Consider the following 57369-nt stretch of genomic DNA (forward strand, 5'->3'; position numbering starts at 1 on the left):
CCACCTGACCCCATGCCGAACTCAGAAGTGAAACGCCGTAGCGCCGATGGTAGTGTGGGGTCTCCCCATGTGAGAGTAGGGAACTGCCAGGCATCAAATAAAGCAGAAAGCCCAGTCGAAAGACTGGGCTTTTTTGCGTTTGTGCCATCCGGGAAGGGTGCCGGCATGCCTCCCCGGTGGCGCTGCGCTTACCGGGGCTACACGATCCGTAGCCCGGACAAGGTGCGCAGCACCGCCTCCGGGGGAGGCTCCTGTCCAAGGGTTAGCAGTTGCGACGTCAATCTTAGTCTGCTTCAGCCTGCTGCTCATGTATCAAATTCAATAACGGATACGGTTGCCCCAGATCGTCCGTTTCAGACCGCCCTGTCACCCTAAAACCCATTCTCTGATAAAACCCGACCGCTTGTTCATTCTGCTCATTTACGTTGGTCGTCAGCTTCGGCGTTAACGACAGCGCATGCTCAATCAGCAATCTCCCCACGCCGCAGCCGCGGACATCTGGATCGACGAACAGCGCATCCATATGATCTCCGGTCAGTAGCATAAAGGCGATCGGCTGGTCCTCCGTGTTAACCGCCACCCACAGCGGAGCCTCCGGTAAAAATGCGCGTACCATCTCCTCCAGCTCCTTTCGATACGCTTTTGACAGAAAGTCGTGGGTGGCGTCGACCGACCGACACCAGATCGCAATCAGTTTATCCCCTTCATCAGGCCGGGAACGGCGGATGCTAATAACCATATTTTCTCCTTTTCTTCATTCTTATATTCTAACTCAATGCGCGCCGTGAAATTTTCTCACCGTGAACATGCAGACTCGACATTCACCCGATTCCTGGTTATCTTCAGCTATCTGGATGTCTAAACGTTTATACGTATGCTATGAGGTAATAGAGTTATGCCAATTCGGGTGCAGGACGAGCTACCAGCCGTCAATTTCTTGCGCAATGAAAACGTCTTTGTAATGACGACAACGCGTGCAACAACTCAGGAAATCCGCCCCCTGAAGGTGTTAATCCTCAACCTGATGCCGAAGAAAATCGAGACGGAGAATCAGTTCCTGCGTCTGCTGTCGAACTCTCCGCTGCAGGTGGACATCCAGTTATTACGCATCGATGCGCGTGAGTCACGTAATACGCCGGCGGAGCATCTGAATAATTTTTACTGCAATTTCGATGAGATCTGCGATCAGAACTTTGACGGCCTGATCGTCACCGGCGCTCCTTTAGGCCTGGTTGAATTTAATGATGTCGCTTACTGGCCGCAGATCAAACAGGTGCTGGAGTGGGCCAAGGATCACGTCACTTCGACGCTGTTCGTCTGTTGGGCGGTGCAGGCCGCGCTGAATATTCTGTACGGCATTCCCAAGCAAACCCGCGCCGAAAAGATTTCTGGCGTCTATGAACACCATATTCTACACCCACACGCCTTACTGACCCGCGGTTTCGACGACTCTTTCCTCGCCCCACACTCACGCTATGCTGACTTTCCGGCAGGGCTTATCCGTGACTATACCGATCTCGAGATCCTCGCGGAGACAGAAGAGGGCGATGCGTATCTGTTCGCCAGTAAAGATAAGCGTATCGCCTTTGTCACCGGCCACCCCGAGTACGATGCCAATACCCTGGCAAGTGAATATTTCCGCGATGTGGAAGCCGGTTTGAACCCTGAGGTTCCCCACAACTATTTTCCGCAAAACGACCCGCAGAACAAACCGCGCGCTACCTGGCGCAGCCACGGTAATCTGCTGTTCGCTAACTGGCTGAACTATTACGTCTACCAGATTACACCATACGATCTGCGGCATATGAATCCAACACTGGAGTAATACTCCGCACGAAACGATCCTAAAGCGTTTCAGCACTTTGCCTCTGGCACCTTCGGGTGCCTTTTTTATTTCCGAAATTTACCTCACAGCTGATGATAACTTTAATTTCATTGTTATCAATATGTTAATGCCATTTTAAAATTAAAATGGAAATTGTTTTTGATTTTGAAAATTAATTGAGTAGTCTTAATTGTGCTGAGCGAAAACTGCACAACGATCTTTCGCTCGCTTCCAGCGGATCAACCAAGAGGAGCAGCACAATGACGCAGCAGGCGACAATCACCGATGAACTGGCCTTTAGTCAGCCCTATGGCGAGCAGGAGAAGCAGATCTTAACGCCTGAGGCGGTAGAATTTCTGACGGAACTGGTGAGCCGCTTTACGCCGGCGCGCAATAAACTGCTGGCCGCGCGTCTGCAGCAGCAGCAGGCTATTGACGATGGACAGCTGCCGGATTTTATTTCGGAAACTGCTTCCATTAGAAATAGCGACTGGACCATTCGTGGTATCCCGGCGGATTTACAGGATCGCCGCGTTGAAATTACCGGCCCCGTCGAGCGCAAGATGGTCATTAACGCGTTGAACGCTAACGTAAAAGTCTTTATGGCGGACTTTGAGGATTCGCTGGCGCCTGACTGGCGTAAAGTCATTGATGGTCAAATCAACCTACGCGATGCCGTGAACGGGACCATCAGCTACACCAATGAGGCTGGCAAAATCTATCAACTGCAGCCCAATCCCGCTGTGCTGGTATGCCGTGTGCGCGGTCTGCACCTGCCGGAAAAGCATGTGACCTGGCGTAATGAGGCCATCCCCGGCAGTCTTTTCGATTTTGCGCTCTATTTCTTTCATAACTACCAGGCGCTGCTGGCGAAAGGAAGTGGTCCCTACTTCTATCTGCCAAAAACCCAGGCCTGGCAAGAGGCGGCATGGTGGAACGATGTCTTCAGCTTTACTGAAGATCGCTTTGATTTGCCGCGCGGCACCATCAAGGCCACGCTGCTGATTGAAACACTGCCGGCGGTATTCCAGATGGATGAGATCCTGCATGCGCTTCGCGACCATATTGTCGGCCTGAATTGCGGCCGCTGGGACTATATCTTCAGCTATATCAAGACGCTGAAAAACCATCCGGACCGCGTACTGCCGGACCGCCAGGTGGTGACGATGGATAAACCCTTCCTTAGCGCCTACTCACGGTTGTTGATTAAGACCTGCCACAAGCGCGGGGCGTTTGCGATGGGCGGGATGGCGGCCTTTATCCCGAGCAAAGATGTCGAGCGTAACCGTCAGGTGCTGAATAAAGTCACCGCCGACAAAGAGCTGGAGGCGAACAACGGTCACGATGGCACTTGGATCGCCCATCCTGGGCTGGCGGATACCGCCATGGCGGTGTTTAACCGCGTGCTCGGCGACAAGCCGAATCAGCTCTCGGTGACCCGTAGCGAGGACGCGCCCATTACCGCCGAACAGCTGCTGGCCCCCTGCGAGGGCGAGCGCACGGAAGCCGGGATGCGCGCCAACATTCGCGTGGCGGTGCAGTACATCGAAGCCTGGATCTCCGGCAACGGCTGCGTACCGATTTATGGCCTGATGGAAGACGCCGCGACAGCCGAGATCTCGCGCACCTCTATCTGGCAGTGGATCCATCATCAGAAAACCCTGAACGACGGCACGCCGGTCACAAAAGCGCTGTTCCGCCAGTGGCTGGCGGAAGAGCTGATGGTGATTCAGGAAGAGCTGGGAGAGCACCGCTTCAGCCATGGCCGCTTTGACGATGCGGCGCGGCTGATGGAGCAGATTACCACCTCCGACGAACTGATTGATTTTCTGACATTACCGGGCTACCGCCTGCTGGCCTAATCGCCAGATGGTGTGGTTCGCCATTTAGTCCTTCACCAATGAGCCTGGAGAGCCAGGAAATTATATGGAGCATCTGCACATGAAAACCCGTACCCAACAAATCGAAGAATTAAACAAAGAGTGGACGAACCCGCGCTGGGAAGGGATTACCCGCCCGTACAGCGCGGAAGAGGTGGTGAAATTACGCGGCTCGGTGAACCCGGAATGCACGCTGGCGCAGCTTGGCGCGGCGAAAATGTGGCGTCTGCTGCACGGTGAAGCAAAGAAAGGGTACATCAACAGCCTTGGCGCGCTGACCGGCGGCCAGGCCTTGCAGCAGGCGAAGGCCGGCATCGAAGCCATTTATCTCTCCGGCTGGCAGGTGGCGGCGGATGCTAACCTGGCGTCCAGCATGTACCCGGATCAATCGCTGTACCCGGCCAACTCGGTACCGGCGGTGGTGGATCGGATCAACAATACCTTCCGCCGCGCCGATCAGATCCAGTGGTCAGCCGGGATTGAGCCGAACGATCCGCGCTTTATCGACTATTTCCTGCCGATCGTGGCGGATGCGGAAGCCGGTTTTGGCGGCGTCCTTAATGCCTTCGAGCTGATGAAATCGATGATTGAAGCCGGTGCAGCGGCTGTTCACTTCGAAGATCAGCTGGCGTCGGTGAAGAAGTGCGGTCATATGGGCGGTAAAGTGCTGGTCCCGACCCAGGAAGCGATACAGAAACTGGTGGCGGCGCGTCTGGCGGCTGACGTGATGGGGGTCCCGACGCTGGTGATCGCCCGTACCGATGCTGACGCTGCCGATTTAATTACCTCAGACTGCGATCCGTACGATCGTGAGTTTATTACCGGGGATCGCACCAGCGAAGGGTTCTTCCGCACCCACGCCGGGATCGAGCAGGCGATCAGCCGCGGGCTGGCCTATGCGCCGTATGCGGACCTGGTGTGGTGTGAAACGTCGAAACCGGATCTTGAGCAGGCGCGTCGCTTTGCTGAAGCCATTCATGCGCGTTTCCCGGGCAAACTGCTGGCCTATAACTGCTCGCCGTCGTTTAACTGGAAGAAAAATCTCGATGATAAAACCATCGCCAGCTTCCAGCAGCAGCTGTCGGACATGGGATACAAGTACCAGTTTATTACCCTCGCCGGGATCCACAGCATGTGGTTCAACATGTTCGACCTCGCCCATGCTTACGCTCAGGGTGAGGGGATGCGCCATTATGTTGAAAAAGTGCAGCAGCCGGAATTCGCCGCCGGGCCGGAAGGCTATACCTTCGTCTCGCATCAGCAGGAGGTGGGTACCGGCTACTTCGACAAGGTCACCACCATTATCCAGGGCGGTGCCTCGTCGGTGACGGCGCTGACCGGCTCGACCGAAGAAGATCAGTTTTGAGCCATGCCCGGTGGCACGACGCTAACCGGGCCTGTGAAGGGATCCAGGCCGGATAAGCGAGCGCGCCATCCGGCCTGACGTGGTGCCGGATGGGGGAGTTCGATGACGCGTGGTCTGGAATTACTGATTGCCCAAACGATATTGCAGGGATTTGACGCTCAGTATGGGCGTTTTCTCGAAGTGACTTCCGGCGCGCAGCAGCGCTTTGAACAGGCCGACTGGCATGCGGTGCAGCAGGCGATGAAACAGCGGATCCACCTCTATGACCACCATGTGGGTCTGGTGGTGGAGCAGCTGCGCTGCATCACGGAAGGAAAGAGCACGGATGCCGACTTTTTGCTGCGGGTGAAAGCCCACTACACCCGTTTGCTGCCGGATTACCCTCGTTTTGAAATTGCCGAGAGCTTTTTCAATTCGGTCTACTGCCGCCTGTTTGACCACCGCTCGCTGACCCCCGAGCGGCTCTTTATTTTCAGCTCGCAGCCCGAGCGTCCTTTTCGCACCCTTCCGCGACCGCTGGCGAAAGATTTTTTTGCCGATCGCGGCTGGCCGCACCTGCTGGGTAAAGTGCTGTCCGATCTGCCGCTGCGGCTGCCGTGGCAAAATAAAGCGCGGGATATCGGCTATATCATTGCCAGTCTGCAGGAGGCGCTGGGGGAGGAACTGCTCGCCACCTGTCATCTGCAGGTCGCCAATGAGCTGTTCTATCGTAATAAAGCCGCCTGGCTGGTGGGCAAACTGGTGATGCCGATGACCACGCTGCCCTTTTTGCTGCCGATCCATCGCAGCGACGAGGGCGAGTTGTTTGTCGATACCTGCCTGACCACCCATGCCGAAGCGAGCATCGTGTTTGGCTTCGCGCGTTCCTATTTTATGGTTTATGCGCCACTGCCCGGCGCCCTGGTGGAATGGCTGCGCGAGATCCTGCCGGGGAAAACCACGGCCGAGCTGTATATGGCGATTGGCTGCCAGAAGCACGCTAAAACCGAAAGCTATCGTGAATATCTGCACTACATCGCTCGCTGCGATGAGCAGTTTATTGAGGCGCCGGGCATTCGCGGGATGGTGATGCTGGTGTTTACCCTGCCGGGGTTTGACCGGGTGTTTAAGGTGATCAAAGACCGCTTCGCGCCGCAGAAAGAGATGACCGCCGCCCACGTGCGCGCCTGCTATCAGCTGGTAAAGGAGCATGACCGCGTCGGGCGGATGGCGGACACGCAGGAGTTTGAAAATTTCGTGCTGGAGAAACGACAAATCGCGCCGGCGCTGCTGGCGCTGCTGCAGGCGGAGGCGGGGAACAAACTGACCGACCTCGGCGACCGGATTGTCATCAGTCATCTGTATATTGAACGGCGAATGGTGCCGCTCAACCTGTGGCTGGAGCAGGTTAACGGCCAGGCGCTACGCGATGCGGTAGAAGAGTATGGGAATGCTATCCGCCAGCTGGCCGCCGCCAACATCTTTCCCGGTGATATGCTGTTTAAAAACTTCGGCGTCACCCGCCACGGCCGGGTGGTGTTCTACGACTATGACGAAATCTGCTATATGACGGAAGTGAATTTTCGCCAGATCCCACCGCCGCGCTATCCCGAGGATGAACTGGCCAGCGAGCCGTGGTACAGCGTCTCGCCGGGGGATGTGTTCCCGGAGGAGTTCCGCCACTGGCTGTGTGCCGACCCGCGCATTGGGCCGCTGTTTGAGGAGATGCATGCCGACCTGCTGCGCGCCGACTACTGGCGCGAACTGCAGACGCGGATTAAAAACGGCCATGTGGAAGATGTCTACGCCTACCGGCGCAAGCAGCGTTTTAGCGTGCGCTATGGCGCCGACAGTAGGCCGGATAAGGCGTTTACGCCGCCATCCGGCAAGGTGCGCCGATCTGCCTGATGGCGCTACGCTTATCAGGCCTACTTAAAATGCCCCGGTGGGGCATTTTTTTATTTAACCCCGCCGTATGCCAGCGTCACTTCCTTCGCCGCTTTGATCACCAGCGCGCCCAGCTCGGTCACCCGGTCATCGGTCATGCGTGAGATGGGGCCGGAGATGGAGATTGCCGCGAACGGTTCGCGGTGTTCATCATAAATGCAGGCGGCGACGCAGCGGAGGCCGAGCGCGTGCTCCTCGTCATCGAACGAGTAGCCCCGCTTGCGGGTCTGCGCTAAATCTTCCTTCAGATGCAGCGGCGAGACCAGCGTGGCATGCGTATAGGCATGTAGCCCTTTACGGTGCAGGAGGCTGGTAACCTGCTCTTCGCTCAGCTGCGAGAGGAACGCCTTCCCGGCGCCGGAGGCGTGCATCGGCAGTTTTCCGCCGATCGGCGCTGACATCCGCATCAGCTGGGTGCACTGCACCTGGTCGATAATGATCGCCTGGTGGTCGCTCTGGTCAAGCACTGCCAGATTCACCGTTTCACCGGAATCTTCCATCAGCTGGCGCAGGATCGGGTGGACAATCGCCAGCAGATTGCGGCTTTGCAGAAAGCTGCTGCCGACCACGAAGGCATGCGCGCCGACGGCCCAGTGGCCCAGCTCGCCGACCTGGCGGACGAAACCCAGCTGTTGCATGGTGGTCAGCAGGCGGTGAGTGGTTGAGTTAGGCAGACCCGCTTGCTGCGCCAGCTCGGTCAGTGCGACGCTGCTGTGGGATTCGGCAATCCATTCGAGCAATTTCAGGCCGCGGGTCAGCGACTGAACCTGACCGCCAGCCTGCTGGGCGGTGGCAGCCGCGGGTTTTCTGCCGCGTTTCGCGGGAACGGGGGTAGTGGCCATCGCGGACTCCTTTTTCTGTATCGTGGAAATAATTTTCGTTTTATTTGGCAATAATGCAATCACAACCGGACTCATCGGAGGAGTGAAGCTGAACATGTCTCATATTGCCCGTTGTCGTCTTTTCCGCTCCGGTGGTTTATGCCAGTATGGTTTGTTGGCTATTTGGCCTGAGTTGAGCGTTGTCGGGAGCAAGTGTGAGCAGCAAAGTTGAGCAACTGCATCAGCAGTTAAAAGAACGTATTCTGGTTCTGGATGGGGGCATGGGCACCATGATCCAGGGCTATCGTCTGAGTGAGCAGGACTTTCGCGGTGAGCGCTTTGCTGACTGGCCGTGCGACCTGAAAGGCAACAACGACCTGCTGGTGCTCAGCAAGCCCGAGGTGATCCGCGAGATCCACGACGCCTACTTCGAGGCCGGCGCGGATATCATTGAGACCAACACCTTTAACTCGACAACCATCGCGATGGCGGATTACCAGATGGAATCCCTGTCGGCAGAGATCAACTTTGCGGCGGCGAAGCTGGCCCGCGCCAGCGCCGACGCCTGGACGGCCCGCACGCCGGAAAAACCGCGCTACGTCGCCGGCGTGCTTGGCCCAACTAACCGCACCGCCTCTATTTCGCCTGATGTGAACGATCCGGCGTTCCGTAATATTACCTTTGACCAGCTGGTGGCCGCCTATCGCGAATCCACCCGGGCGCTGGTGGAAGGTGGCGTGGATCTGATCCTGATTGAAACGGTATTTGATACCCTGAATGCCAAAGCGGCCATCTATGCGGTAAAAGAGGAGCTGGAGGCGCTGGGCGTTGACCTGCCGCTGATGATCTCCGGCACCATTACCGATGCCTCCGGCCGCACGCTTTCCGGGCAGACCACCGAAGCTTTCTATAACTCGTTGCGCCACGCCGAAGCCTTATCGTTTGGTCTGAACTGCGCCCTCGGGCCGGACGAACTGCGCCAGTACGTCCAGGAGCTGTCGCGCATCGCTGAATGCTACGTCACCGCGCACCCGAACGCCGGCCTGCCCAACGCCTTCGGCGAATACGATCTGGATGCCGATACCATGGCGGCGCAGATCCGCGAATGGGCGGAAGCCGGTTTCCTTAATATCGTCGGCGGCTGCTGCGGTACGACCCCGGAGCATATCGCCGCCATGAGCCGGGCGGTAGCGGGCCTGCCGCCGCGCCAGCTGCCGGAAATCGCGGTGGCCTGCCGCCTCGCCGGCCTGGAGCCGCTCAATATCGGCGATGACAGCCTGTTCGTTAACGTCGGCGAACGTACCAACGTTACCGGCTCGGCGAAATTTAAACGCTTAATCAAAGAAGAGAAGTACAGCGAAGCGCTGGACGTCGCGCGTCAGCAGGTGGAAAGCGGCGCGCAGATTATCGATATCAACATGGACGAGGGGATGCTCGACGCAGAAGCGGCGATGGTGCGCTTCCTCAACCTGATTGCCGGCGAGCCGGACATTGCCCGCGTGCCGATCATGATCGACTCCTCCAAGTGGGAAGTTATTGAGAAAGGCCTGAAATGCATTCAGGGCAAAGGCATCGTTAACTCGATTTCGATGAAAGAGGGCGTCGAACCCTTTATCCACCATGCGAAACTGGTTCGCCGCTACGGCGCTGCGGTAGTGGTGATGGCCTTTGACGAAGTGGGCCAGGCTGATACCCGCGAACGTAAAATTGAGATTTGCCGTCGCGCCTACAAAATCCTCACCGAAGAGGTCGGCTTCCCGCCAGAAGATATTATCTTTGACCCGAATATCTTTGCGGTGGCGACCGGTATCGAAGAACACAATAACTATGCCCAGGACTTTATCGGCGCCTGCGAAGACATCAAACGCGAGCTGCCGCATGCGCTGATCTCCGGCGGGGTCTCCAACGTCTCCTTCTCTTTCCGCGGCAATGACCCGGTTCGTGAGGCGATCCACGCCGTATTCCTCTACTATGCGATCCGCAACGGCATGGATATGGGGATCGTCAATGCCGGTCAGCTGGCCATCTATGATGACCTGCCGGGCGAGCTGCGCGACGCGGTGGAGGACGTGATCCTCAACCGCCGCGATGACAGCACCGAAAGATTGCTCGAACTGGCGGAAAAATATCGCGGCAGTAAAGTTGACGACGGCGCCAATGCCCAGCAGGCGGAGTGGCGCAGCTGGGAGGTGAAAAAACGCCTCGAATATTCGCTGGTGAAGGGCATTACCGAATTTATCGAACAGGACACCGAAGAAGCGCGTCAGCAGGCTGCCCGCCCGATTGAGGTGATCGAAGGGCCGCTGATGGACGGCATGAACGTGGTCGGCGATCTGTTCGGCGAAGGCAAAATGTTCCTGCCGCAGGTGGTGAAATCCGCTCGCGTCATGAAACAGGCGGTGGCCTACCTTGAGCCGTTTATCGAAGCCAGTAAAGAACAGGGCTCCAGTAACGGCAAAATGGTGATTGCCACGGTAAAAGGCGACGTTCATGACATCGGCAAAAACATCGTCGGCGTGGTGCTGCAGTGTAATAACTACGAAATCATCGATCTTGGCGTGATGGTCCCGGCGGATAAAATTCTCAAAACCGCCAAAGAGGTGAACGCGGATCTCATCGGCCTTTCCGGGCTGATCACCCCGTCGCTCGACGAGATGGTTAACGTGGCGAAAGAGATGGAGCGTCAGGGCTTTACCATCCCGCTGCTTATTGGCGGCGCAACCACCTCGAAAGCGCATACGGCGGTGAAAATCGAGCAGAACTACAGCGGCCCGACCGTTTACGTACAGAACGCCTCGCGCACCGTCGGGGTGGTGGCTGCGCTGCTCTCGGATACGCAGCGCGATGAGTTTGTCGCCCGCACGCGCAAAGAGTATGAAACCGTGCGTATCCAGCATGGACGTAAAAAACCGCGCACCCCGCCGGTGACCCTGGCGGCCGCACGGGAAAACGATCTGGCCTTTGACTGGGAGAGCTATACGCCGCCGGTGGCCCATCGCCTGGGGATTCAGGAGGTGGAAGCCAGTATCGAGACGCTACGCAATTACATCGACTGGACGCCGTTCTTTATGACCTGGTCGCTGGCGGGTAAATATCCGCGCATTCTGGAAGATGAAGTGGTAGGGGAAGAGGCGCAGCGCCTGTTCAAAGACGCTAACGAGCTGCTGGATAAACTGAGCGCAGAGAAAACCCTCAACCCGCGCGGCGTGGTGGGCCTGTTCCCGGCCAACCGGGTGGGCGACGATATTGAAATCTATCGCGATGAAACCCGCACCCACGTGCTGACGGTGAGCCATCACCTGCGCCAGCAGACGGAGAAGGTCGGCTTCGCCAACTACTGCCTCGCCGACTTTGTGGCGCCGAAGCTGAGCGGCAAAGCGGACTACATTGGCGCCTTCGCCGTCACCGGCGGCCTGGAAGAGGACGCGCTGGCGGAGGCCTATGAAGCGCAGCATGACGACTATAACAAGATCATGATCAAGGCCATCGCCGATCGTCTGGCGGAAGCCTTCGCCGAGTATCTGCACGAGAAAGTGCGCAAGGTCTACTGGGGGTATGCGGCCAATGAGAACCTCAGCAATGAGGAACTTATTCGCGAGAATTACCAGGGGATCCGTCCGGCGCCGGGGTATCCGGCCTGTCCGGAGCACACTGAAAAAGGCACCATCTGGCAGTTGCTGGACGTCGAAGCCCATACCGGCATGAAGCTTACCGAATCGTTCGCCATGTGGCCGGGGGCATCGGTTTCCGGCTGGTATTTCAGCCATCCGGACAGCAAGTACTTCGCCGTGGCGCAGATCCAGCGCGACCAGGTCGAAGACTACGCGCGGCGTAAAGGGATGACCCCGGCGGAAGTCGAGCGCTGGTTAGCCCCTAATCTGGGCTATGATGCGGACTAGTCGTTATCTTTCCTTACAACTAACAAGGCGCTCTGTGAGCGCCTTGTCTCTTTATTGAGGTTAACCCCTTATACTGAGATAGGTTCCAGAACGTCGGAACACCTATAACGATAAGGAGAAGCTGATTCCGTGTTAACTCTGCTACACCTGTTGTCCGCGGTCGCTCTGCTGGTGTGGGGCACGCATATCGTGCGTACCGGGGTGATGCGCGTCTATGGCGCTCGCCTACGTACCGTTCTCAGTAGCAGCGTAGAGAAAAAGCCGCTCGCCTTCTGCGCGGGTCTTGGCGTGACTGCGCTGGTGCAAAGCAGCAATGCCACCACCATGCTGGTGACCTCGTTTGTCGCCCAGGATTTAGTGGGCCTCACGCCGGCGCTGGTGATGGTGCTGGGCGCCGACGTCGGGACGGCGCTGATGGCGAGGGTACTGACCTTCGACCTGTCGTGGCTGTCGCCGTTGTTGATATTTATCGGGGTGATTTTCTTCCTCGGCCGCAAGCAGACCCGCGCCGGGCAGCTGGGGCGTGTGGGGATCGGCCTTGGGCTGATCCTGTTGGCCCTGGAGCTGATTGTGCAGGCCGTCCACCCCATTACCCAGGCCAACGGCGTGCAGGTGATTTTTGCCTCGCTGACCGGGGATATCATGCTGGATGCCTTGATTGGCGCTGTATTCGCGATCATTAGCTACTCCAGCCTGGCGGCGGTGCTGCTGACCGCGACGCTGACCGCGGCGGGAGCGATCTCTTTCCCGGTGGCGCTGTGCCTGGTGATTGGCGCCAACCTGGGATCGGGGCTGTTGGCGATGCTCAACAACAGCGCGGCGAACGCGGCGGCGCGCCGGGTGGCGCTGGGCAGCCTGCTGTTTAAGCTGGTGGGGAGCCTGATCATTCTGCCGTTCGTCCATCCGCTGGCCGCGGCGATGCACAAGCTGCCGTTGGCGGAGTCTGAGCTGGTTATCTACTTCCACGTTTTTTACAACCTGCTGCGCTGCATCGCGATGGTGCCTTTTGCCGGACCGATGGCGAAGCTGTGCCAGCGCATGATCCGCGATGAACCCGAGCTGGATAACCATCTCAAACCCAAGCATCTTGACCCGTCGGCGCTGGACACCCCGGCGCTGGCGCTAGCCAACGCCGCGCGCGAGACGCTGCGCATTGGCGACGCGATGGAGCAAATGCTGGAGAGCCTGCATAAGGTGATGCATGGCGAACCGCGTCAGGAGAAAGAACTGCGCCGCATGGCGGACGATATCAACGTCCTCTACACCGCCATTAAGCTCTATCTGGCGCGAATGCCAAAGGATGAGCTGGCGGAAGAAGAGTCCCGGCGCTGGGCGGAAATTATTGAGATGTCGTTAAACCTCGAGCAGGCCTCCGATATCGTCGAGCGGATGGGCAGCGAGATCGCCGATAAATCGCTGGCGGCGCGTCGCGCCTTCTCGGTGGAAGGGTTAAAGGAGCTGGACGCCCTGTACGATCTGCTGCTCAGCAATCTGCAGCTGGCGATGTCGGTCTTCTTCTCCAGCGATGTGCCGAGTGCCCGTCGCCTGCGGCGCAGCAAACACCGGTTCCGCATTCTTAACCGCCGCTACTCGCATGCGCACGTTGACCGCCTGCATCAGCAGAACGTGCAGAGTATCGAAACCAGTACGTTGCATCTGGCGCTGCTGGGGGATATGAAGCGCCTGAACAGCCTGTTCTGCTCGGTGGCTTACAGCGTGATGGAGCAACCGGATGAAGACGACGAACGGGATGACTACTGAGCCATTCCCCGGCGGCGCTGTGCTAACCGGGGTTTTGCGTTTGGACGTCCCGTTGAGGCAGCCCGGATAAGGCGCAATGCGCCGCTATCCGGGAAACGTTAGCCCCCCAGGCTCAGAAGCGGTGGCCCGCAGGCAGGGTTATCGCTTCTTCCCCCGCTTTGAACAACAGCGTCGGGTTCGGGCCGCCGAGCGTCGCGTGACCATCGGTGACCTGGATCCAGTTTCCTTCCGGCAAACCAATCACCGTTAATTCCGGCGCCACGACCAGCAGTTCGCGGATACGCTGTTCGCGGGTTTCGCCCTGATGCCCGGTCGGCAACGCGTTGGTGAAGTGCGGGTTAATCTGTAGCGGGAACAGCCCCAGCGCATCAAATCCCTGCGGATCGACAATCGGCATATCGTTGGTGGTGCGAATGGTCGGGCAGGCGAGGTTTGAACCTGCGCTCCAGCCGATATACAGCGCCCCGCGTTTGACGACATCGACAATCGGCGCCAACAGACCGCGACTGCGGCACGCTTTCAACAGCTGGAAGGTGTTCCCGCCGCCGACGATCACCATCTCGGTGCTTTCAATGGCGGCGATAGGGTCGTCGACGCTGTGGATACCGGTTACGCTGACCGCCATGGGCGCCATAACCGCAGCCACTTTGGCCGTGTAATCATCCCAGGATTGCGTCACGCCAGCGAAGGGGATGAATACCGCCTTACGGCGGCCTTTGACCTGACCGGCAATCAGCGGCAGGGCGTGTTCCAGCCAGGCTTTCCCCGGCAGCGTGGAGTTACTGAGTAACAGCAGTTCCATCTTTTCTTCCTGTTTTAAAAATATTATTGAAGCAGAAATTCTAGCATCGCCCCCATACCGGCGCGCTGATATGGCGCATGATGTAGGTAAGCGGAATGCTGTTCACAAGCCCGACGAAGCTTCTGGATAATGAATCACACAATCCAGGTTTTTTCTCGCCCACAAGGTAGGGTATATTTCGCTTTTACAGGAGAATCTATGCTGCCCGACTCATCAACCCGATTAAACAAATACATCAGTGAAAGCGGCATCTGCTCGCGTCGCGAAGCGGACCGCTTTATTGAACAAGGCAACGTCTTTATCAATGGCAAGCGCGCCACGATTGGCGATCAGGTGAAGCCTGGCGACCTGGTCAAAGTTAACGGACGGTTGATTGAGCCGCGCGAAGCGGATGATCTGGTGCTGATTGCGCTGAATAAGCCGGTCGGCATTGTGAGCACCACAGAAGACGGCGAGCGCGACAACATTGTCGATTTCGTCAACCACAGCAAGCGTATCTTCCCTATCGGCCGTCTGGATAAAGACTCCCAGGGGCTGATTTTCCTCACCAATCATGGCGACCTGGTGAATAAGATCCTGCGCGCCGGCAACGACCATGAAAAAGAGTATCTGGTTACGGTCGATAAGCCGGTGACCGATGATTTCATTCGCGGCATGGGCGCGGGGGTACCGATTCTCGGGACCGTGACCAAAAAATGTAAGGTAAAGAAAGAGGCGCCGTTCGTTTTCCGCATCACCCTTGTGCAGGGGTTAAACCGCCAGATCCGTCGCATGTGCGAGCACTTTGGCTATGAAGTGACGAAGCTTGAGCGTACGCGGATCATGAACGTCAGCCTGACGGGGATCCCGTTGGGTGAGTGGCGCGATCTGACCGATGACGAGCTGATCGACCTGTTCAAGCTGATTGAAAACTCCTCTTCCGAAGCGAAGCCGAAAGCGAAGCCGAAGGCCAAAGCGGCGACCCCCGGGATCAAGCGCCCGGTGGTGAAGGTGGAAAATAGCAACGATAAAGGCCGCCCGGCTGGCAACGGCAGACGTTTCACCCAGCCGGGACGTAAAAAGAAAGGGCGCTAACGCCTGCCGCGGGTCGGCGTATTCGCCGACCAGGAAAAGGTTGCTTCCTTATCCGTCTTATAAGCCTGCTGTTTTTTCACCTGGCGGGCTTTCTTCGCTTCCGCTTCGCGCTGCGCCATCAGCTTATCGATATATTCCTTTTTCACGCTGTTCGTTTCCGCATTGCTCAGCGGGCGGCCGTGCGCAATGCGCGCGCGGTCAAGCAGCGTTTTCAATTCGCGCTGTTCGCGCTCGGTCATCTCTTTTTGTGTAATTCGGGGGAGTGCCATGGTGGTGCCCTCAGTCAGACCAGAGCACCCAGTGTACGGTAATCAGCGCAAAATAGAACGCATCCGGAAAGCGCCTCGCAGAATATTTCCCTCGTTCGTGACCCGTGAGGTGAACTGGCTTAGGGTAACGGCACGATCAACCTGTTATCGACGATAAATATCGGGCGAGTGGTGTATAAAATTTTATACAAGGATGTGGTATGCTCAATCAGCAACCAAGATTAAGGCGTATCGTCTGGATGGGCTCTTCCTTTGACGATCTGCGCCAGTTTCCTGAGGACGTCCGCAGAGATGCTGGATTCCAGCTTTATCGTTTACAGTCAGGTTTAGAGGCTGCGGACTGGAAAGCAATGCCTCAACTGGGACGGGGGGTTGAAGAAATCCGCCTGCGCCACTTTTCCGGTGCATATCGGGTAATTTATCTGGCCCGTTTTGCAGAGGCGATATATGTCCTGCACTGTTTTAACAAAAAGACGCGCCGGACCGCCGAACACGAAAAACAGATTGTCAGAAGCCGTTTGCGGGTTATACAGCAGGAACACAGGAGTCATAAATGAATCGTAAGAGTGTGGATGGTATCCGTCATGTGACCTCTGAAGAGAGCAATATATTCAGTGAACTGGGCTTTGATGATGCTGACGCAGAGCAGCTTCGCGGACAAGCGGAAAAAGAAGTTGAGCAGTTGATGGCGCTTAAACGACAGTTAATGCAGGAAATCGCTGAGTGGATAGATGAACATCAATTGAAGCAGGCCGATGCTGCCGCGAAGTTGAGCATTTCGCGCCCACGCATTTCAGATGTGGTCAATCAGAAAACCAGTAAGTTTACCCTGGATGCGTTAGTCATGATGTTAATGAAGTTAGGTAAACCAGTACGTTTGCAGATTGGATAACGCACACGCCCGGGCCTGCGCCCGGACGTGTCACGCTCAGCGCTTGCTGGCTTTTTTGGCGATGGGCTTCCCTGACCAGTATCCGGCCAGCAGCGAACCGGACAGGTTATGCCAGACGGAGAACAGGGCTCCCGGCAGCGCCGCCAGCGGGCCGAAGTAAATTTTACCCAGCGCGGCCGCCAGGCCGGAGTTCTGCATCCCTACCTCGATCGCCAGCGTACGGCAGGTGGATTCATCAAAACCAAACAGACGTCCGCCCCAGTAGCCGCCGAGCAGGCCAATGGTGTTATGCAGGATCACCGCGATAATCACCACCAGGCCAACGGACGCGATATGGGCCGCGGAACCCGCCACCACCGCGCTGATGATCGCCAGAATGCACACCATCGAGAAAGCGGGGAGGAACGGTTCCACCGCTTTCACCACCTTCGGCAGCAGATGATGGACAATCAGCCCCAGGGCGATGGGAATGACCACAATCTGCAGAATGCTCAGCAACATCCCCATGACGTCGACCTGAATGTGCGCGTCGACGTACAGACGGGTCAGCAGCGGCGTCGCGATGACGCCGACCAGGGTGGAGACCGAGGAGATAGTCACCGACAGCGCCACGTCCCCTTTGGCCAGAAAGATCATCACGTTGGAGGCCGTCCCGCTGGCGACGCTGCCCACCAGCACCATCCCTGCGGAGAGCTCCGGCGGCATATGAAACAGCAGCGCCAGCAGCCAGGCGGCGAGCGGCATCACCAGATAGTGCAGAAATATCCCTGCAGCGACCGGCGTCGGACGCGACAGGACGCGTTTGAAATCCGCCAGCTTTAGATGTACCCCCATACCGAACATAATCAGCATCAGCAGGGTGGTAACCCACGGGCCGATCGGGGTGAAAGTGGTGGGGGTGTAATAGGCCAGAACGGAGAGCAGCAGTGCCCATAACGGGAACAGCCGCGTCAGAGTTGCGAGCATGTTGTGTTCCTTGCGATACGCAAACCGGCCGCGCCGAACCGGTAGGGCGGCGAGCTGGTCAGCTGGTTGTGTTGATGTTGTTATAAAAAAGCCGGGTTCGAGCCCGGCTATAGGTATTGTTTATCGTGCTAAGGAATTTTATTCAAACAAATTATGATGCAACGTCTGCACCACCTTCTCCGCATCGGCGCCAGGGACCAGGAAGCAGAGGTTGTGGCTGGATGCGCCATAGCAGATCATGCGGATGTTAAACGGATCAAGGACGCCAAACACCTCTTTGCCGACGCCGCAGGCTTTCGACAGCTCGTTGCCGATCAGGGCAACCAGCGCCAGGTCTTCTTCCACTTCCACGCGACACAGCGAGGAGAGCTCGGTCAGCAGCGCCTGGGTCAGCAGGGTATCGCCCGCAGAGGTTGAGCCAGTGGTGTCCATGGTCAGGGCCACGCTCACTTCGGAGGTGGTGATCAAATCGACGGAGATGTTATGGCGCGCCAGAATACCGAACACTTCGGCGAGGAAGCCGCGGGAGTGCAGCATATTCAGGCTGTGTAGCGTCAGCAGCGTCTGGCGGCGACGCAGCGCCAGCGCGCGGAACAGCGGCGGGTTCTCGGTGGTTTTACACACCAGCGTACCGCCCGCTTTAGGTTCTTTACTGGATCCGACAAATACCGGGATATCGCTGCGCACGGCAGGCAGCAGGGTCGCCGGGTGCAGCACTTTAGCGCCGAAGGTGGCCATTTCCGCCGCCTCTTCAAAGGCGATGACGTCGATGCGTTTCGCCGCTGGTGCGACGCGCGGGTCGGTCGTATAGATCCCGGGCACATCGGTCCAGATATCGACGCGGGTGGCATTCAGCGCTTCGCCGAGCAGAGCGGCGGTATAATCGCTGCCGCCGCGGCCGAGGGTGGTGGTGCGGCCCTTCGCTTCGCTGCCGATAAAGCCCTGCGTCACCACCAGGCCTTCCGCGAGACGCGGCGTCAGCTGCTGCTGGGTCAGTTCGGCGACAGCGGCGATATCCGGTTCGGCGCGGCCAAAGCGATCGTTAGTGCGCAGCACTTTACGGGCGTCAAACCATTGCGCCTGAATTCCGCGTTCACGCAGAATCTCCACAAACAGCAGGGTGGACATCAGTTCGCCATGGCTGACCAGTTCGTCAGTCAGCGCGCTAGAGGAGGCGAGCGCGGCGGCTTCCGCCAGCGTGGTGATATTTTCCAGCAGGCGCTCAATCTCTTCGCGGATCACGTTGGGATAGCGCAAACGCTCCAGAATATTGAACTGGATCTGGCGCAGAGCGTCCAGCTGGGAAAAACGTTCGGTGGGTTCCAGCCCTTCCGCTAAGGCCACCAGAATGTTGGTCACGCCGGCAGAGGCGGAGAGCACAACAATACGGGTATTGGCATCAAGCAGCGCCACATCAATGCTGCGGTTCATCGCGTCAAAATCAGCAACGCTGGTGCCGCCAAATTTGGCGACGACTAAATCTGTCATAACAACCTCGTGTCAGGGGGCCTGACTTATTAAAACGATTCCTGAACACCTATCCTGGCAGGGGCTGGATGCCGCCGGATCGCAACAAAATGTCTTAATAAGCCAGGCCAAATTATTCAGCCATGGCACAAGGGAAGAGCGATAAACAGGGTGGCGCAGAATGATAAACAACTACGATGTCACCCAGAAGTGCTCCACCTTGTAGACCCGACTCACCGCTCTGGGCGCTGAAGTGTTCGGGTATGAAACGCCCGACTGCGAACGTTTCTGGTGACAACCCAGGGGATTCAGCCCCTGTGGCCGGTGAGGAGCGTAACCAGACGCTCTTTCACCTCGGCGTTGCTCCCCCTCACGTATTTTCGCCGGACTGGTTCCTCCAATACGGTTACCTGGGCAACGCACCTCTTCTGGCAATTACCGACGTCTTTCACCTGGCCGGGGGAATAAGGACATTATATCCCCCGCGAATACCCTTTCGCTGTAGCGTGAAATGCGCGAGCAATAGATACTTACAATACGTAAGCACTGCGGATATATAAAGGCTTAACGCCAGCTATGTCAACGCTGCGGTTATGCGGATTTTTCATGCCCCTGCGGCTAACAGAAAAAAGCCTTATGATAGCTATACTAATGGGGCTTTTTACTCCGTATTGACCCGATTCCTGACCGGCGTCAGGGACAAGTCACAAAAATCATCACAATTTTCCGTCACCGGCGCTACAATCGACCGAAGTCACAATCTCAAATCAGAAGAGTATTGCTAATGAAAAACATCAACCCAACGCAGACCTCTGCCTGGCAGGCATTACAGAAACACTTCGACGAAATGAAAGATGTCACTATCAGCGAGCTGTTCGCCAAAGATAGCGACCGTTTTTCTAAGTTTTCCGCGACGTTTGACGATCTGATGCTGGTGGACTTCTCCAAAAACCGCATCACCGAAGAGACGCTGGCTAAACTACAGGATCTGGCGAAAGAGACCGACCTGGCGGGCGCCATCAAGTCGATGTTCTCCGGTGAAAAGATCAACCGCACCGAAGATCGCGCGGTACTCCACGTCGCGCTGCGCAACCGCAGCAACACGCCGATTGTGGTTGATGGCAAAGATGTGATGCCGGAAGTGAACGCTGTGCTGGAGAAGATGAAAACCTTCTCTGAAGCGATTATCTCCGGTAGCTGGAAAGGCTACACCGGCAAACCGATCACCGACGTGGTCAACATTGGTATCGGCGGCTCCGACCTCGGTCCGTTCATGGTCACCGAAGCGCTGCGTCCGTATAAAAACCACCTCAACATGCACTTTGTCTCCAACGTCGATGGCACCCACATTGCCGAAGTGCTGAAGAGCGTCAATCCGGAAACCACCCTGTTCCTGGTCGCGTCCAAAACCTTCACCACCCAGGAGACCATGACCAACGCCCACAGCGCGCGCGACTGGTTCCTGGCGACCGCGGGCGACGACAAGCACGTGGCTAAACACTTCGCGGCGCTCTCCACCAACGCGAAAGCGGTTGGCGAGTTCGGCATCGACACCGCCAACATGTTCGAATTCTGGGACTGGGTTGGCGGCCGTTACTCCCTGTGGTCGGCGATTGGCCTGTCCATCATTCTCTCCGTGGGCTTCGACAACTTCGTTGAGCTGCTGTCCGGCGCGCATGCGATGGATAAACACTTCTCCACCACCCCGGCGGAGAAAAACCTGCCGGTACTGCTGGCGCTGATCGGTATCTGGTACAACAACTTCTTCGGGGCAGAAACCGAAGCGATTCTGCCGTACGACCAGTACATGCACCGTTTTGCCGCCTACTTCCAGCAGGGCAACATGGAGTCCAATGGTAAGTATGTTGACCGTAATGGCCACGCCGTGGACTACCAGACGGGTCCGATCATCTGGGGCGAGCCGGGCACCAACGGTCAGCACGCGTTCTACCAGCTGATCCATCAGGGCACCAAAATGGTACCGTGCGATTTCATCGCCCCGGCTATCACCCACAACCCGCTCTCCGATCATCATCCGAAGCTGCTGTCCAACTTCTTCGCCCAGACCGAAGCCCTGGCCTTCGGTAAATCCCGTGAGGTGGTGGAGCAGGAATATCGCGATCAGGGTAAAGATCCGGCGACCCTGGAGCACGTGGTGCCGTTCAAAGTGTTCGAAGGCAACCGCCCGACTAACTCCATCCTGCTGCGTGAGATCACCCCGTTCAGCCTCGGGGCGCTGATTGCTCTGTACGAGCACAAAATCTTCACCCAGGGCGCGATCCTCAACATCTTCACTTTCGACCAGTGGGGCGTTGAGCTGGGCAAACAGCTGGCTAACCGCATCCTGCCGGAGCTGAAAGACGGCAGCGAAGTCAGCAGCCACGACAGCTCCACTAACGGTCTGATTAACCGTTATAAAGCCTGGCGCGCATAACGCTTGCGCAGCTAAGACGGAATGCCGACCTTATGGTCGGCATTTTTTTTACAGCCGTCGCAGCAGGCGGGCTGGATTCCCCGCCCACACGCCTCTCTCGGTGATGGACTTCGTCACCATGCTGCCCGCGCCAATCACCACGCCGTCGCAGATACTGACGGCCAGAATCGTGGCGCCGCTACCGATCGACACGTCATCGCCAATCTCAATCCGCCCCCAGCTGGCGCGGTCGGCGTTTGGTTTGCCGTCGCGAAACAGATCGTTGGCGAACATCACCCCGTGACCGATAAAACAGCGCCGGCCAATGGTGACGTATTCGCAGATAAAGGTATGGGACTGGATTTTACTCTCCGCGCCGATGCGGGTATTCCCCTGGATCTCAACGAACGGCCCTACGAAGACGTTATCACCCAGCATGCAGTCGTACAGGTTGGCGGGCTGGTAAATAACGACATTTTCACCACAAACGACGTTACGTACGCCGGTGTCACGAAGCTCAGGCATAGTTCCTCTCATAGCGGTTTGGCCAGAATATGTAAGGTGCTTTGCTGGCTGGCGGAATGAAAAGTTGTGTCTCTGATGTGCTGCATCCCCTGGCGTTCGTAAAAACGGCGCGCGGCGGGATTCGCGGCGAGTACTTCCAGCCACAGCCAGCGTTCACCAGCCGTTTTTGCTCGCGTCTCGACAGCGTGAAAAATCTGCTCGCCGTAGCGGTGGCCAGTCTCCCCCGGCATCAGGTAGAGCTTATGCAGCAGCGTACCAGTCGTGCCGTCGTCAGCCATTCGCTGTTGATAGCTATATTTAGCGAAACCAACGGGGGAAGCGGCTTCGGCGATGAGCCAATGATGGTTGGCATCGGTCAGACTCCGATGTAGCGCATCTTCGGCATATTCTTGCTTAAGAAATAACGCCAGTTCATCGGCATTGCGCCAGAGATGGGCGAAGTGGTGCTGGTAACTGGCATAACCCATCGCGCTCAGTTGTGGCGCGTCGTCGGGTAATGCCTTTCGGATAGTCAACATGCTGCGTTCCTCGGGTCGTTCAGTGGCCATAGTGCCTGTAATATGAACAACGTGAAACGACAAAAATCGGTGGGGAAGGGGCTGGAGGTTCTTCCTCCAGCCGGGGGGTTAACGGGCGAAAGCGATCGCTTCGATTTCGACGCCAGCGTCTTTCGGTAATCTGGCCACTTCCACGCAGGAGCGCGCCGGAAAGGCCGCCTGATGTTCGGTAAAGAAGGCCTCGTAGGCGGCATTGATGGCGGCAAAATCCGCCAGGTCTTTCACAAACACCGTGGTTTTGACGATCTGACCAACGCTGAGGCCGGCGGCTTCGACGATGGCTTTCACGTTCTCCAGCGACTGGCGCGCCTGTTCGGCAATGTCGTCGGGCATGGTGCCGTCCTGCGGATTAATGGGCAGCTGGCCGGAGGTGATGGTCATCGCGCCGAGATTGACGCCCTGAACGTACGGACCAATCGCGGCGGGTGCGTCAGCGGTACTAATAATCATGGGGTTACCCTTCAAACAGTTACAGAAAATAATTCAACAGCACCAGTGAGCCGACGCCGCTGACCACCACCCACACCAGACCCAAACGGAAGCTGGCGAGCGTACAGATAATAGCGGCGATCACCTTCGGATTTTTTAAGTCGAACTCCATGCTGGAATTCACGCTCAGGATCTGAATGGTGATGATGGCCGGCAGGACGGTGACCGGCACGAAGCGCAATGTTTTGGTCACCCGCTCAGACATCTGGATCTTGCCGGCCAGGCCGATAAACGAGAAACGAATAAGAAAAGTGACCGCGGCCATGCCCAGCGTCAGGGCGATAAAGTAGCTATTACTCATTTTCCAGCGCCTCCACTAACGGCATATCGGATTCGGTTGTTGCCCTCTGCTTGCGCTCTTCCGCCAGGTCGACGCACAGGCCGGCGAGGACGCCGAGCACGGAGGCGACGACGATACCCAGCGAGTAGGGCAGGACCACTAACAGCACGCCGGAAACGGCGGCCACTACCGCGGCGACGGTGCAGGCCTGGCTTTTAATTTGTGGCACCACGATGGCGATAAAGGCGGCGACCATGGCGAAATCGAGACCGTATTTTTCAATGTGGGGAAACGAGGCGCCGACCAGCGCGCCAAGAAAATCGGCCAGCACCCAAATCGCCCAGAAGGTGATCATCGCCGAGCCATAAAACAGATATTTTTCCTTTTTATTTCCTTCCATCTCTTTGACGGTGGTGGCATACACCTCGTCGGTGAGCGCATAGGACATAAAGCATTTTTTAAAGAATGAGGCTTCGCGCACGGTACCGGAAATAGAGGCGCTATACAGCACGTGGCGAAGATTAATAATTAATGTGGTGAAAATAATCACGCCGAGCGTGGCGCCGGTTTTTAACATATTCAGTGCCAGCATTTGCGCCGAGCCGGCAATCACAATCGCCGACCACGCGGTACTTTGCCAGACGCTCATTCCGGCGCTGACGCTTAACGCGCCAACAATGAACGAGAAAGGAAAGTCCCCGATGCACAGGGGCATAATGGCGCTGGCGCCGCGTAATATGACTTTTTTATTCATCGTAAAATACCTGTTGGTGCAGGCAATAAATCATTATTGCGTAGGGTACACAAGGGCTGGTCTTATTTGCTGACCATAATGCGAATGATCTCTTTATCAGTTTGCGCCATAGGCTTAATCACGAGGCGGCACAGGTTATTAATCGATTGTTCGACGTCGGCGCAGACAATGCCGTCGTTGGCGCTGGCGCAGCGGTTTTGCATCGCCATCAATACAGATTTAAAGGCGCTGGAAACCACTGAGGACACCTTCATCGCGCAGCTGTTGGAGGCGCCATCACAAATCATGCCGGTAACATCGCTAATCATATTGATGATGGCGGTGTTGATGGTTTCGATATTGCGGGTAAACAGCCATGCCATACCGGCGGCGGCGCCCATGGCGGCGGTGGAGGCCGCGCACAGTGCGGACAGGCGGGTATAGCGCGAATGGATGGAAATGGCCGTCAGATGCGAGAGCGCCAGCGCGCGAGCGAGCGTCTCTTCATCGGCATTCAGATGCTCGGCGACGGTTACCACCGGCATGGTCGCCGCGATCCCCTGGTTGCCAGAGCCGAAGTTCGACATAGCCACCACCGGGGCGCCGCCCATACGCGCATCGGAAGCCGCGACGGTGTTGATAATGACCTCACTCATTAAGTCATTGCTTAACAAACCATTTTTAACGGCTTCAGAGAATGTTCCGTTAATATTCAACCCATACTTTTTCGATTTTCCTTCTGCAGCCAGTGCGCTATTGAGGCGGGCGGCTTCCAGAATAAACGTAATATTCTCAACCGGGGTGGAGATAATAAAGTCATACGCTTCCTGGAGAGAGAAAGTTGGCAGTTCGGCCTGTGCTGTGGCGCTATTTTCCCCGGCGTGTAATGGCTGCTGTTCGCCATTAATATATAACTCGACCACATTGGTATGCGTGCCTTTTACCACGACGCGACAGGTCTGGTCACCGGCGCTGAGGGTGAGATCGAGATGAATAAAGTCAGGCGTGTCCTGGACGTCAATATTAACGTGGCCGGCGTCCACCAGCGCTTGTGCCTGTTCCACATGCTGTGAAGTAATGCCTGCCAGGGTCTGTAATCCCTTATCGGCATCGCCGCCAAAGGCGCCGATGGCGGCGGCCAGCGCGACGCCATTCACTGTCGTGCCGGGAATCGTGACGCCCGTGGCGTTTTTATACAGGTTGGCAGAAATAAAACCGCTAATTTTTTCGCAGGGTATCGCTAAATGTTTCGCGGCGTAAGCGGTGGTAAATGAAATAGCAACGGGTTCAGTGCAACCTAATGCTGGTGCGACTTCTCGCTGTAGCCAGCGAATAAAAAGAGAGGATGTTTGGTCAGACATTATTATGATTCCTGGACGTAAGATGATGAGGAAATATGCTAAGGGAATCGGCAGAAAAAAACTTTCTCAAATAACCCTTTATTTATTAAGGTCTGGAGAAAAATTTTATTTTTAGCCATATCTAAACATGCAGGCTTGTATGTAAATTAAGCTATTGATTAACAATGATTGTATAAGCAAATTTTTATGCAAATCATGGGAATCAGTTATGTCGATCACACGCCGTTAAGGAGAGCATTTTTCTCTTTTGCCGAAATCCTGCCCTGAGGGCGAAAAAAATTAAAGCCCACGCGGTGAGGGGTAACTGTAGATCTGGATCACACTTTTGCGCTATACCGGACGCAACACGGACTGATTATGAGGTGTGAATATGTCGTCGGTTTATCGCCCACTGGTGAATTTTATCGCCACTGCGATGCAAACGGTTTTGAATCTTGGGCTGCTATGCCTGGGGATTATCCTGATCGTCTTCCTCGGTAAAGAGACGCTGCATCTGGCCGATGTCCTCTTTACCCCGGAGCCGACCAGTAAGTACCGGCTGGTGGAAGGTTTGGTGGTCTACTTTCTCTACTTCGAGTTTATCGCGCTGATCGTCAAGTATTTTCAGTCGGGGTTCCATTTCCCGCTGCGCTATTTTGTCTATATCGGCATCACCGCGATTGTGCGTCTGATCATCATCGACCATGAGTCGCCGATGGCGGTACTTATTTATTCCGCCGCGATCCTGATTCTGGTGATTACGCTCTGGCTGTGTAACTCTAATCGCCTGAAACGCGAATAAAAAAAAGCGGCCTCCAGGGCCGCTGACCAACAGTCACAAATAGAATTTATGTAGGGTCCAGTTGAGGATAGCAGTGGCATTGGCCTTACTTTTTCAGCTGAGGGCGACGGCGACAATACCCGGTTGGGGTCGTGTATTGCGGCTAGACCGTCGGCCCTCCTCTGAAATTTGGGGCCGGTGTTACAAAAAACTTAACCTTTCACCCCGCCCGCCGTCAGGCCGTTCACCAGCCAGCGCTGCGCCAGCAGGAACACGACCGTAATCGGGATGGCGGAGAGTACCGCCGCGGCGGCAAAGTCGCCCCACAGATAGTTCTGCGGGTTGAGATACTGTTGCATACCTACCGCCAGGGTATAGCTGTTCACATCGCGCAGCAGCAGCGAGGCGACCGGCACTTCGGTGATAGCCGCGATGAACGACAGAATAAAGACCACCGCCAGAATCGGCACCGACAGCGGCAGCAGTACGAGGCGGAACGCCTGCCATGGGGTCGCGCCATCCAGCGCCGCCGCTTCTTCCAGCGAGCCATCGATGGTTTCGAAGTAGCCTTTGATGGTCCAGACGTGCAGGGCGATACCGCCCATGTAGGCAAAGATCACGCCGCCGTGGGTGTTGAGGCCGACGAACGGGATGTACTGGCCCAGGCGGTCAAACAACGCGTACAGCGCCACCAGCGACAGCACCGCCGGGAACATCTGGAAAATCAACATCCCTTTCAGCAGGGTCGCTTTCCCCGGGAAGCGCATACGGGCAAAAGCGTAGGCGCAGGTGGTGGAGAGGGCGACGATACCGATCGCGGTAATCCCGGCGACCTTAATCGAGTTCCACAGCCACAGCAGGACCGGGAACGGCGGCGGCGTGACGCGGCCATCCGCGTGTTCGACGCTGAAGCCTAACGCCAGACGCCAGTGCTCCCAGGAGATGGTATCCGGGATCAGGCTGCCGGTGGCGAAGTTACCCTCGCGCAGCGAGATGGCGATAACCATCAGCAGCGGAAACATAATCGCGGCGATAAAAATCAGTAGCAGGAGATGCGTGGTAAATAAACGTAGCTTCTGCGATTTGGGTTGGACCATAGCCATTGTAATTTTACTCCCCTTGAATTCGCACCAGGCTATTTTGCTTGCCATTTTGAACTCGGGCAGTGCTCAGAATCCTCACGTACTACGTGTACGCTCCGGTTCTTCCGCGCTGGCCGAGTCCAAACTGCCCGCGCCAATAACGCCTGGTTATTCCAATTAATCAAACTTCATGCGTGTGGCTTTCAGGTTCACAATCGCTAACGCGCCAACCAGCAGGAAGATAAGCGTGGCGATAGCCGCCGCCAGGCCGAAGTCCTGACCGCCGCCGCCTTCAAAGGCAATACGGTAGGTGTAGCTCACCAGCAGGTCGGTATAACCGGCCGGGGTGGTGGTGCCGAGACGGTCCGGACCGCCGTTGGTCAACAGTTGAATCAGGACGAAGTTGTTAAAGTTAAAGGCGAAGCTGGCGATCATCAGCGGCGTCAGCGGCTTAATCAGCAGCGGGAAGGTAATTTTAAAGAAGTTCTGGAACGGGCCGGCGCCATCCATTGCCGACGCTTCGTACAGATCGTCCGGAATCGCCTTCAGCAGCCCCATGCACAGGATCATCATGTACGGGTAGCCCAGCCAGGTGTTGACGATGATGATCATGGTGCGCGCGGTGGTCGGGTCGCTAAACCACGCCGGCTTAATGCCGAACAGCGTGCTGAGCATCATGTTGATTTCACCGAAGCTCTGGTTGAACAGACCTTTGAAAATCAGAATCGAAATAAATGACGGTACGGCATACGGCAGAATCAGCAGGACGCGGTAAATCGCTTTGCCTTTCAGTGCTTCCCACTGCACCAGGCAGGCAAGGATCATCCCCACCGCGACGGTCAGCACCACGGTCAGCACCGAGAACACCACCGTCCAGACGAAGATCGCGAAGAACGGTTTCTGGATGCCTTCATCGTGGAAGACGCGGGTAAAGTTGTCCCAGCCGATAGTCACGGTGTAGCCCGGGCTCAGCTTTTCTGTGCCCCAGCTACCGTCGGCGTTGATGGCCTGGTAGAAACCAACGTCGTTGTTCGGGCGGTATTTGACGTGGGTTTGATTGTTGGTCAGCACGCCGTTTTCGCCAAGCGTATACAGCGGTTGGGTGCCGGAGAACTGGCGCAGCGAGCTCATGATCACTTTGCTGTCGTCAGGCAGCACGGCGGTCAGCTGGTTCAGCGCGGTGCGGTTCTGGGTAATGACGCGCAGGTTGGCGCGCTCGCCTTCCGGCAGGGCGTCGGTTTCTTTTAACGCCAGCTTCTGCTCGCCGCCGAATTTAAAGGCGTCGGAAAGGTAGTTTTTACCGCTCTCACCGTCGGTCAGGGCCAGCTTCCACTCGTCGCCTGCCGGGATCAGCGTGAAGTTATAGGCTTTGCCGGCCTGGAAGGAGCGATCCATCAGCACCTGCTGCGCGCGCTCAAAGGTCAGCTGGTTGGTGCTGCTGTAGTTGGTGAACGCGATAGCGATAGTACAGATCAGCGGAAACAGGACAAACAGGCCCATGCCGGCGAGGCCGGGATAGACATAGCGCCAGGCATAAGCCTTGCGGTTAGCGAAAATATACAGGCCAACTGAGCTTAAAATCAGCGTCATGATGGCGAACAGGTACTCCCCCTGGGCGTACATCAAAACAACAAGGTAACCCACCAGCAGGCACAGTAAGCCAATCACAGACCATGTGAGTTGCGGACTTTGCCACCAGTGTTTCTTTTTAACGGCATCCATGGGGATCATCCTCTACAGCGGTGAAAGCTTATTTGTCAGGTGGCGCTTCGCTTACCTGACCTACGGTCCGAGCCGTAGTGGTAGGGCGGGTAAGCGCAAGCGCCACCCGCCGTTTTCTTACTTGGTGATACGGCTCTGGGCATCCTTCAGCGCAGCATCGACAGTCTGACGACCGCTGGCGGCGTTGATAACCGCGGTACGAACGGCATACCAGAAGGCAGACATCTGTGGGATGTTAGGCATGATTTCGCCTTTCTGGGCGTTCGCCATGGTGGCGGCGATGCGCGGATCTTTTTCCAGTTTTTCCTGGAAGGATTTCAGCGCCACGGCACCCAGCGGTTTGTCGTTGTTAACCGATTCCAGACCCTGATCGGTCATCAGGTAGTTTTCGAGGAACTCTTTCGCCAGCTCTTTATTCGGGCTGGCGGCGTTGATCCCCGCGCTCAGCACGCCAACGAACGGTTTCGATGGTTTGCCTTTAAAGGTCGGCAGCAGGGTCACGCCGTAGTTAACCTTGCTCTTATCGATGTTAGACCACGCCCACGGACCGTTGATGGTCATCGCGGTTTCACCTTTGTTGAAGGCCGCTTCCGCGATGGAGTAATCGGTATCGGCATTCATGTGCTTGTTCTTGATCAGGTCAACCAGGAAGGTCAGGCCAGCTTTCGCGCCTGCGCTGTCCACGCCGACGTCTTTCACATCGTACTTGCCGTTTTCAAACTTGAACGCGTATCCGCCGTCGGCAGCGATCAGCGGCCAGGTGAAGTACGGTTCCTGCAGGTTGAACATCAGCGCGCTCTTACCTTTCGCTTTCAGTTCTTTATCCAGCGCCGGGATCTCTTCCCAGGTCTTCGGCGGGTTCGGCACCAGGTCTTTGTTGTAAATCAGGGACAGCGCTTCCACCGCGATCGGGTAGGCGATCAGTTTGCCGTTATAGCGAACGGCATCCCAGGTGAACGGATAGAGTTTGTCCTGGAACGCTTTGTCCGGGGTGATTTCCGCCAGCAGGCCGGACTGCGCGTAGCCGCCGAAACGGTCATGCGCCCAGAAGATGATGTCCGGGCCGTCGCCGGTCGCCGCAACCTGCGGGAATTTCTCTTCCAGCTTGTCCGGGTGTTCTACGGAAACTTTAATGCCGGTGTCTTTTTCAAACTTTTTACCCACTTCAGCGAGGCCGTTGTAGCCTTTGTCGCCGTTAATCCAGATAACCAGCTTACCTTCTTCAATTTTCGCGAGGGCAGAGGCGGAAAACATCATCGTGGTCAGTGCCGACAGCGCGAGGATGCGAGCGCCAGTTTTGATTTTCATATACCCGTCCTTTTTGGTGTTGTACTCGTGGATACACTTCGGTGGCTTAACGATGATGAGTTTCCTTTTTTAACAACCCCTTTCCATCCTCCCCAGGTCTACGCCCCACCCGCTGGTTGTGTGATCTCCATTGCAAAAACGGCCGTATTGCGTCCTGGAGCACAGAAAAAAGCGCCCAATTTTGTCGCCTCCATCACGAAATCACGCGCCGCCCGCCATCCCCCGCGGCGAGAGCCAATCTCTCATCCTCCCATCTCCTCCCCCATAAAAAAGCCGGGGGGTGGAGGATTTGCCCGGCTAATGAATGCCGCATAGTCGACCCATCTTGAATGTGACTGTTAGTGACAGGTTGTAACGAAGGGAGAAGGGCATGGCGAGCGTACAGCTGCGAAATGTAACGAAAGCCTGGGGTGACGTGGTGGTATCGAAAGATATCAATCTCGATATCCACGAAGGGGAATTCGTCGTGTTTGTCGGGCCATCGGGCTGCGGCAAATCTACCCTGCTGCGTATGATTGCCGGGTTAGAAACTATTACCAGCGGGGACCTGTTTATCGGGGACACCCGCATGAACGAGATCCCACCGGCAGAACGCGGCGTTGGGATGGTATTCCAGTCTTATGCGCTCTATCCCCACCTTTCCGTTGCGGAAAATATGTCGTTTGGCCTGAAGCTGGCCGGCGCGAAAAAAGATCTGATTAACCAGCGGGTGACCCAGGTTGCGGAAGTGCTGCAGCTGGCCCATCTGCTGGAGCGTAAACCGAAAGCCCTCTCCGGCGGTCAGCGCCAGCGCGTGGCGATTGGTCGTACCCTGGTGGCTGAGCCGAGCGTCTTCCTGCTGGATGAGCCGCTTTCCAACCTCGATGCCGCCCTGCGCGTCCAGATGCGTATCGAAATCTCCCGTCTGCATAAGCGACTGGGCCGCACCATGATCTATGTCACCCACGATCAGGTGGAAGCGATGACCCTCGCGGACAAGATCGTGGTCCTCGACGCTGGCCGGGTGGCGCAGGTCGGGAAACCGCTGGAACTCTATCACTATCCGGCTGACCGCTTCGTCGCCGGCTTTATCGGTTCACCGAAGATGAACTTCCTGCCGGTTAAAGTCACCGCGACGGCTATCGATCAGGTGCAGGTTGAACTGCCGAACCGTCAGCAAATCTGGCTGCCGGTGGACAGCGCCAACGTTCAGGCGGGCGCCAACATGTCCTTAGGTATCCGCCCGGAGCATTTACTGCCCAGCGATATCGCCGATGTGACCCTCGAAGGTGAGGTTCAGGTCGTCGAGCAGTTAGGTCACGAAACGCAAATTCATATCCAGATCCCCGCCATCCGTCAGAACCTGGTTTACCGCCAGAACGACGTGGTGTTGGTAGAAGAGGGAGCCACATTCGCCATCGGTTTGCCGCCAGAACGTTGCCATTTATTCCGTGAGGATGGCACCGCTTGTCGTCGGCTGCATAAAGAGCCGGGCGTGTAAGGCTTCCCATTAAAAAAAGGCGCGAACCCGGCTGGCGGTACACCGGCGAAGCGTGCAAAGAAAAGCAATGATCTCAGGAGATAGAATGATGATTACTCTGCGCAAACTTCCACTGGCGGTCGCCGTCGCGGCAGGCGTTATGTCTGCTCAGGCGCTGGCTGTCGATTTCCATGGCTACGCGCGTTCCGGCATTGGCTGGACCGGCAGCGGCGGCGAGCAACAGTGCTTCAAAGCGACCGGCGCTCAAAGTAAATACCGTCTTGGTAACGAATGTGAAACCTATGCGGAACTGAAGCTGGGCCAGGAGCTGTGGAAGGAAGGGGATAAGAGTTTTTATTTCGATACTAACGTTGCCTATTCCGTGAATCAGGAAGATGACTGGGAAAGCACCTCTCCGGCGTTCCGTGAAGCCAACATCCAGGGTAAAAACCTGATCGACTGGCTGCCGGGCTCCACGCTGTGGGCGGGTAAACGCTTCTATCAGCGTCATGACGTTCACATGATCGACTTCTACTACTGGGATATCTCCGGCCCGGGTGCAGGTCTGGAAAACGTTGACCTTGGCTTCGGTAAGCTCTCTCTGGCCGCTACCCGTAACTCAGAAAGCGGCGGCTCTTATACTTTCTCCAGCGATGACACCAAAAAATATGCTGCGAAAACTGCCAACGACGTCTTTGACATCCGTCTGGCGGGCCTGGAAACCAACCCGGGCGGCGTGCTGGAGTTAGGCGTCGATTACGGCCGTGCTAACCCGCAGGATGACTACCGTCTGGAAGACGGCGCGTCGAAAGACGGCTGGATGTGGACCGGTGAACATACTCAGTCCATCTGGGGCGGCTTCAACAAGTTTGTCGTTCAGTACGCCACTGACGCAATGACCTCCTGGAACAGCGGCCACTCTCAAGGGACCAGCATCGATAACAACGGCAGCATGATCCGCGTTCTGGATCACGGCGCGATGGACTTCAACGATGACTGGGGCCTGATGTACGTTGCGATGTACCAGGACGTGGATCTGGACAGCAAAAACGGCTCCACCTGGTACACCGTGGGTGTTCGTCCGATGTACAAATGGACGCCGATCATGAGCACCCAGCTGGAAATCGGTTACGACAACGTGAAATCCCAGCGTACCAGCGAAAACAACAACCAGTACAAAATTACTCTGGCTCAGCAATGGCAGGCAGGGAACAGCGTCTGGTCTCGTCCGGCTATCCGTATCTTCGCAACCTACGCGAAGTGGGATGAAAACTGGGGCTACAGCAACACCTCCGGTCTGCAGACAAAAGACAGCAGCGGAAGCGGCGCTTTCACCTCCAGCCGCGGTGACGACAGCGAAGTTACCTTCGGTGCCCAGATGGAAGTGTGGTGGTAATACCGTCCGCAGGACGGGTGTAACCTGGGAGGGGCATCGGCCCCTCCTGACTATTCAGGGTTAGCGCGCTATTGCCTGGCTACCGCTAAACCGATGCTATCCAAGGTGAGAAGAATGAAAATGAAGAAAACTCTCGTCGCTCTGTGTTTATCCGCAGGGATGTTGGCATGCGTGCCGGGGATGAGCCTTGCCGATGTTAACTTTGTACCGCAGAACACCAGCGCCGCGCCGTCTATTCCAGCCAGTGCGCTGCAGCAGCTGATCTGGACGCCTGCCGATCAATCGAAGACGCAGAGCGTAGATTTAACCACCGGCGGTCAACGCCTGGATGTACCGGGGATCGTCGGACCGGTCGCCGCCTGGAGCGTGCCGGCCAATATCGGTGAGCTGACCCTGACCCTCGACAGCGAGCTGAACAAACATAAGCAGATTTTTGCGCCGAACGTGCTGATTCTCGACCAGAACATGACGCCAGCGGCGTTCTTCCCCAGCAACTACTTCACCTATCAGCAGCCGGGCGTGATGACTGCCGATCGCCTGGGCGGCGTGATGCGCCTGACCCCGGCGCTGGGCCAGCAGAAGCTCTATGTGCTGGTATTTACCACTGAAAAAGATCTCCAGCAGACCACCACCCTGCTGGATCCGGCGAAAGCCTATGCCAAAGGCGCAGGCAATGCGGCGCCGGACATTCCGGATCCCATCGCCAAACATACCACCGATGGCGTGCTGAAGCTGAAAGTGAAAACCAACAGCACCTCCAGCGTGCTGGTGGGGCCGCTGTTCGGCTCCTCCGGCCCGGGCCCGGTCACCGTCGGTAACACCGCGGCGCCGGTAGCCGCGCCAGCCGCCGCAGCCGCTACGGCGCCGGCCGCTAAAAGCGAACCGATGCTCAGCGATACCGAAACCTACTTCAATAACGGTATTAAGCAGGCGGTGAAACAAGGTGACATCGACAAAGCCCTGAAATTGATGAACGAAGCTGAGCGCCTCGGCTCGAAATCCGCTCGTTCCACCTTTATCAGCAGTGTAAAAGGCAAGGGGTAATCGTCTCCCCACAATGCTGATGTTTAGGCACAGCCTTTAGGTGCATCCTCCGGGATGCACCTTTTTTTGCACGCGCGGCGGTCTGTTGCATGGCTGTTGCGTGAATGATCGTATATTGACGTTTGCCCGCCACCAACCGCCTATTCTGCGATACAATGCTTGCACGTTATGTACCGGAGAATCAGGCATGTCCCATCCTGCGCTTACGCGACTGCGTGCGCTGCGCTATTTTGCCGTTATGCCGCCCCTGGCGCCGCCTCTGAGTGACTGGCTGCTGCTGGAGGACTCAATGACCCAGCGTTTTGAGCAACAAGGAAAGCAGGTCACCGTCACCCTGGTTAACGAAGGGTATATCGGGCGTGAGGCGCTGGCTGACGAAGCGGCGCTGTTGCCCGACGAGCCGCGCTATTGGCTGCGGGAGATTATACTCAATGCCGACGGTGAGCCCTGGCTGGCCGGGCGCACGGTGGTGCCGGAGTCGACGTTGTGTGGGCCGGAGCTGGCGCTACAGCAGCTCGGGCAGACCCCGCTGGGGCGATACCTGTTCACGTCGTCGACGTTAACCCGCGATTTTATTGAAATTGGTCGCGATGCAGCGCTGTGGGGACGTCGTTCCCGCCTGCGGCTAAGCGGCAAACCCCTGCTGCTGACCGAGCTGTTTTTGCCTGCGTCGCCGTTGTACTAAGAGGAAGAAAAAATGGAGTGGAGTCTGTCGCAGAATAAGCTGTTGGCGTTTCATCGCCTGATGCGCACTGACAAACCGATCGGCGCCTTGCTGCTGCTGTGGCCGACGCTGTGGGCGCTATGGGTGGCCTCGCCGGGCGTCCCGCCGCTGTGGATCCTGGCGGTCTTTGTCGCCGGCGTCTGGCTGATGCGCGCCGCCGGCTGCGTGGTGAATGACTATGCCGATCGAAAATTTGATGGTCACGTAAAGCGTACCGCCCGCCGTCCGCTGCCGAGCGGCGACGTCACCGAGAAAGAGGCGCGAACGCTGTTTATCGTTCTGGTGCTGCTCTCCTTCCTGCTGGTGCTTACCCTCAACACCATGACGATTTTGCTGTCGGTGGCGGCGCTGGCGCTGGCGTGGGTCTATCCGTTTATGAAGCGCTACACCCATCTGCCGCAGGTGGTGCTGGGGGCGGCCTTTGGCTGGTCGATCCCGATGGCCTTCTCGGCCGTCAGTGAATCGCTGCCGCTGAGCTGCTGGCTGATGTTCCTCGCCAACATTCTGTGGGCGGTGGCCTACGATACCCAGTATGCGATGGTGGATCGCGATGACGACGTCAAGATCGGCATTAAATCGACGGCGATCCTGTTCGGCGAAAACGATCGTCTGATTATCGGTATCCTGCAGGTGGCCGTGCTGGCGCTGATGGGCGCGGTGGGCTGGCTGAATGGGCTGGGCTGGGAATACTACTGGTCGCTGTTCGTGGCGGCGGGTCTGTTTGGCTGGCAGCAGAAGCTTATCTTCAATCGCGACCGCGATAACTGCTTTAAAGCGTTTATGAACAACAACTACGTCGGGCTGGTGCTGTTCCTCGGCCTGGCGATGAGCTACCTGTAAAACCCCTGTCCCCATCCCCCCGGTTTACCGGGGGGCGGTGAGGACGGCAAACGCCGCGTTACGCGTCGTCCTGCGTGACGCTTTCGATCGTCAGACGTACATCCGATGTAATCAAATCCGCCAGCATCCGGTAGACCTTCAGGGTCTCTTCCGGCTCGGCATCGCCCGTATCGCTGATATAGCCTTCATCGCGCAGGGTCAACACCAGGGTACTGAACACTGCTTTGTCGAAGAACTCCGGCGCGTTGATGCCATGCAGCACCGACAGGCGCTGCGCCACGGTACGGCTCTCTTTCTCCAGCGAGCTGCGGTTGATCGACGGGTTAGCGCTCAGCAGCCAGAAGGTGATGGCGTAACGCTGCAGCGTCTCGCGAGCGCCTGCGGCCAACAGCTGCAGGGAGCGAGAGTGCGACGGGTTAAGGCTCATCACATCGCCATCGATGACGATCAGCTCCTGACGCAGCATCTCGGCAATCAGCGCATCCATTACTCCGGCCAGCTCCGCTTTCTCCCAGCGCAGGAACAGCTCGGCTTTGAGGAACGGGTAGAGCGTTTCCACATGGCGCAGCACTTCGGCGCGGCTGAGATGACGATGCTGAGTCACCAGGGCGGCTAACAGCGACGGCATCACCAGCATATGGGCGATGTTGTTGCGATAGTAGGTCATCAGCACCGCCTGCTCGCGCGGCAGAATGATGATGTCGCCAATGGTGTCCTTCTCCACTTCGAACTTGTTCATCTGCAGCGCATGGTCGATAAGCTCGCTGGCCGAAGCGGATGGGGCGGTCGCATCCGGAGAATAGGGCACATTGCGCAGCAGCGCGAGGTAGCACTCTAACTGCTGGGTGAGCTGCTCACGGGTCAGCGAACGCTGGCGGGAGGCCAGCAGCGCCGTACAGCACAGGTTCATGGCGTTGGCCGCGCCGGCGTTGTTGATGCGTACCATCAGGTCAGCGGCGATGTTATTCACCGTCGGCGTCAGCCAGGAGGGGCGGACCGCTTCGATTGGGTCAATTGCTTCCCGCCACTCTGGCACATGGTGGTTCAGGTAGGTCATCAGCGGCAGCGGTTCGCCGAAGTTAACGTAGCCCTGGCCAAGGTTGCGCAGCTTGCTTAAGCCGCGCAGCATCTGCGGCAGACTCTCTTTCTCTTTGGTGGCGCCGCGCAGCTCTTTGGCATAGGTCCCCACCTCCATCACGTGCTCGTAGCCGATATAGATCGGCACCAGAGTGATCGGCCGGGTGCCGCCGCGCAGCATCGCCTGGATGGTCATCGACAGCGTACCGGTCTTCGGATCGAGCAGACGGCCGGTACGGGAGCGGCCGCCTTCGACGAAATACTCCACGGAATAGCCGCGGCTGAACAGTTCACCAAGGTACTCGCGGAACACCGTGGAGTAGAGCTTGTTGCCCTTAAAGGTGCGGCGAATAAAGAACGCGCCGAGGCGGCGGAAGATTGGCCCGGCCGGCCAGAAGTTAAGGTTGATACCCGCCGCGATGTGCGGTGGCACCAGCCCCTGGTGATACAGGACGTAAGAGAGCAGCAGATAGTCCATGTGGCTGCGGTGGCAGGGGACATAGACAATCTCATGGCCGTCGTGCGCCAGCTGGCGTACGCGCTCGGCGTTATGCACGTTGATGCCCTGATACAGGCGGTTCCAGGTGAAGCCGAGAATGCGGTCGGTCAGGCGGATCATCTCGTAAGAGAAGTTCGCGGCAATCTCTTCCATCAGTGCAATCGCGTTCTGCTGGGCCTTCTCGTGGGAAATTTTCTTGCTGCGTGCTTCGTCTTCCACCGCACGGGCAATGGCCTTCGACGCCAGCAGCTTGTTAAACAGATCCTGGCGGGCCGGCAGACGCGGGCCGACGGCGGCCAGGCGCTGGCGGGCAAAATGCATCCGCGCGACGCGAGCCAGTTTCTGGGCGATGATCTTATCAGTACCGTGCTCATCGGCCATGCGACGCAGCGATACGGAAGGCGAGAAGCGCACGAAGCTGTCGCGGCCGAGCCAGGAGACGGCGAAAAATTTCTGAATGCCGTTAAGCATCCGCAGCGGCGGATTGACTTCCCCTTTCTCACGACCCGGCGAGCGGCCGAACATCACCGACACCGGCACCATTTGCACATCGAGATCCGGATGGTTGCGGTGCAGATCGAGGTAGTCGTGGAACAGCTTGATGGACTCTTCTTTTGGCGTGTAATAGGTGAATACGCGCGGCCCGCCGTGGATGAATACGTAGCGCGGCAGCAGGGCGCCGTCGATTTCCAGCGGTTCTAGCGGGTCAGGTAAATCATGCGCCAGGCATTGGGCGCGCAGCGTCAGCAGGTCCGCCTTGGAGTTATAGGGCAGGACGTACATGACCGGACGCGAGGTATCGAGTCCTAATTCCTGAGCAGGCTCTGCCGGAATAGACTTGCTTTTTACCAGCACCCGTAATGGTAAATTCAGTAATTTATAGTAAATTCGTTGCCAGCCGGACATAAACGATGTGAAGCCTCTGGTTAATCATGCAAATGCGCGGCAAGAATAACAGAAAGCGGGCAAAATTTCCGTTACCGCGCGGCAAACGCGTACACTCATCGACGTCATTTACATAAAAAAGGTTTTGTGATGGCCAATAATACCACCGGGTTAACCCGAATCATTAAGGCGGCAGGTTACTCCTGGAAAGGATTTCGCGCGGCGTGGATCAACGAGGCCGCGTTTCGTCAGGAAGGCGTCGCCGCCATTGTGGCCGTCGCAATAGCCTGCTGGCTGGACGTCGACGCCATCACCCGCGTATTGCTGATTGGCTCGGTCCTGCTAGTGATGATAGTCGAAATTCTCAACAGCGCGATTGAGGCGGTCGTGGACCGTATTGGCTCGGATTATCATGAGCTTTCAGGGCGCGCCAAAGACATGGGGTCGGCGGCTGTCCTGCTGGCGATTATCATCGCGCTGATCACCTGGGGAACGCTGCTGTGGAGCCATTATCACTAACGTTCTTCGCTAACCCTCGCAAAATATAAACAATCTGCCGATTTTTGTGTGCCATGTGGTTCCAAAATCACCGTTAGCTGTATATACTCACAGCATAACTGTATATACACCCAGGGGGCGGAATGAAAGCGTTAACGACCAGGCAGCAAGAGGTGTTTGATCTCATTCGGGATCATATCAGCCAGACGGGCATGCCGCCGACGCGTGCGGAGATTGCTCAGCGCTTGGGGTTCCGTTCCCCAAACGCGGCGGAAGAACACCTGAAAGCGCTGGCGCGTAAAGGCGCAATCGAGATCGTCTCCGGCGCCTCGCGCGGTATCCGCCTGCTGACGGAAGAAGAGCACGGCCTGCCGCTGATCGGCCGCGTCGCCGCCGGTGAGCCGCTGCTGGCGCAGCAGCATATTGAAGGCCACTATCAGGTCGACCCGTCGATGTTCAAGCCCAACGCCGATTTTCTGCTGCGCGTCAGCGGGATGTCGATGAAAGACATCGGTATTCTGGATGGCGATCTGCTGGCGGTCCACAAAACCCAGGATGTGCGCAATGGCCAGGTGGTGGTAGCGCGCATTGACGATGAAGTGACGGTCAAGCGCCTGAAAAAGCAGGGCAACGTCGTCGAACTGCTGCCGGAAAACAGCGAGTTTACCCCTATCGTTGTCGATCTGCGTCAGCAGAGTTTTACCATTGAGGGTCTGGCCGTTGGCGTGATCCGTAATGGAGAATGGCTGTAACGCCTGCCCCTGCGCAGCGTCATCTGATGCATGACGCTGCGACGTTTGTCCTCTATCAGGTCTCCGAACATGCTGCTCAACGCTGCCGATAAAGCGCTGTGGCGCCTTGCACTCCCCATGATTTTCTCCAATATCACCGTCCCGCTGCTGGGGCTGGTGGATACCGCAGTGATCGGCCACCTTGACAGCCCGGTATACCTCGGCGGCGTCGCGGTCGGAGCAACGGCCACCAGTTTCCTGTTTATGCTGCTGCTGTTTCTGCGCATGAGCACCACCGGGCTGACCGCTCAGGCCTGGGGGGCCAAAGATCCGCTGCGACTGGCGCGGGCGCTGGTGCAGCCGCTGGTCCTGGCGCTGGGCGCCGGGGTGGTGATTATCCTGTTTCGCCTGCCACTGATTAACCTCGCCCTGCATATCGTCGGCGGCAGCGAGGCGGTTCTCGAGCAGGCGAGACGGTTTCTCGAAATCCGCTGGCTCAGCGCGCCCGCCTCGCTGGCCAACCTGGTGCTGCTCGGCTGGCTGCTGGGGGTCCAGTACGCCCGGGCGCCGGTGATTTTGCTGGTGGTCGGTAATCTGTTGAATATTGTGCTCGACCTGTGGCTGGTGATGGGCCTGCGGATGAACGTCCAGGGGGCGGCGCTGGCCACGGTCACCGCGGAGTACGCGACCCTGATTATCGGCCTGATGATGGCGAAGCGGGTGCTGACGCTGCGCGGCGTGTCGCTGGCGATGCTGAAAAACGCCTGGCGCGGAGACATGCGCCGTCTGCTGGCGTTGAATCGCGACATCATGCTGCGCTCCCTCCTGCTGCAGCTGTGCTTTGGCGCGCTGACCGTCTTCGGCGCCCGGCTGGGCAGCGATATCGTGGCGGTCAACGCCGTACTGATGACCATGCTGACTTTTACCGCCTACGCGCTGGATGGCTTTGCCTATGCCGTGGAGGCCCACTCCGGCCAGGCCTACGGCGCGCGCGACGGCAGCCAGCTGCTGGAGGTGTGGCGGGCGGCCTGCCGGCAGTCCGGTATGGTGGCGCTGGCGTTTGCCCTGGTTTACAGCCTGGCGGGGGGGCACATCATCGCGCTGTTAACCTCGCTGCCTTCCCTGCAGCAGCTGGCCGATCGCTATCTGATCTGGCAGACGATCCTGCCGGTGGTCGGGGTCTGGTGCTATCTGCTGGACGGCATGTTTATTGGCGCGACGCGCGGCGCGGAGATGCGGAACAGCATGGCGGTCGCCGCGGCCGGCTTCGCCGTGACGCTGCTTACGGTCCCGGTGCTCGGCAATCACGGCCTGTGGCTGGCGCTGGCCGTGTTTCTCGCCCTGCGCGGCCTGTCGCTGGCGCTGATCTGGCGCCGCCACTGGCGACGCGGCACCTGGTTTAGCTAGTTATTGCCGTTCATAACGGCTATCCATGAATTCCCGCGGTTGCGCACCGCTTACCGGGGCAACTCAGTAGCCCGGCTCAGCGTAGCGCAAGCCGGGGAAATCTCCTCAGCCTTATCCATCGGTATGGTGGTTAAAAATTCCGAATAACGAATCGGCGCCAGCATTCTCATCTATAGTTAATACCATGTCCGGCACAAAACGGGCTGTAAACCCACCGAATGATGAGGACGTTATCATGAATAAAGACGAAATCGGCGGTAACTGGAAACAGTTGAAAGGTAAAGCCAAGGAACAGTGGGGCAAACTTACCGATGATGATATGACCGTAATCGAAGGGAAGCGCGACCAGCTGGTCGGCAAAATTCAGGAGCGTTACGGCTATGCGAAAGATGAGGCTGAGAAAGAAGTCTCAGACTGGGAGCATAAGAACGACTATCGCTGGTAGCGTTCCTTGATCCGAAGAAAGAAGCATTTGTGTTAGTGCCTGTCTGAATGGCGCAGGGACGCGCTGTTAACCCTTTTTCCCGCTGCGGCTGCCGCTCAGCGGGCTTTCTTTTTGAGCTGAATAGTATGATCGTGGTGGCAGTGTCCCGGCGTGCTGCAGGCTTCTACTTCCACGCAGCTCGCGCAGAGGCCGTGAGCTTCAATCACATTGTGGCGCAGGGCGAAGCCCATTCTGGCCGCCAGCGTATGCATGATATCTTCCACCCCTTCAGCCGCCTCTTCCTTCACCACGCCGCAGCGGTCGCAGATAAACATGGCCGAGCTGTGGGTCGGCTGGTCAAAGAGATGACACAGCACATAGCTGTTGGTCGATTCCACCTTGTGGACAAAACCCTGCTCGAGTAAGAACTCCAGCGCGCGGTAGACCGTCGGCGGCTTCGCCTGCGGCTCTTTCTCGCGCAGCAGATCCAGCAGGTCGTAGGCGCTGATTGCCCCTTGCTGCAGGCTCATCAGGCGCAACACTTCCAGACGCTGTGGGGTCAGGCGTACGCCGCGTTGCGCACACAGCTTTTCAGCATGCGCTAACATCTCTTGCGAAGGGGTCTTATCCATGAGCATCCTCAGGTTGCGTGAAATTGAATCTGTTACTTTATCACGTTCCGCGGAAAACGCCGAGACCCGACGGGTGATGCGGGTCATACTTCAGATTGTCGGTGCCTGCGCCAGTTCCGGGGGCTGGCCGCTGACGCTCGTGGAGGCTGCGCCTTAGCCGGCTGCTAAAACCGTCATGCCCGATTTAATCGCAACACGCCTGACCCAGGTATGCTATATCTGAAGTGTCTCATTTTCGGGAGAAAACGATGAAACGACCTGATTGCATTCGCCACTGGCGCGAACTGGAAGGGCCCGACGATGCCACTTATCCCGACAGCCCGGAGCGTTTTTCCATTGGCGCGCCGCTGGGGCGCGGTTTACGCCTCAACCGGCTGGGGATCCACCACGAGAGACTGCCGCCCGGGCGGCGCACCTCTTACCCGCACGCGGAGAGCGATGAGGAAGAGTTCATCTATGTGCTGGAGGGCTATCCGGAAGTGTGGATAAACGGCTATCTCTGGAAACTGGAGCCGGGGGACAGCGTGGGTTTTCCCGCTGGTACCGGCATCTGCCACACTTTTCTCAATAACACCGAGCAGGAGGTTCGTCTGTTGGTGGTGGGTGAGGCCAACAAAAAGTACAACCGAATTTACTACCCGCTCAATCCTGGCTATGCCGCGACGCGCCAGGATCGCTGGGTTGACCATCCGCCGCAGTTCTTTGGCCCACATGACGGCAAACCGCGGATAAAGTAATCGACACCGGGAAGGGGCGAAGCGCGGCGCACTACGCGCCTGTGATTTATCTTTATGCTATAGTAGCGCCCCTTTTTACCCGGATGCTTATTTATTCGCCATGATGCCTGAATCAACGTCACCTGTTTTCCCTGCTCATCGCTTCTCCATCGCGCCGATGCTCGACTGGACTGACCGACATTGCCGCTACTTCCTGCGGCTGCTGTCGCGGCATACGCTGCTGTATACCGAAATGGTGACCACCGGGGCGATTATTCATGGCAAAGGCGACTACCTGGCGTATAGCGAAGAAGAGCACCCGGTCGCTCTGCAGCTCGGCGGCAGCGACCCGCAGGCCCTGGCGCAGTGCGCGAAGCTGGCCGAGGCGCGCGGCTATGACGAGATCAATCTCAACGTCGGCTGCCCCTCCGATCGCGTGCAGAACGGGATGTTTGGCGCCTGCCTGATGGGTAACGCGCCGCTGGTGGCCGACTGTATCAAAGCGATGCGCGATGTGGTGTCGATCCCGGTCACGGTGAAGACCCGTATCGGCATCGACGACCAGGATAGCTATGAATTCCTCTGTGATTTCATTGAGACGGTCTCCGGCAAGGGCGAATGTGAGATGTTTATTATTCACGCCCGCAAAGCCTGGCTCTCCGGTCTGAGCCCGAAAGAGAACCGCGAGATCCCGCCGCTGGATTACCCCCGCGTCTGGCAGCTGAAGCGTGACTTCCCCCACCTGACGATGGCGATTAACGGCGGTATCAAATCGCTGGATGAAGCCAGAATGCAGCTTGAGCATATGGATGGGGTGATGGTCGGGCGTGAGGCCTATCAGAATCCGGGTATTCTGGCTTCGGTCGACCGGGAGATTTTCGGCGTCGCCGGCGCGGATGCCGATCCGGTGGCCGTCGTGCGGGCCATGTACCCGTATATTGAGCGCGAGCTCAGCAAGGGCACCTATCTGGGCCATATCACCCGTCATATGCTGGGACTGTTTCAGGGTATCCCAGGCGCCCGCCAGTGGCGTCGCTACCTGAGCGAAAATGCGCATAAAGCCGGCGCCGACATTGCGGTGCTGGAGCAGGCCCTGAAGCTGGTGGCCGATAAGCGTTAGTTTCTCACCAAAACCTGGTGAAATTGACCACGCCTCGCGCGCCAGCACGGGGCGTTTTCTATTAAATTCAGATGGTTATTGTTGGCATGTTTTTTGTAATACCTGCAGAGCGACATATTAATGACTGTGGGGAGAGAGCCATGCTGGAACTGTTATTTGTCATCGGATTTTTTGTCATGCTGCTGGTCACCGGCGTATCGCTGTTGGGGATTATCGCCGCCATCGTGGTGGCTACGGCGCTGATGTTCGTCGGCGGTTTGTTTGCTTTAATGATCAAATTGCTGCCGTGGCTGCTGTTGGCGGTGGTGGTGGTGTGGGTTATTCGGGCGCTGAAAACCCCGGAGGGAAACGCTTTTCGCGACAATAACCGTTGGCGTTACTAAGGTATTGAGGGGTGTGTCACAACCTGAACAATTTTGCACAGAACCGCGTAGGCATCGCTACGCAAATCTGTCACTATTAGCGCGTTAACGAATTCATCGCGCTGTACCCTACATACAGCCGAACTAAAAAAAAGTAAGGGCTTCCCAGGTGGAAGCCCTAAACTTTTGTCCTTTTGTCCGCTTACGGCAGCAGCAGACTCGACCCCTGTGTCACCCGGCTCTCCAGAACTTCATGCGCCTGTCGCGCTTCGGTCAGCGGATAGGTCTGACTCTCGGGCACGTCCACTTTGATTACTCCACTGGCGATCAGCGAAAACAGCTCACTGCAGGCTTCAGCCAGCTCTTCCCGGTTGGTGATATAGCCCTGCAGCGATGGGCGGGTGACGTACAGAGAACCTTTCTGATTCAGGATCCCCAGATTAACGCCGGTCACCGGGCCGGAGGAGTTGCCAAAGCTGACCATCAGGCCGCGGCGCTGCAGACAGTCCAGAGAGGCTTCCCAGGTATCTTTCCCTACCGAGTCATAGACTACGGCGACTTTCTTACCGTCGGTGAGCGCTTTGAGCCGCTCCGCGATAGGTTCTTCGCGATAGTTAATCACCTGCCAGGCGCCCGCCGCTTTGGCGCGCTGCGCCTTCTGCGCGCTGCCGACGGTGCCGATAAGTTTCGCCCCCAGCGCTTTCGCCCACTGACAGGCAATCAGCCCCACGCCGCCGGCGGCGGCATGAAACAGGAACATCTCATCAGGCTTAATTTCGTAAGTTTTACGCAACAGATACCAGACCGTTAATCCTTTGAGGAACGACGCGGCGGCCTGTTCGAAAGAGATGGCGTCCGGCAGGACCGCCGCTTTATCGGCCAGCACATTGTGCACCGTGCTGTAGGCGCCGAGCGCCGACTGGGCGTACACCACCCGATCGCCTGCCTTAATGTGCGTCACCCCATGGCCAACTTTACTGACGATGCCGGCCGCCTCGGTGCCCAGACCGCTCGGCAGCGACGGCGGCGGATAGAGGCCGCTGCGAACATAGGTGTCGATATAATTGATGCCGATAGCTTTGTTTTCGACCTGAATTTCATGCTCCGCAGGATCGCGAGGGGTAAACTCAACCGCCTGAAGCACCTCCGGCCCCCCGTGTTTTGAAAATTCGATGCGTGTTGCCATATTCGCTCCTGTGTTGTTCTGAGATTATCCAGTAAGCTTAACAGCCTGCGGCGGCAGCGACGGATTTTCTTACCCGCCTCAGGCCAGCCATGCTTAATGGGTTCTTTAGCGGCAATGGCTTTCTCGCTATACTGTCACGCTCTTTTCCGTATCGGTGAAATGTTAGGCTATGGCAGGAAATAAACCCTTCAACAAACCACAGACAGAAACCCGCGAACGCGATCCGCAGCTCGCCGGGCTGAAAGTCCCGCCGCACTCGATTGAAGCGGAGCAGTCGGTGTTGGGCGGTTTAATGCTGGATAACGAGCGCTGGGACGACGTTGCCGAACGCGTCGTTGCCGACGACTTTTATACCCGTCCGCATCGTCATATTTTTACCGAGATGGCGCGCCTGCAGGAGTCGGGCAGCCCGATTGACCTGATCACCCTTGCGGAGTCGCTGGAGCGTCAGGGACAGCTGGACAGCGTGGGCGGCTTTGCCTATCTGGCGGAACTGTCCAAAAATACCCCCAGCGCGGCGAACATCAGCGCCTATGCCGACATCGTGCGCGAACGAGCGGTCGTGCGCGAGATGATCTCGGTGGCCAATGAGATCGCCGAGGCCGGCTTCGACCCGCAGGGGCGAACCAGCGAAGATCTGCTCGATCTCGCCGAGTCCCGCGTCTTTAAAATCGCTGAAAGCCGGGCCAATAAAGACGAAGGGCCGAAAAACATCGCCGATGTCCTCGACGCCACCGTCGCCCGTATCGAACAGCTGTTCCAGCAGCCGCATGACGGCGTTACCGGGGTCAACACCGGCTACGACGACCTCAACAAAAAGACCGCCGGCCTGCAGCCGTCGGATCTGATTATCGTCGCCGCCCGTCCGTCGATGGGTAAAACGACCTTCGCGATGAACCTCGTGGAAAACGCAGCGATGCTGCAGGACAAACCGGTACTCATCTTCAGTCTCGAGATGCCCTCCGAGCAGATCATGATGCGTTCTCTGGCCTCGCTGTCGCGCGTCGATCAGACCCGCATTCGTACCGGTCAGCTGGACGATGAAGACTGGGCGCGGATCTCCGGCACCATGGGCATCCTGCTGGAAAAACGTAACATCTATATCGATGACTCCTCCGGCCTGACGCCGACGGAAGTGCGTTCCCGCGCGCGGCGTATCGCCCGCGAGCATGGCGGCATCGGGCTGATTATGATCGACTACCTGCAGCTGATGCGCGTGCCGTCGCTCTCTGACAACCGTACCCTGGAGATCGCCGAAATCTCCCGCTCGCTGAAGGCGCTGGCCAAAGAGCTACAGGTGCCGGTGGTGGCGCTGTCGCAGCTGAACCGCTCACTGGAACAACGTGCCGATAAACGTCCGGTCAACTCCGACCTGCGTGAGTCCGGCTCTATCGAACAGGATGCCGACTTAATCATGTTCATTTACCGTGATGAGGTCTATCACGAGAACAGCGATCTTAAGGGCATCGCGGAAATTATCATTGGTAAACAACGTAACGGCCCGATCGGCACCGTGCGACTGACCTTCAACGGTCAGTGGTCGCGTTTCGATAATTATGCCGGTCCTCAGTATGATGATGAGTAACCCTTCCTCCTTCTTTTATTAAGGAATTCAAATGCAAGCGGCAACTGTAGTTATCAACCGCCGCGCTCTGCGACACAACCTGCAACGTCTGCGTGAACTGGCGCCTGCCAGCAAACTGGTTGCGGTGGTGAAAGCGAACGCCTACGGACACGGTCTTCTTGAGACCGCGCGAACGCTGACCGACGCCGACGCTTTTGGCGTCGCCCGCCTGGAAGAGGCGCTGCGCCTGCGAGCGGGGGGGATCGCGCAGCCGATCCTCCTGCTGGAAGGCTTTTTTGCGGCGGAAGACCTGGCGGTGATCGCCGCTCAGCGTCTGCATACCGCGGTGCATAGCCCCGAACAGCTGGCGGCGCTGGAGCAAGCCGACCTCCCCGAGCCGGTGACCGTGTGGATGAAGCTGGATACCGGCATGCATCGCTTAGGGGTGCGCCCGGAGGAAGCCGAGGCGTTTTATCAGCGTCTGAGCCAGTGCAAAAACGTCCGCCAGCCGGTTAACGTGGTGAGCCACTTCGCCCGCGCCGATGAGCCGACCTGCGGCGCCACCGAACGCCAGCTGGATATCTTCACCACCTTTACCGAAGGCAAGCCGGGATTGCGCTCTATCGCCGCCTCGGGCGGTATCCTGCTGTGGCCGCAGTCGCATTATGACTGGGTGCGTCCGGGCATTATCCTGTATGGCGTGTCGCCGCTGGACGATCGCTCCACCGGGAAAGATTTTGGCTGTCAGCCGGTGATGACCCTGACGTCCAGCCTGATTGCCGTGCGCGAACATAAAGCAGGGGAGCCCGTCGGCTACGGCGGCACCTGGGTCAGCGAACGCGACACGCGTCTCGGCGTGGTCGCGATGGGCTATGGCGACGGTTATCCGCGCGCTGCGCCGTCGGGCACCCCGGTGCTGGTTAATGGCCGCGAAGTGCCGATTGTCGGCCGGGTGGCGATGGATATGATCTGCGTTGACCTCGGCCCGCAGGCCCAGGATAAAGCCGGCGACGCGGTGGTGCTGTGGGGAGAGGGACTCCCGGTAGAGCGCATCGCCGAGATAACGAAAGTGAGTGCTTACGAACTTATTACGCGACTGACCTCCCGCGTCGCCATGAAATACCTCGACTAAGCCTTGTTCGTACCGGATAGCTCAGACGCTTATCCGGTACGCTATCGCTATAGCCGCGGACAAAAAAGCGGTTTATACCGCTGCGCGGTCACTTTCCCCTCAACATCCTCTCGACCTGCCGTCATATCCGGTTTATTGTGTAAGAACCTGCCCATGTAAACCTGGAGATACATCGCGTGTTTCAAAAAGTTGACGCCTACGCCGGCGACCCTATTCTTTCTCTGATGGAACGCTTCAAAGAAGACCCGCGAAGCGACAAAGTCAACCTGAGTATCGGGCTGTATTACAACGATGACGGCATTATCCCGCAGCTGCAGGCGGTGGCGGAAGCGGAAGCGCGCCTGAACGCCGAGCCGCACGGCGCCTCGCTGTATCTGCCGATGGAAGGGCTGAGCGGCTACCGCCAGGCAATTGCGCCGCTGCTGTTTGGCGCGGAGCATAGCGCGCTTAAGCAAAACCGCATCGCCTCCATTCAGACGGTCGGCGGTTCGGGCGCGCTGAAGGTCGGGGCCGACTTCCTCAAACGCTACTTTCCTGAGTCTCATGTCTGGGTCAGCGACCCGACCTGGGAAAACCACATTGCCATATTTGAAGGGGCTGGCTTCGAAGTAAGTACTTACCCCTGGTTTGATAAAGCCACCAACGGCGTGCGCTTTGAAGCGCTGCTGGCGACGCTGCAAACGCTGCCGGCGCGCGACATTGTGCTGCTGCACCCCTGCTGCCACAACCCGACCGGCGCCGACCTGACGCCGGAACAGTGGGATCGTGTGGTGGAGATCCTGAAAGCGCGTCAGCTGATCCCGTTCCTCGACATCGCCTACCAGGGCTTTGGCGCAGGGCTGGAAGAGGATGCCTACGCCATTCGCGCCATCGCCAGCGCCGGGATGCCGATGCTGGTCAGCAACTCGTTCTCCAAAATTTTCTCCCTGTACGGGGAGCGCGTCGGCGGCCTGTCGGTGGTCTGTGAAGACAGTGAAACCGCAGGCCGCGTGCTTGGCCAACTGAAGGCCACCGTGCGCCGCAACTACTCCAGCCCGCCGAGCTTTGGCGCGCAGGTGGTGGCGACGGTGCTGAACGATGCCGGGCTGAAAGCCACCTGGCAGGCGGAAGTGGACGCCATGCGCGCGCATATCCTGACTATGCGTCAGGCGCTGGTCGACGCGCTGCAGCAGGTTGCCCCGGGCAGCAATGTGGATTACCTGCTCAAGCAGCGCGGGATGTTCAGCTACACCGGCTTCAGTGCGGCGCAGGTGGATCGCCTGCGCGACGAGTTTGGCGTCTACCTGATTGCCAGCGGACGCATGTGCGTGGCGGGATTAAACTCACGTAATGTTCAGCAGGTCGCGAAAGCCTTTGCCGCGGTAATGTAAGCCGCTCTCCAGCAGGTTGTCTCTGCCGGTCAACGGGCAGGGGCAACCCCCTCTGATTGTGATCATCCTCTTTTTCTATGACATCTACGCGAAAAAGGCTTTTCATCCCTGTCGCCTGCGGGTAAGGTCGGGGCGTTACTAAGCATGCACATTATTGAAAACAATAATGATTGATAGATTTAGGGATAAATATGCGCAAACTTACTCTCGCCCTTGCGGCGGCTTCTCTCCTGTTCACGCTGAACAGCGCCGTAGTAGCGCGCGCCTCCACGCCACAGCCGCTGTGGGTCGGCACCAACGTGGCCCAGCTGGCCGAGCAGGCGCCGATCCACTGGGTTTCGGTGGCGCAAATTGAGAACAGCCTGCTGGGGCGTCCGCCGATGGCCGTCGGCTTTGATATCGATGACACCGTTCTCTTCTCCAGTCCTGGTTTCTGGCGCGGGCAAAAAACCTTCTCCCCCGGCAGTGAGGATTACCTGAAAAACCCGCAGTTCTGGGAAAAAATGAACAACGGCTGGGACGAATTCAGCATGCCAAAAGAGGTGGCGCGCCAGCTGATTGCCATGCATGTGAAGCGTGGCGACAGCATCTGGTTCGTCACCGGCCGCAGCCAGACCAAAACAGAAACCGTTTCTAAAACCCTGCAGGATGATTTTCTTATCCCCGCCGCCAATATGAACCCAGTGATTTTCGCTGGCGATAAGCCGGGTCAGAATACCAAGACCCAGTGGCTGCAGACGAAGCAGATAAAGGTTTTCTATGGCGACTCGGATAACGATATTACCGCCGCCCGCGAGGCGGGCGCCCGCGGGATCCGCGTGCTGCGTGCCGCCAACTCCTCCTATAAGCCGCTGCCGATGGCCGGCGCGCTGGGCGAAGAAGTGATCGTCAATTCCGAATACTGACAGGCGTCAGAACGTGATAAACGGCAGCGGTGACGCTGCCGTTTTTTTATGCAAAATCCGGGGTGGAAGGTTTTACCTTTTCACGTATTGCTGCACACTTAGAGGGATTCATTCGCAAAAAGGAGTCGATGATGTGGTATCAGCAAACCCTGACGCTTGGGCCTAAATCCCGTGGTTTTCATCTGGTCACCGACGAAATCCTCGGCCAGATCCGCGGGCTGTCCGGGGTGAAGGTCGGCCTGCTACACCTCCTGCTCCAGCATACTTCCGCTTCCCTGACGCTCAACGAAAACTGCGATCCCACCGTCCGGTATGACATGGAGCAGTATTTTCTCAACGCCGTGCCGGACAATGCGCCGTACGAACATGATTATGAAGGCCCTGACGATATGCCGTCGCACATCAAATCATCGATGCTTGGCGTGTCGCTGATGCTGCCGGTTGAGGACGGACGCGTCAGGCTGGGGACCTGGCAGGGCATCTGGCTGGGGGAGCATCGGATACACGGCGGTTCGCGGCACATCGTTGCGACGCTCATGGGGGAATAAAAGATGACAATTTCGGAGTTATTGCAGTACTGCATGGCGAAGCCGGGAGCAGAGCAGAGCGTCCACAGCGACTGGAAAGCCACGCAGATTAAGGTCTCGGACGTGCTGTTTGCCATGGTGAAGGAGGTCGAAGACCAGCGGCCGGCGGTTGCGCTGAAGGCGAGCCCGGAGCTGGCGGAGCTGCTACGGCAGCAGCATCGCGACGTCCGGCCCAGCCAGCATCTCAATAAAGCGCACTGGAGCACCGTCTTTCTGGATGGCTCGCTGCCGGATTCGCAAATCTACTACCTGGTCGATGCGTCTTATCAGCAGGCGGTGAAAATGCTGCCGGAGCCGGTCCGGCAGCAGCTTTCTCGCTAATTATTTTAGCATCGGCTTCAGGAAGCGCGCGGTGTGCGAGGCTTCGCACTCGGCGACGGTTTCCGGGGTACCGGAAACCAGAATTTCGCCGCCGCCGCTGCCGCCTTCCGGGCCGAGATCGACAATCCAGTCGGCCGTTTTTATCACGTCGAGATTGTGCTCAATCACCACGATGGTATTGCCCTGATCGCGCAGCTGGTGCAGCACTTCCAGCAGCTGCTGGATATCGGCGAAGTGCAGACCGGTGGTCGGCTCATCGAGGATATACAGCGTCTGGCCGGTACCGCGCTTGGACAGCTCGCGCGCCAGCTTGACGCGCTGCGCCTCGCCGCCGGACAGGGTCGTCGCCGACTGGCCGAGACGGATATAGGTCAGACCCACGTCCATCAGGGTTTGCAGTTTACGCGCCAGCGCCGGTACGGCATCAAAGAACTCGCGCGCTTCTTCGATAGTCATATCCAGCACTTCGTGGATGGTTTTGCCTTTGTACTTAATCTCCAGCGTTTCGCGGTTATAGCGCTTACCTTTGCACTGGTCGCACGGTACGTAGATATCCGGCAGGAAGTGCATTTCGACCTTGATCACCCCGTCGCCCTGGCAGGCTTCGCAGCGACCGCCGCGGACGTTAAAACTGAAACGGCCCGGCGTATAGCCGCGGGAACGTGATTCCGGCACCCCGGCGAACAGCTCGCGCACCGGCGTAAACACCCCGGTGTAGGTCGCGGGGTTGGAGCGCGGCGTGCGGCCGATCGGGCTCTGGTCGATATCGATGACTTTATCGAAGTGCTCCAGCCCCTGAATATCGCGATACGGCGCCGGTTCGGCGATGGTCGCGCCGTTAAGCTGACGCTGGGCAATGGGGAACAGGGTGTCGTTGATCAGCGTGGATTTACCCGAGCCGGAGACGCCGGTGATGCAGGTAAACAGGCCCACCGGCAGGGTCAGCGTCACGTCTTTCAGGTTGTTGCCGCGCGCGCCGGTTAGCTTGAGGACTTTCTCCGGATCGGCGGGCACGCGCTGCTTCGGCACTTCAATTTTGCGCTTACCGCTCATGAACTGGCCGGTCAGGGATTCCGGTACCGCCATAATGGCCTCCAGCGGCCCTTCCGCCACCACCTGGCCGCCGTGGACCCCGGCCCCGGGGCCGATATCGATCACATGATCGGCGGCGCGAATGGCGTCTTCGTCATGCTCAACCACGATCACCGTGTTGCCTAAATTACGCAGGTGGATCAGGGTCCCGAGCAGGCGCTCGTTATCGCGCTGGTGCAGGCCGATGGAGGGCTCATCCAGGACGTACATCACGCCAACCAGTCCGGCGCCAATCTGGCTCGCCAGACGGATACGCTGGGCCTCGCCGCCGGAGAGCGTTTCCGCCGAGCGGGAAAGCGTCAGGTAGTTGAGGCCGACGTTGACGAGGAACTTCAGGCGATCGCCAATCTCTTTCAGCACTTTTTCGGCGATTTTTGCCCGCTGGCCGGAGAGCTTCAGATTGTTGAAGAAGTCCATCGCGTGGCCGATGCTCATATCGGAAATGGTCGGCAGCGGGGTGTTTTCCACAAACACGTGGCGCGCCTCACGGCGCAGACGCGTACCGTCGCAGCTGGCGCACGGGCGATTGCTGATGAACTTCGCCAGCTCTTCGCGCACCGCGCTGGATTCCGTCTCTTTGTAGCGGCGCTCCATGTTATGCAGCACGCCTTCGAACGGATGGCGGCGCACCGAGGTGTCGCCGCGGTCGTTCATGTATTTGAATTCAATATTCTCTTTACCGGAACCGTACAGGACCACTTTCTGCACGCTGGCGCTGAGGGTGCCCCACGGCGCTTCAACGTCAAACTTATAGTGCTCCGCCAGCGACTTCAGCATCTGGAAGTAGTAGAAGTTACGCCGATCCCAGCCGCGGATGGCGCCGCCCGCCAGCGACAGCTCCGGATTTTGCACCACGCGATCGGGGTCGAAATATTGCTGCACGCCGAGACCGTCGCAGGTCGGGCAGGCGCCCGCCGGGTTGTTGAAGGAGAACAGGCGCGGCTCCAGCTCGCGCATGCTGTAGCCGCAGATCGGGCAGGCGAAGTTGGCGGAAAACAGCAGCTCTTCCGCTTTCTCATCATCCATATTGGCCACGATGGCGGTCCCGCCGGAGAGCTCCAGCGCGGTTTCAAACGACTCGGCCAGACGTTGCGCCAGATCGTCGCGCACCTTGAAGCGGTCGATGACCACCTCGATGGTGTGTTTCTTCTGCAGCTCCAGCTTCGGCGGATCCGAGAGATCGCAGACTTCGCCGTCGATCCGTGCGCGGATATAGCCCTGGCTGGCGAGGTTTTCCAGCGTTTTGGTGTGCTCGCCTTTACGCTCTTTAATGATGGGCGCGAGCAGCATCAGGCGCTGACCTTCCGGCTGAGAGAGCACATTATCGACCATCTGGCTGACGGTCTGCGCCGCCAGCGGCACGTCGTGGTCCGGACAGCGCGGCTCGCCGACGCGGGCGTACAGCAGACGCAGGTAGTCGTGAATTTCGGTAATCGTACCCACCGTCGAGCGGGGGTTGTGAGAGGTTGATTTCTGTTCGATGGAAATCGCCGGCGACAGCCCTTCGATATGGTCGACGTCCGGCTTCTCCATCAGCGACAGGAACTGTCGCGCATAGGCGGAGAGCGATTCGACGTAGCGACGCTGGCCTTCGGCATACAGGGTGTCGAAAGCGAGTGAAGATTTGCCAGACCCGGAAAGCCCGGTGACGACAATGAGTTTGTCGCGCGGGATAACGAGGTTGATGTTTTTGAGATTATGGGTGCGGGCGCCCCGAACTTCGATCTTATCCATTCACCTTTCCCGGTAGGTAGATACACGGATTGCCTGGTTTGCTTGAAGGACAAACGGCAGAAACGGCTAATTATGACACAATTTAACCTGAATGAATATACAGTATCGGAATGCAAATTCAGGTCGAGTGTGCAACAATGTCGTAGCCGGGTACTATCTCTGGAATCAGCCTCGCAGCTATTAAAATGCTACGTGGAAATGGTACACTCGCGCGTTTACACTATTAAGAAACGTATTCAGGAGACACGAACATGGCCAGCAGAGGCGTAAACAAGGTGATTCTCGTCGGTAATCTGGGGCAGGACCCGGAAGTACGCTACATGCCAAGTGGCGGCGCAGTCGCCAACTTCACGCTGGCAACTTCCGAATCCTGGCGTGACAAGCAGACCGGCGAAATGAAAGAGCAGACTGAATGGCACCGCGTTGTGCTGTTCGGCAAACTGGCTGAAGTCGCTGGTGAGTATCTGCGTAAAGGCTCTCAGGTGTACATTGAAGGCCAACTGCGTACCCGCAAGTGGACCGATCAATCCGGTCAGGACAAATACACCACTGAAGTGGTGGTAAACGTTGGCGGCACCATGCAGATGCTGGGCGGCCGTCAGGGCGGCGGCGCACCGGCAGGCGGCGGACAGCAGCAGGGCGGTTGGGGTCAGCCTCAACAGCCGCAGGGCGGCAACCAGTTCAGCGGCGGCGCGCAGTCCCGTCCGCAGCAGCAGGCTCCGGCAGCGCCTTCCAACGAACCGCCGATGGACTTCGACGACGATATCCCGTTCTAAGGCCTGCCTTAAACGCGATATCCGCGTAGTTAACACAGAAAGCCCCGGTTTCGCCGGGGCTTTTTTTATGATTATTTCACCACCGCCTCAGAAGTGGTTTTGACCGCTGGCCGCGAGCGCTTCAGGCCGCGGGCACCTGAGCGGTCGCGGGCATCGCCACGCTGGGCTGCGGTTTGGCTGGCGGCGCCACCGGCTCCTGCCGCGGTGCCGCCGTCGCTTTCTGTTTGCGGGCCATGTCATCGACGATCAGCCGATAGGCGATGTAATACTTATAGATATTGCTGACGTAGGTCACCGTTTCCGCGCCGATTTTTTCTGCCGCCAGATTTTCGACGTTACCGAACCAGACGTTTGGATCAAACCCGCGCTGTTTGGTCATGGTGCGCAGGCGGGCGATACGCGCCGGACCGGCGTTGTAGGAGGCAAAGGCAAATAGCGCTTTATCCAGCCGTGTCATGGGCTCATCAGCATAGTAACGATCTATCATCCAGCGCATATATTTCACGCCAGCATGAATATTGGGATCCAGCTGTTTAATATCGCCCACCTTCAGCTCTTTTCCGGTGCGGGGCATCACCTGCATCACCCCGACGGCGCCAACGTGGCTTCGAACCGACTGGTTCAGCCGCGACTCCTGGTATCCCTGGGCCGCCATCAGCAGCCAGTCGACATCATAGCGATCGCCATATTTTCGGAAAACGTCCACCATGGCGAGGAACTTACGCCGTTCCTTACTCGCTGCGGCATTTTTAACATATTGGGCATTTTTCAGGTAACGCAGCAGCAGGGTATTACCCAGCGTGGTGCCCTGACGATTCTTTTTCACGAAGTTGTTCAGCAGCGCCAGCAGCTGCGGGCTGTCCTGGCGTACCGCCCACGCAATGTTGCCGCCGTCGCGCAGCACCACGTTGTCATGGACCTGGATTTTCGGAAATACCTGTTTCCAGAAAACCGCTTTATGCTGATCGACGACGATCAACGGCACCAGCCCGGCGTTGAGCATTTCCAGCAGATCTTCATCCTCCAGCGCTTCCGGCGCCGCTTCCAGGGTAACCGGCGGTCGTGACTCGCTGGCAAATCGGGCGTTCAGCGCTTGCAGACTTTCGTAATAGCTGGAGGAGCGGCGAACAAAGACCGTTTGACCGGAGAGCTGCTCCAGACTGTCGACCTTCGGCGATGCCGGGCCGGAGATCAGTAATTCTTTCACGTTGCTGTAGAGCGGTTGGGCGAAATCGACCTGGGCTTCCCGCGAGGGCGTGATAGTCAGGTTGGCGGCGGCGATATCCCCTTTACCTTCATTAAGCGCGGTAAAGAGATTATCCCGACTGACCGGCACAAAAACGATGTGCAGCTTCAGGTGGCGCTGTTTTAGCTTTTTATCTTTCGCCAGCTGTTTATTCAGATCGTTTTCCAGCGCGATAAAGATGTCGTGCGTTGCCCCGCGCTGGGTGCCTTTATCAATAAAAAAGAAGGTCTTGCTGTAGGTGGTTAATACCCGGATGGTGCGCCGATCGAGCATGCCAGGCAGATCGCCTTTCCACGGCTGCAGCATATCGTCGATATGGATCGACAGCGTGTTGTCTTCGGTTGCCACCGGCGGCGCGATTTCCGCCTCCGCCGCCGGCAGAAAAGGGGCGAATAACAGCGTCGCGAGGCAGGTAAGCCAGGCGATAAACAGGCGTGATAGCGAATTGGCGTTCATGGAGGAGCACTCCGCAGGGGGATGTGTTTATTTTAGCAGAACGGCCGCCGTTAGCTGGGTATGACATGGGGGAAAAGGTGTAACGATACCGACAAAGAGTCTTTCGCAAATAGTATTACTTACTATTAATGTGCTTTTGTCTTTAATTTAACTATGGAGATAATATGATAAAAATATGTTTTTTTAATGATGAATAGAAAGTGATGATTTTATTTTTACTTTATTCTCTTTCGTTTGTTTTTTGGTAACCAGCTGATTGGTAAATGTTATTTTATTTTTCTCTGATATTGATTATTATCATCTTGATAATGAATCTCATTTTTATTACCGTAACACGGCACATTACTCTAATGACACGCTGTCTGGATTACGCTATCAAAGAATAGCGCGCAGCGCTTTTTCTCTAATGATGAAACAGGGCACTTAATTTTATTATGCCTCACGCTGTCTTCTTATTCCCATTAATGCCGGGAAGGCGCTGACCTGCGCCAAAATCTGGCGAGGCGCTGAGGCAAATATTTTATCCCATTGTTTTTTCAATTGGGGAAGGCGTTATGCCCGACAGCAACAGAAAACAGGGCATATTCTATGAAATACACGTCTCTCTTCCCGCTGGGGATCGCCATTCCTCTGTTTGCCTGTAGCGTGCCGCTGCAGGCGACAGAGAGCGTTATCGAACCATCGACGTCTGACGAGAGCACCCCCACTGCTGAACATCACGAGGAAACGATGGTGGTGACTGCCGCCAGGCAGAACCTGCAGGCGCCGGGCGTGTCGACCATTACTGCGGACGAGATTCGCAAACATCCCCCCGCCCGCGATGTGTCGGAGTTAATTCGTACGCAACCCGGGGTCAATCTGACCGGTAACTCCACCAGCGGTCAGCGAGGCAACAACCGACAAATTGATATCCGTGGGATGGGGCCAGAGAACACTCTGGTGCTGGTCGATGGAAAACCGGTCACCAGCCGTAACTCGGTGCGGTATGGCTGGCGCGGCGATCGTGAT

At 57.5% G+C, this 57369-nt stretch carries 51 protein-coding genes, 1 rRNA gene and 1 riboswitch (1 of these 53 only partly in view); of the genes, 32 read left to right on the plus strand and 20 right to left on the minus strand.

What is annotated here, in order from left to right:
- Positions 1–92, plus strand: a 5S ribosomal RNA gene (rrf, locus tag ACQUTP_RS18585); the annotation flags it as partial.
- 191 nt (positions 93–283) lie between these two features.
- Here the strand turns inward: rrf and ACQUTP_RS18590 are convergent.
- The gene (locus ACQUTP_RS18590; protein WP_004206832.1) at positions 284–739 is read right to left on the minus strand and encodes an acetyltransferase; all 456 of its coding nucleotides are present in this window, start codon (positions 737–739) and stop codon (positions 284–286) included.
- A 156-nt stretch (positions 740–895) separates the two neighbouring features.
- Here ACQUTP_RS18590 and metA point away from each other — a divergent pair, with 156 nt between their 5' ends.
- The 4 genes from metA (at position 896) to aceK (ending at position 6958) form a co-directional block, all read left to right on the plus strand.
- Positions 896–1825 carry a homoserine O-acetyltransferase MetA gene (gene metA, locus ACQUTP_RS18595; RefSeq protein ID WP_004206830.1) on the plus strand — a complete coding sequence of 310 codons (930 nt, stop codon included), beginning with the start codon at positions 896–898 and terminating at the stop codon, positions 1823–1825.
- A 260-nt stretch (positions 1826–2085) separates the two neighbouring features.
- A complete protein-coding gene (gene aceB / locus ACQUTP_RS18600; protein WP_032456808.1) occupies positions 2086–3687 on the plus strand; it encodes a malate synthase A in 1602 nt (533 codons plus the stop codon).
- A gap of 79 nt (positions 3688–3766) precedes the next feature.
- Complete coding sequence (gene aceA / locus ACQUTP_RS18605; RefSeq protein ID WP_004206828.1) at positions 3767–5071, plus strand: isocitrate lyase; 1305 nt, start codon at positions 3767–3769, stop codon at positions 5069–5071.
- A 102-nt stretch (positions 5072–5173) separates the two neighbouring features.
- The gene (gene aceK, locus ACQUTP_RS18610; RefSeq protein WP_004206827.1) at positions 5174–6958 is read left to right on the plus strand and encodes a bifunctional isocitrate dehydrogenase kinase/phosphatase; all 1785 of its coding nucleotides are present in this window, start codon (positions 5174–5176) and stop codon (positions 6956–6958) included.
- A 50-nt stretch (positions 6959–7008) separates the two neighbouring features.
- On the opposite strand, the gene iclR is transcribed toward aceK, so the two are convergent.
- Positions 7009–7839, minus strand: a complete 831-nt coding sequence (iclR, locus tag ACQUTP_RS18615) for a glyoxylate bypass operon transcriptional repressor IclR (protein WP_004206826.1) — start codon at positions 7837–7839, stop codon at positions 7009–7011.
- Positions 7840–8033: 194 nt separating this feature from the next.
- Between iclR and metH the strand changes: the two genes are divergently transcribed.
- Positions 8034–11717, plus strand: a complete 3684-nt coding sequence (metH, locus tag ACQUTP_RS18620) for a methionine synthase (protein ID WP_017900133.1) — start codon at positions 8034–8036, stop codon at positions 11715–11717.
- Positions 11718–11846: 129 nt separating this feature from the next.
- The gene (locus tag ACQUTP_RS18625) at positions 11847–13478 is read left to right on the plus strand and encodes a Na/Pi cotransporter family protein (RefSeq protein WP_004206824.1); all 1632 of its coding nucleotides are present in this window, start codon (positions 11847–11849) and stop codon (positions 13476–13478) included.
- Between the two features lie 112 nt (positions 13479–13590).
- Here ACQUTP_RS18625 and pepE read toward each other — a convergent pair whose 3' ends face one another.
- Positions 13591–14280, minus strand: coding sequence for a dipeptidase PepE (gene pepE / locus ACQUTP_RS18630; RefSeq protein WP_004206823.1), 690 nt, complete (start codon positions 14278–14280; stop codon positions 13591–13593).
- 198 nt (positions 14281–14478) lie between these two features.
- Here pepE and rluF point away from each other — a divergent pair, with 198 nt between their 5' ends.
- Positions 14479–15354, plus strand: a complete 876-nt coding sequence (gene rluF / locus ACQUTP_RS18635) for a 23S rRNA pseudouridine(2604) synthase RluF (protein ID WP_285756496.1) — start codon at positions 14479–14481, stop codon at positions 15352–15354.
- Here rluF and ACQUTP_RS18640 read toward each other — a convergent pair.
- Positions 15351–15623, minus strand: a complete 273-nt coding sequence (locus ACQUTP_RS18640; RefSeq protein ID WP_004177859.1) for a DUF3811 domain-containing protein — start codon at positions 15621–15623, stop codon at positions 15351–15353. The genes rluF and ACQUTP_RS18640 overlap by 4 nt on opposite strands.
- Before the next feature lie 200 nt (positions 15624–15823).
- On the opposite strand from ACQUTP_RS18640, the gene ACQUTP_RS18645 reads away from it, so the two are divergent.
- Positions 15824–16180 carry a type II toxin-antitoxin system RelE/ParE family toxin gene (locus tag ACQUTP_RS18645; RefSeq protein ID WP_004206820.1) on the plus strand — a complete coding sequence of 119 codons (357 nt, stop codon included), beginning with the start codon at positions 15824–15826 and terminating at the stop codon, positions 16178–16180.
- On the plus strand, positions 16177–16515 hold the full coding sequence (locus ACQUTP_RS18650) for a helix-turn-helix domain-containing protein (RefSeq protein ID WP_004206819.1): 339 nt from the start codon (positions 16177–16179) through the stop codon (positions 16513–16515). Before ACQUTP_RS18645 ends, ACQUTP_RS18650 begins: the two co-directional genes overlap by 4 nt.
- A gap of 36 nt (positions 16516–16551) precedes the next feature.
- Here the strand turns inward: ACQUTP_RS18650 and panS are convergent, their stop codons facing one another.
- Both panS and lysC read right to left on the minus strand, forming a co-directional pair.
- A complete protein-coding gene (panS, locus tag ACQUTP_RS18655; protein WP_136084751.1) occupies positions 16552–17481 on the minus strand; it encodes a ketopantoate/pantoate/pantothenate transporter PanS in 930 nt (309 codons plus the stop codon).
- A 138-nt stretch (positions 17482–17619) separates the two neighbouring features.
- The gene (gene lysC, locus ACQUTP_RS18660) at positions 17620–18969 is read right to left on the minus strand and encodes a lysine-sensitive aspartokinase 3 (RefSeq protein ID WP_017900129.1); all 1350 of its coding nucleotides are present in this window, start codon (positions 18967–18969) and stop codon (positions 17620–17622) included.
- A gap of 179 nt (positions 18970–19148) precedes the next feature.
- A riboswitch (Lysine riboswitch) is annotated at positions 19149–19384 on the minus strand.
- 348 nt (positions 19385–19732) lie between these two features.
- On the opposite strand from lysC, the gene pgi reads away from it, so the two are divergent.
- Positions 19733–21382 carry a glucose-6-phosphate isomerase gene (gene pgi, locus ACQUTP_RS18665; RefSeq protein WP_004206271.1) on the plus strand — a complete coding sequence of 550 codons (1650 nt, stop codon included), beginning with the start codon at positions 19733–19735 and terminating at the stop codon, positions 21380–21382.
- Between the two features lie 48 nt (positions 21383–21430).
- Here pgi and ACQUTP_RS18670 read toward each other — a convergent pair whose 3' ends face one another.
- The 6 genes from ACQUTP_RS18670 to ACQUTP_RS18695 all read right to left on the minus strand — a co-directional run bounded on the left by ACQUTP_RS18670 (position 21431) and on the right by ACQUTP_RS18695 (position 25306).
- On the minus strand, positions 21431–21886 hold the full coding sequence (locus ACQUTP_RS18670) for an acyltransferase (RefSeq protein ID WP_428902429.1): 456 nt from the start codon (positions 21884–21886) through the stop codon (positions 21431–21433).
- Positions 21887–21894: 8 nt separating this feature from the next.
- Positions 21895–22404 (minus strand): GNAT family N-acetyltransferase, encoded by a 510-nt coding sequence (locus ACQUTP_RS18675; RefSeq protein WP_049004387.1) that lies wholly within the window; start codon positions 22402–22404, stop codon positions 21895–21897.
- 108 nt (positions 22405–22512) lie between these two features.
- Positions 22513–22893, minus strand: coding sequence for a RidA family protein (locus ACQUTP_RS18680; RefSeq protein ID WP_101994269.1), 381 nt, complete (start codon positions 22891–22893; stop codon positions 22513–22515).
- A gap of 19 nt (positions 22894–22912) precedes the next feature.
- Complete coding sequence (locus ACQUTP_RS18685; protein ID WP_004206276.1) at positions 22913–23233, minus strand: AzlD domain-containing protein; 321 nt, start codon at positions 23231–23233, stop codon at positions 22913–22915.
- On the minus strand, positions 23226–23966 hold the full coding sequence (locus ACQUTP_RS18690) for an AzlC family ABC transporter permease (protein ID WP_004206277.1): 741 nt from the start codon (positions 23964–23966) through the stop codon (positions 23226–23228). Before ACQUTP_RS18690 ends, ACQUTP_RS18685 begins: the two co-directional genes overlap by 8 nt.
- Before the next feature lie 62 nt (positions 23967–24028).
- Positions 24029–25306 (minus strand): serine dehydratase subunit alpha family protein, encoded by a 1278-nt coding sequence (locus ACQUTP_RS18695; RefSeq protein WP_004206279.1) that lies wholly within the window; start codon positions 25304–25306, stop codon positions 24029–24031.
- Positions 25307–25676: 370 nt separating this feature from the next.
- Here ACQUTP_RS18695 and psiE point away from each other — a divergent pair, with 370 nt between their 5' ends.
- Positions 25677–26087 carry a phosphate-starvation-inducible protein PsiE gene (gene psiE, locus ACQUTP_RS18700; RefSeq protein ID WP_004206282.1) on the plus strand — a complete coding sequence of 137 codons (411 nt, stop codon included), beginning with the start codon at positions 25677–25679 and terminating at the stop codon, positions 26085–26087.
- 191 nt (positions 26088–26278) lie between these two features.
- Here psiE and malG read toward each other — a convergent pair whose 3' ends face one another.
- The 3 genes from malG to malE form a co-directional block, all read right to left on the minus strand.
- On the minus strand, positions 26279–27169 hold the full coding sequence (malG, locus tag ACQUTP_RS18705) for a maltose ABC transporter permease MalG (RefSeq protein ID WP_002884725.1): 891 nt from the start codon (positions 27167–27169) through the stop codon (positions 26279–26281).
- Between the two features lie 156 nt (positions 27170–27325).
- Positions 27326–28870: a maltose ABC transporter permease MalF gene (gene malF / locus ACQUTP_RS18710; RefSeq protein ID WP_017900124.1), complete on the minus strand. Its 1545-nt coding sequence runs from the start codon at positions 28868–28870 to the stop codon at positions 27326–27328.
- Between the two features lie 117 nt (positions 28871–28987).
- Positions 28988–30178, minus strand: a complete 1191-nt coding sequence (gene malE, locus ACQUTP_RS18715; RefSeq protein ID WP_004206285.1) for a maltose/maltodextrin ABC transporter substrate-binding protein MalE — start codon at positions 30176–30178, stop codon at positions 28988–28990.
- A gap of 370 nt (positions 30179–30548) precedes the next feature.
- Between malE and malK the strand changes: the two genes are divergently transcribed.
- The 5 genes from malK to ubiA all read left to right on the plus strand — a co-directional run bounded on the left by malK (position 30549) and on the right by ubiA (position 35641).
- Positions 30549–31658 carry a maltose/maltodextrin ABC transporter ATP-binding protein MalK gene (gene malK / locus ACQUTP_RS18720; protein WP_002884743.1) on the plus strand — a complete coding sequence of 370 codons (1110 nt, stop codon included), beginning with the start codon at positions 30549–30551 and terminating at the stop codon, positions 31656–31658.
- An 85-nt stretch (positions 31659–31743) separates the two neighbouring features.
- Positions 31744–33033, plus strand: coding sequence for a maltoporin (locus ACQUTP_RS18725; RefSeq protein ID WP_002884747.1), 1290 nt, complete (start codon positions 31744–31746; stop codon positions 33031–33033).
- Between the two features lie 114 nt (positions 33034–33147).
- On the plus strand, positions 33148–34077 hold the full coding sequence (gene malM / locus ACQUTP_RS18730; RefSeq protein WP_004206287.1) for a maltose operon protein MalM: 930 nt from the start codon (positions 33148–33150) through the stop codon (positions 34075–34077).
- Positions 34078–34264: 187 nt separating this feature from the next.
- A complete protein-coding gene (gene ubiC, locus ACQUTP_RS18735) occupies positions 34265–34762 on the plus strand; it encodes a chorismate lyase (RefSeq protein WP_017900123.1) in 498 nt (165 codons plus the stop codon).
- A 12-nt stretch (positions 34763–34774) separates the two neighbouring features.
- Positions 34775–35641 carry a 4-hydroxybenzoate octaprenyltransferase gene (ubiA, locus tag ACQUTP_RS18740; RefSeq protein ID WP_002884808.1) on the plus strand — a complete coding sequence of 289 codons (867 nt, stop codon included), beginning with the start codon at positions 34775–34777 and terminating at the stop codon, positions 35639–35641.
- A 58-nt stretch (positions 35642–35699) separates the two neighbouring features.
- Here ubiA and plsB read toward each other — a convergent pair whose 3' ends face one another.
- The gene (gene plsB, locus ACQUTP_RS18745) at positions 35700–38123 is read right to left on the minus strand and encodes a glycerol-3-phosphate 1-O-acyltransferase PlsB (RefSeq protein ID WP_004206289.1); all 2424 of its coding nucleotides are present in this window, start codon (positions 38121–38123) and stop codon (positions 35700–35702) included.
- 129 nt (positions 38124–38252) lie between these two features.
- Between plsB and ACQUTP_RS18750 the strand changes: the two genes are divergently transcribed.
- The 4 genes from ACQUTP_RS18750 to ACQUTP_RS18765 all read left to right on the plus strand — a co-directional run bounded on the left by ACQUTP_RS18750 (position 38253) and on the right by ACQUTP_RS18765 (position 41183).
- On the plus strand, positions 38253–38621 hold the full coding sequence (locus ACQUTP_RS18750; RefSeq protein ID WP_004206290.1) for a diacylglycerol kinase: 369 nt from the start codon (positions 38253–38255) through the stop codon (positions 38619–38621).
- A 122-nt stretch (positions 38622–38743) separates the two neighbouring features.
- Entirely contained in the window at positions 38744–39352 is a 609-nt protein-coding gene (gene lexA / locus ACQUTP_RS18755) for a transcriptional repressor LexA (RefSeq protein WP_004206291.1), read from the plus strand.
- Between the two features lie 69 nt (positions 39353–39421).
- Positions 39422–40738, plus strand: a complete 1317-nt coding sequence (gene dinF / locus ACQUTP_RS18760) for an MATE family efflux transporter DinF (RefSeq protein WP_004206292.1) — start codon at positions 39422–39424, stop codon at positions 40736–40738.
- Positions 40739–40973: 235 nt separating this feature from the next.
- A complete protein-coding gene (locus ACQUTP_RS18765) occupies positions 40974–41183 on the plus strand; it encodes a CsbD family protein (RefSeq protein WP_032456811.1) in 210 nt (69 codons plus the stop codon).
- 95 nt (positions 41184–41278) lie between these two features.
- Here the strand turns inward: ACQUTP_RS18765 and zur are convergent, their stop codons facing one another.
- A complete protein-coding gene (zur, locus tag ACQUTP_RS18770; protein ID WP_004206294.1) occupies positions 41279–41794 on the minus strand; it encodes a zinc uptake transcriptional repressor Zur in 516 nt (171 codons plus the stop codon).
- Positions 41795–42042: 248 nt separating this feature from the next.
- On the opposite strand from zur, the gene ACQUTP_RS18775 reads away from it, so the two are divergent.
- From ACQUTP_RS18775 to pspG, 3 genes are all read left to right on the plus strand, one after another.
- Complete coding sequence (locus tag ACQUTP_RS18775) at positions 42043–42531, plus strand: cupin domain-containing protein (protein WP_004206295.1); 489 nt, start codon at positions 42043–42045, stop codon at positions 42529–42531.
- A gap of 100 nt (positions 42532–42631) precedes the next feature.
- Entirely contained in the window at positions 42632–43630 is a 999-nt protein-coding gene (gene dusA / locus ACQUTP_RS18780) for a tRNA dihydrouridine(20/20a) synthase DusA (protein WP_048322675.1), read from the plus strand.
- 140 nt (positions 43631–43770) lie between these two features.
- Complete coding sequence (gene pspG / locus ACQUTP_RS18785; RefSeq protein ID WP_017900119.1) at positions 43771–44013, plus strand: envelope stress response protein PspG; 243 nt, start codon at positions 43771–43773, stop codon at positions 44011–44013.
- A 181-nt stretch (positions 44014–44194) separates the two neighbouring features.
- Here pspG and ACQUTP_RS18790 read toward each other — a convergent pair whose 3' ends face one another.
- A complete protein-coding gene (locus tag ACQUTP_RS18790; RefSeq protein ID WP_043519214.1) occupies positions 44195–45178 on the minus strand; it encodes a quinone oxidoreductase in 984 nt (327 codons plus the stop codon).
- A 169-nt stretch (positions 45179–45347) separates the two neighbouring features.
- Here ACQUTP_RS18790 and dnaB point away from each other — a divergent pair, with 169 nt between their 5' ends.
- The 6 genes from dnaB to ACQUTP_RS18820 all read left to right on the plus strand — a co-directional run bounded on the left by dnaB (position 45348) and on the right by ACQUTP_RS18820 (position 51057).
- Entirely contained in the window at positions 45348–46763 is a 1416-nt protein-coding gene (gene dnaB / locus ACQUTP_RS18795) for a replicative DNA helicase (RefSeq protein WP_002884942.1), read from the plus strand.
- A 31-nt stretch (positions 46764–46794) separates the two neighbouring features.
- Positions 46795–47874 carry an alanine racemase gene (gene alr / locus ACQUTP_RS18800; protein WP_048294005.1) on the plus strand — a complete coding sequence of 360 codons (1080 nt, stop codon included), beginning with the start codon at positions 46795–46797 and terminating at the stop codon, positions 47872–47874.
- A gap of 176 nt (positions 47875–48050) precedes the next feature.
- Positions 48051–49244, plus strand: a complete 1194-nt coding sequence (tyrB, locus tag ACQUTP_RS18805) for an aromatic amino acid transaminase (protein ID WP_049093102.1) — start codon at positions 48051–48053, stop codon at positions 49242–49244.
- A 191-nt stretch (positions 49245–49435) separates the two neighbouring features.
- A complete protein-coding gene (gene aphA, locus ACQUTP_RS18810; RefSeq protein ID WP_004206302.1) occupies positions 49436–50149 on the plus strand; it encodes an acid phosphatase AphA in 714 nt (237 codons plus the stop codon).
- Positions 50150–50280: 131 nt separating this feature from the next.
- The gene (locus ACQUTP_RS18815; protein WP_004206303.1) at positions 50281–50697 is read left to right on the plus strand and encodes a secondary thiamine-phosphate synthase enzyme YjbQ; all 417 of its coding nucleotides are present in this window, start codon (positions 50281–50283) and stop codon (positions 50695–50697) included.
- Positions 50698–50700: 3 nt separating this feature from the next.
- Positions 50701–51057, plus strand: coding sequence for an MmcQ/YjbR family DNA-binding protein (locus ACQUTP_RS18820; RefSeq protein ID WP_004206305.1), 357 nt, complete (start codon positions 50701–50703; stop codon positions 51055–51057).
- Here ACQUTP_RS18820 and uvrA read toward each other — a convergent pair whose 3' ends face one another.
- The gene (gene uvrA, locus ACQUTP_RS18825) at positions 51058–53883 is read right to left on the minus strand and encodes an excinuclease ABC subunit UvrA (protein ID WP_004206306.1); all 2826 of its coding nucleotides are present in this window, start codon (positions 53881–53883) and stop codon (positions 51058–51060) included.
- Between the two features lie 251 nt (positions 53884–54134).
- Between uvrA and ssb1 the strand changes: the two genes are divergently transcribed.
- Positions 54135–54659 carry a single-stranded DNA-binding protein SSB1 gene (gene ssb1 / locus ACQUTP_RS18830; RefSeq protein WP_004151744.1) on the plus strand — a complete coding sequence of 175 codons (525 nt, stop codon included), beginning with the start codon at positions 54135–54137 and terminating at the stop codon, positions 54657–54659.
- Positions 54660–54780: 121 nt separating this feature from the next.
- On the opposite strand, the gene ACQUTP_RS18835 is transcribed toward ssb1, so the two are convergent.
- The gene (locus ACQUTP_RS18835) at positions 54781–56361 is read right to left on the minus strand and encodes a lytic transglycosylase F (RefSeq protein ID WP_023319488.1); all 1581 of its coding nucleotides are present in this window, start codon (positions 56359–56361) and stop codon (positions 54781–54783) included.
- 588 nt (positions 56362–56949) lie between these two features.
- Here ACQUTP_RS18835 and ACQUTP_RS18840 point away from each other — a divergent pair.
- Positions 56950–57369, plus strand: the 5' portion of a protein-coding gene (locus ACQUTP_RS18840; RefSeq protein WP_062913522.1) for a TonB-dependent siderophore receptor. The gene runs 1839 nt beyond the window's last position; 420 of the gene's 2259 nt are visible here — the first part of the coding sequence; it begins with the start codon at positions 56950–56952; its stop codon lies beyond the right edge, outside the window.

Source organism: Klebsiella sp. 2-CIP_Kleb., from assembly GCF_050378715.1.
In the GTDB taxonomy this organism is placed as follows: domain Bacteria; phylum Pseudomonadota; class Gammaproteobacteria; order Enterobacterales; family Enterobacteriaceae; genus Klebsiella; species Klebsiella quasipneumoniae.

Coding starts and splice junctions, on each gene's coding strand:
- zur (WP_004206294.1), bottom strand. CDS start 41,794: ATGGATAAGACCCCTTCGCAAGAGATGTTAGCGCATGCTGAAAAGCTG.
- pepE (WP_004206823.1), bottom strand. CDS start 14,280: ATGGAACTGCTGTTACTCAGTAACTCCACGCTGCCGGGGAAAGCCTGG.
- malF (WP_017900124.1), bottom strand. CDS start 28,870: ATGGATGCCGTTAAAAAGAAACACTGGTGGCAAAGTCCGCAACTCACA.
- ACQUTP_RS18815 (WP_004206303.1), top strand. CDS start 50,281: ATGTGGTATCAGCAAACCCTGACGCTTGGGCCTAAATCCCGTGGTTTT.
- aphA (WP_004206302.1), top strand. CDS start 49,436: ATGCGCAAACTTACTCTCGCCCTTGCGGCGGCTTCTCTCCTGTTCACG.
- ACQUTP_RS18590 (WP_004206832.1), bottom strand. CDS start 739: ATGGTTATTAGCATCCGCCGTTCCCGGCCTGATGAAGGGGATAAACTG.
- lexA (WP_004206291.1), top strand. CDS start 38,744: ATGAAAGCGTTAACGACCAGGCAGCAAGAGGTGTTTGATCTCATTCGG.
- malM (WP_004206287.1), top strand. CDS start 33,148: ATGAAAATGAAGAAAACTCTCGTCGCTCTGTGTTTATCCGCAGGGATG.
- aceB (WP_032456808.1), top strand. CDS start 2,086: ATGACGCAGCAGGCGACAATCACCGATGAACTGGCCTTTAGTCAGCCC.
- ACQUTP_RS18645 (WP_004206820.1), top strand. CDS start 15,824: ATGCTCAATCAGCAACCAAGATTAAGGCGTATCGTCTGGATGGGCTCT.
- plsB (WP_004206289.1), bottom strand. CDS start 38,123: ATGTCCGGCTGGCAACGAATTTACTATAAATTACTGAATTTACCATTA.
- dnaB (WP_002884942.1), top strand. CDS start 45,348: ATGGCAGGAAATAAACCCTTCAACAAACCACAGACAGAAACCCGCGAA.
- ACQUTP_RS18675 (WP_049004387.1), bottom strand. CDS start 22,404: ATGTTGACTATCCGAAAGGCATTACCCGACGACGCGCCACAACTGAGC.
- iclR (WP_004206826.1), bottom strand. CDS start 7,839: ATGGCCACTACCCCCGTTCCCGCGAAACGCGGCAGAAAACCCGCGGCT.
- ACQUTP_RS18650 (WP_004206819.1), top strand. CDS start 16,177: ATGAATCGTAAGAGTGTGGATGGTATCCGTCATGTGACCTCTGAAGAG.
- ubiC (WP_017900123.1), top strand. CDS start 34,265: ATGTCCCATCCTGCGCTTACGCGACTGCGTGCGCTGCGCTATTTTGCC.
- ACQUTP_RS18750 (WP_004206290.1), top strand. CDS start 38,253: ATGGCCAATAATACCACCGGGTTAACCCGAATCATTAAGGCGGCAGGT.
- ACQUTP_RS18680 (WP_101994269.1), bottom strand. CDS start 22,893: ATGATTATTAGTACCGCTGACGCACCCGCCGCGATTGGTCCGTACGTT.
- ACQUTP_RS18640 (WP_004177859.1), bottom strand. CDS start 15,623: ATGGCACTCCCCCGAATTACACAAAAAGAGATGACCGAGCGCGAACAG.
- ACQUTP_RS18765 (WP_032456811.1), top strand. CDS start 40,974: ATGAATAAAGACGAAATCGGCGGTAACTGGAAACAGTTGAAAGGTAAA.
- dusA (WP_048322675.1), top strand. CDS start 42,632: ATGATGCCTGAATCAACGTCACCTGTTTTCCCTGCTCATCGCTTCTCC.
- ssb1 (WP_004151744.1), top strand. CDS start 54,135: ATGGCCAGCAGAGGCGTAAACAAGGTGATTCTCGTCGGTAATCTGGGG.
- alr (WP_048294005.1), top strand. CDS start 46,795: ATGCAAGCGGCAACTGTAGTTATCAACCGCCGCGCTCTGCGACACAAC.
- psiE (WP_004206282.1), top strand. CDS start 25,677: ATGTCGTCGGTTTATCGCCCACTGGTGAATTTTATCGCCACTGCGATG.
- ACQUTP_RS18690 (WP_004206277.1), bottom strand. CDS start 23,966: ATGAATAAAAAAGTCATATTACGCGGCGCCAGCGCCATTATGCCCCTG.
- aceK (WP_004206827.1), top strand. CDS start 5,174: ATGACGCGTGGTCTGGAATTACTGATTGCCCAAACGATATTGCAGGGA.
- uvrA (WP_004206306.1), bottom strand. CDS start 53,883: ATGGATAAGATCGAAGTTCGGGGCGCCCGCACCCATAATCTCAAAAAC.
- rluF (WP_285756496.1), top strand. CDS start 14,479: ATGCTGCCCGACTCATCAACCCGATTAAACAAATACATCAGTGAAAGC.
- ubiA (WP_002884808.1), top strand. CDS start 34,775: ATGGAGTGGAGTCTGTCGCAGAATAAGCTGTTGGCGTTTCATCGCCTG.
- pgi (WP_004206271.1), top strand. CDS start 19,733: ATGAAAAACATCAACCCAACGCAGACCTCTGCCTGGCAGGCATTACAG.
- lysC (WP_017900129.1), bottom strand. CDS start 18,969: ATGACAGATTTAGTCGTCGCCAAATTTGGCGGCACCAGCGTTGCTGAT.
- panS (WP_136084751.1), bottom strand. CDS start 17,481: ATGCTCGCAACTCTGACGCGGCTGTTCCCGTTATGGGCACTGCTGCTC.
- ACQUTP_RS18775 (WP_004206295.1), top strand. CDS start 42,043: ATGAAACGACCTGATTGCATTCGCCACTGGCGCGAACTGGAAGGGCCC.
- ACQUTP_RS18685 (WP_004206276.1), bottom strand. CDS start 23,233: ATGAGTAATAGCTACTTTATCGCCCTGACGCTGGGCATGGCCGCGGTC.
- aceA (WP_004206828.1), top strand. CDS start 3,767: ATGAAAACCCGTACCCAACAAATCGAAGAATTAAACAAAGAGTGGACG.
- ACQUTP_RS18835 (WP_023319488.1), bottom strand. CDS start 56,361: ATGAACGCCAATTCGCTATCACGCCTGTTTATCGCCTGGCTTACCTGC.
- metA (WP_004206830.1), top strand. CDS start 896: ATGCCAATTCGGGTGCAGGACGAGCTACCAGCCGTCAATTTCTTGCGC.
- malG (WP_002884725.1), bottom strand. CDS start 27,169: ATGGCTATGGTCCAACCCAAATCGCAGAAGCTACGTTTATTTACCACG.
- ACQUTP_RS18670 (WP_428902429.1), bottom strand. CDS start 21,886: ATGCCTGAGCTTCGTGACACCGGCGTACGTAACGTCGTTTGTGGTGAA.
- ACQUTP_RS18725 (WP_002884747.1), top strand. CDS start 31,744: ATGATGATTACTCTGCGCAAACTTCCACTGGCGGTCGCCGTCGCGGCA.
- ACQUTP_RS18695 (WP_004206279.1), bottom strand. CDS start 25,306: ATGTCTGACCAAACATCCTCTCTTTTTATTCGCTGGCTACAGCGAGAA.
- pspG (WP_017900119.1), top strand. CDS start 43,771: ATGCTGGAACTGTTATTTGTCATCGGATTTTTTGTCATGCTGCTGGTC.
- ACQUTP_RS18790 (WP_043519214.1), bottom strand. CDS start 45,178: ATGGCAACACGCATCGAATTTTCAAAACACGGGGGGCCGGAGGTGCTT.
- dinF (WP_004206292.1), top strand. CDS start 39,422: ATGCTGCTCAACGCTGCCGATAAAGCGCTGTGGCGCCTTGCACTCCCC.
- malK (WP_002884743.1), top strand. CDS start 30,549: ATGGCGAGCGTACAGCTGCGAAATGTAACGAAAGCCTGGGGTGACGTG.
- ACQUTP_RS18820 (WP_004206305.1), top strand. CDS start 50,701: ATGACAATTTCGGAGTTATTGCAGTACTGCATGGCGAAGCCGGGAGCA.
- malE (WP_004206285.1), bottom strand. CDS start 30,178: ATGAAAATCAAAACTGGCGCTCGCATCCTCGCGCTGTCGGCACTGACC.